Annotated in this window: 52 protein-coding genes (1 of these 52 cut by a window edge); 30 read left to right on the top strand and 22 right to left on the bottom strand. The window is 58.7% G+C overall.

The window, feature by feature from the left end; translation table 11 throughout:
* Nucleotides 1-190: the 3' end of a Fe-S biogenesis protein NfuA gene (nfuA, locus tag AC2FAJ_RS21945; protein WP_003861601.1), read on the top strand. The gene continues 386 nt to the left of window position 1, outside the view; the window shows 190 of its 576 coding nt (coding positions 387-576); its start codon lies off the left edge, out of view; the stop codon is at nt 188-190.
* Nucleotides 191-496: 306 nt separating this feature from the next.
* Nucleotides 497-1,813 (top strand): gluconate transporter, encoded by a 1,317-nt coding sequence (gene gntT / locus AC2FAJ_RS21940; RefSeq protein ID WP_028014680.1) that lies wholly within the window; start codon nt 497-499, stop codon nt 1,811-1,813.
* A gap of 59 nt (nt 1,814-1,872) precedes the next feature.
* Here gntT and malQ read toward each other — a convergent pair whose 3' ends face one another.
* Complete coding sequence (malQ, locus tag AC2FAJ_RS21935; protein ID WP_193031684.1) at nt 1,873-3,954, bottom strand: 4-alpha-glucanotransferase; 2,082 nt, start codon at nt 3,952-3,954, stop codon at nt 1,873-1,875.
* Nucleotides 3,955-3,963: 9 nt separating this feature from the next.
* Nucleotides 3,964-6,357, bottom strand: a complete 2,394-nt coding sequence (malP, locus tag AC2FAJ_RS21930; RefSeq protein ID WP_485454520.1) for a maltodextrin phosphorylase — start codon at nt 6,355-6,357, stop codon at nt 3,964-3,966.
* Between the two features lie 585 nt (nt 6,358-6,942).
* Here malP and malT point away from each other — a divergent pair.
* Nucleotides 6,943-9,648: an HTH-type transcriptional regulator MalT gene (malT, locus tag AC2FAJ_RS21925; RefSeq protein ID WP_232927369.1), complete on the top strand. Its 2,706-nt coding sequence runs from the start codon at nt 6,943-6,945 to the stop codon at nt 9,646-9,648.
* 61 nt (nt 9,649-9,709) lie between these two features.
* Here the strand turns inward: malT and AC2FAJ_RS21920 are convergent, their stop codons facing one another.
* The 3 genes from AC2FAJ_RS21920 to glpE are packed head-to-tail and all read right to left on the bottom strand — an operon-like array spanning nt 9,710 to nt 11,695.
* Nucleotides 9,710-10,468, bottom strand: coding sequence for a DeoR/GlpR family transcriptional regulator (locus tag AC2FAJ_RS21920; RefSeq protein WP_028014684.1), 759 nt, complete (start codon nt 10,466-10,468; stop codon nt 9,710-9,712).
* Between the two features lie 16 nt (nt 10,469-10,484).
* Nucleotides 10,485-11,315, bottom strand: a complete 831-nt coding sequence (gene glpG / locus AC2FAJ_RS21915; RefSeq protein WP_045259371.1) for a rhomboid family intramembrane serine protease GlpG — start codon at nt 11,313-11,315, stop codon at nt 10,485-10,487.
* Between the two features lie 47 nt (nt 11,316-11,362).
* Nucleotides 11,363-11,695, bottom strand: coding sequence for a thiosulfate sulfurtransferase GlpE (gene glpE / locus AC2FAJ_RS21910; RefSeq protein WP_028014686.1), 333 nt, complete (start codon nt 11,693-11,695; stop codon nt 11,363-11,365).
* 188 nt (nt 11,696-11,883) lie between these two features.
* Between glpE and glpD the strand changes: the two genes are divergently transcribed.
* Complete coding sequence (gene glpD / locus AC2FAJ_RS21905; protein ID WP_485454519.1) at nt 11,884-13,392, top strand: glycerol-3-phosphate dehydrogenase; 1,509 nt, start codon at nt 11,884-11,886, stop codon at nt 13,390-13,392.
* 36 nt (nt 13,393-13,428) lie between these two features.
* Here glpD and glgP read toward each other — a convergent pair whose 3' ends face one another.
* From glgP to asd, 6 genes are all read right to left on the bottom strand, one after another.
* Nucleotides 13,429-15,876, bottom strand: a complete 2,448-nt coding sequence (gene glgP, locus AC2FAJ_RS21900; protein ID WP_485454518.1) for a glycogen phosphorylase — start codon at nt 15,874-15,876, stop codon at nt 13,429-13,431.
* Between the two features lie 18 nt (nt 15,877-15,894).
* Nucleotides 15,895-17,328, bottom strand: coding sequence for a glycogen synthase GlgA (gene glgA, locus AC2FAJ_RS21895; protein ID WP_041911898.1), 1,434 nt, complete (start codon nt 17,326-17,328; stop codon nt 15,895-15,897).
* Nucleotides 17,328-18,623: a glucose-1-phosphate adenylyltransferase gene (gene glgC, locus AC2FAJ_RS21890; protein WP_028014690.1), complete on the bottom strand. Its 1,296-nt coding sequence runs from the start codon at nt 18,621-18,623 to the stop codon at nt 17,328-17,330. Before glgC ends, glgA begins: the two co-directional genes overlap by 1 nt.
* A gap of 17 nt (nt 18,624-18,640) precedes the next feature.
* Complete coding sequence (gene glgX, locus AC2FAJ_RS21885; protein ID WP_045631444.1) at nt 18,641-20,614, bottom strand: glycogen debranching protein GlgX; 1,974 nt, start codon at nt 20,612-20,614, stop codon at nt 18,641-18,643.
* On the bottom strand, nt 20,611-22,797 hold the full coding sequence (glgB, locus tag AC2FAJ_RS21880) for a 1,4-alpha-glucan branching enzyme (RefSeq protein ID WP_045631445.1): 2,187 nt from the start codon (nt 22,795-22,797) through the stop codon (nt 20,611-20,613). The genes glgX and glgB overlap by 4 nt, the downstream gene beginning before the upstream one ends.
* A 239-nt stretch (nt 22,798-23,036) precedes the next feature.
* Complete coding sequence (gene asd, locus AC2FAJ_RS21875; protein ID WP_447087698.1) at nt 23,037-24,140, bottom strand: aspartate-semialdehyde dehydrogenase; 1,104 nt, start codon at nt 24,138-24,140, stop codon at nt 23,037-23,039.
* Nucleotides 24,141-24,317: 177 nt separating this feature from the next.
* Here asd and yhgN point away from each other — a divergent pair, with 177 nt between their 5' ends.
* Entirely contained in the window at nt 24,318-24,911 is a 594-nt protein-coding gene (gene yhgN, locus AC2FAJ_RS21870; protein ID WP_003861574.1) for an NAAT family transporter YhgN, read from the top strand.
* Between the two features lie 64 nt (nt 24,912-24,975).
* On the opposite strand, the gene tusA is transcribed toward yhgN, so the two are convergent.
* Nucleotides 24,976-25,218, bottom strand: a complete 243-nt coding sequence (tusA, locus tag AC2FAJ_RS21865) for a sulfurtransferase TusA (protein ID WP_032653764.1) — start codon at nt 25,216-25,218, stop codon at nt 24,976-24,978.
* 167 nt (nt 25,219-25,385) lie between these two features.
* Between tusA and AC2FAJ_RS21860 the strand changes: the two genes are divergently transcribed.
* Together AC2FAJ_RS21860 and AC2FAJ_RS21855 are read left to right on the top strand one after the other, a co-directional pair.
* Nucleotides 25,386-26,051: a 7-cyano-7-deazaguanine/7-aminomethyl-7-deazaguanine transporter gene (locus tag AC2FAJ_RS21860; protein ID WP_028014693.1), complete on the top strand. Its 666-nt coding sequence runs from the start codon at nt 25,386-25,388 to the stop codon at nt 26,049-26,051.
* Nucleotides 26,052-26,123: 72 nt separating this feature from the next.
* On the top strand, nt 26,124-26,681 hold the full coding sequence (locus tag AC2FAJ_RS21855; protein WP_028014694.1) for a DcrB family lipoprotein: 558 nt from the start codon (nt 26,124-26,126) through the stop codon (nt 26,679-26,681).
* 4 nt (nt 26,682-26,685) lie between these two features.
* Here AC2FAJ_RS21855 and AC2FAJ_RS21850 read toward each other — a convergent pair whose 3' ends face one another.
* On the bottom strand, nt 26,686-27,903 hold the full coding sequence (locus AC2FAJ_RS21850; RefSeq protein WP_252009298.1) for an MFS transporter: 1,218 nt from the start codon (nt 27,901-27,903) through the stop codon (nt 26,686-26,688).
* A 145-nt stretch (nt 27,904-28,048) separates the two neighbouring features.
* Here AC2FAJ_RS21850 and AC2FAJ_RS21845 point away from each other — a divergent pair, with 145 nt between their 5' ends.
* The 20 genes from AC2FAJ_RS21845 (at nt 28,049) to acpT (ending at nt 45,094) form a co-directional block, all read left to right on the top strand.
* Nucleotides 28,049-29,098, top strand: coding sequence for an AI-2E family transporter (locus AC2FAJ_RS21845; protein WP_041911893.1), 1,050 nt, complete (start codon nt 28,049-28,051; stop codon nt 29,096-29,098).
* A gap of 319 nt (nt 29,099-29,417) precedes the next feature.
* Complete coding sequence (locus AC2FAJ_RS21840) at nt 29,418-29,807, top strand: lipoprotein (RefSeq protein ID WP_048957384.1); 390 nt, start codon at nt 29,418-29,420, stop codon at nt 29,805-29,807.
* Between the two features lie 68 nt (nt 29,808-29,875).
* Complete coding sequence (locus AC2FAJ_RS21835) at nt 29,876-30,940, top strand: class I SAM-dependent methyltransferase (protein ID WP_182034979.1); 1,065 nt, start codon at nt 29,876-29,878, stop codon at nt 30,938-30,940.
* Nucleotides 30,941-30,987: 47 nt separating this feature from the next.
* Nucleotides 30,988-31,710, top strand: a complete 723-nt coding sequence (locus AC2FAJ_RS21830) for a beta-ketoacyl synthase chain length factor (protein ID WP_048957385.1) — start codon at nt 30,988-30,990, stop codon at nt 31,708-31,710.
* Complete coding sequence (locus tag AC2FAJ_RS21825; RefSeq protein ID WP_485454517.1) at nt 31,707-32,522, top strand: lysophospholipid acyltransferase family protein; 816 nt, start codon at nt 31,707-31,709, stop codon at nt 32,520-32,522. Before AC2FAJ_RS21830 ends, AC2FAJ_RS21825 begins: the two co-directional genes overlap by 4 nt.
* Complete coding sequence (locus AC2FAJ_RS21820; protein ID WP_028014701.1) at nt 32,503-32,760, top strand: phosphopantetheine-binding protein; 258 nt, start codon at nt 32,503-32,505, stop codon at nt 32,758-32,760. The genes AC2FAJ_RS21825 and AC2FAJ_RS21820 overlap by 20 nt, the downstream gene beginning before the upstream one ends.
* A gap of 10 nt (nt 32,761-32,770) precedes the next feature.
* Nucleotides 32,771-33,022: an acyl carrier protein gene (locus AC2FAJ_RS21815; protein WP_024908875.1), complete on the top strand. Its 252-nt coding sequence runs from the start codon at nt 32,771-32,773 to the stop codon at nt 33,020-33,022.
* A 6-nt stretch (nt 33,023-33,028) separates the two neighbouring features.
* Nucleotides 33,029-33,616: a COG4648 family protein gene (locus AC2FAJ_RS21810; RefSeq protein ID WP_045631449.1), complete on the top strand. Its 588-nt coding sequence runs from the start codon at nt 33,029-33,031 to the stop codon at nt 33,614-33,616.
* Nucleotides 33,609-34,970, top strand: coding sequence for a class I adenylate-forming enzyme family protein (locus tag AC2FAJ_RS21805; RefSeq protein WP_485454516.1), 1,362 nt, complete (start codon nt 33,609-33,611; stop codon nt 34,968-34,970). The genes AC2FAJ_RS21810 and AC2FAJ_RS21805 overlap by 8 nt, the downstream gene beginning before the upstream one ends.
* Complete coding sequence (locus AC2FAJ_RS21800) at nt 34,957-35,310, top strand: ApeI family dehydratase (RefSeq protein WP_041911887.1); 354 nt, start codon at nt 34,957-34,959, stop codon at nt 35,308-35,310. Before AC2FAJ_RS21805 ends, AC2FAJ_RS21800 begins: the two co-directional genes overlap by 14 nt.
* A complete protein-coding gene (locus tag AC2FAJ_RS21795; RefSeq protein WP_485454515.1) occupies nt 35,301-36,992 on the top strand; it encodes a glycosyltransferase family 2 protein in 1,692 nt (563 codons plus the stop codon). Before AC2FAJ_RS21800 ends, AC2FAJ_RS21795 begins: the two co-directional genes overlap by 10 nt.
* Before the next feature lie 3 nt (nt 36,993-36,995).
* Nucleotides 36,996-37,418 carry an acyl-CoA thioesterase gene (locus AC2FAJ_RS21790; RefSeq protein ID WP_028014706.1) on the top strand — a complete coding sequence of 141 codons (423 nt, stop codon included), beginning with the start codon at nt 36,996-36,998 and terminating at the stop codon, nt 37,416-37,418.
* Entirely contained in the window at nt 37,415-38,020 is a 606-nt protein-coding gene (locus AC2FAJ_RS21785; protein ID WP_041911885.1) for a LolA family protein, read from the top strand. The genes AC2FAJ_RS21790 and AC2FAJ_RS21785 overlap by 4 nt, the downstream gene beginning before the upstream one ends.
* Nucleotides 37,989-40,313, top strand: coding sequence for an MMPL family transporter (locus tag AC2FAJ_RS21780; RefSeq protein ID WP_485454514.1), 2,325 nt, complete (start codon nt 37,989-37,991; stop codon nt 40,311-40,313). Before AC2FAJ_RS21785 ends, AC2FAJ_RS21780 begins: the two co-directional genes overlap by 32 nt.
* A complete protein-coding gene (locus tag AC2FAJ_RS21775; RefSeq protein ID WP_028014709.1) occupies nt 40,310-40,888 on the top strand; it encodes a DUF3261 domain-containing protein in 579 nt (192 codons plus the stop codon). The genes AC2FAJ_RS21780 and AC2FAJ_RS21775 overlap by 4 nt, the downstream gene beginning before the upstream one ends.
* Nucleotide 40,889: 1 nt before the next feature.
* Nucleotides 40,890-42,059, top strand: a complete 1,170-nt coding sequence (locus AC2FAJ_RS21770; RefSeq protein ID WP_485454513.1) for a beta-ketoacyl-[acyl-carrier-protein] synthase family protein — start codon at nt 40,890-40,892, stop codon at nt 42,057-42,059.
* Entirely contained in the window at nt 42,056-42,529 is a 474-nt protein-coding gene (locus tag AC2FAJ_RS21765; RefSeq protein ID WP_041911881.1) for a hotdog family protein, read from the top strand. Before AC2FAJ_RS21770 ends, AC2FAJ_RS21765 begins: the two co-directional genes overlap by 4 nt.
* Nucleotides 42,526-43,257 carry a 3-ketoacyl-ACP reductase FabG2 gene (locus AC2FAJ_RS21760; RefSeq protein WP_028014712.1) on the top strand — a complete coding sequence of 244 codons (732 nt, stop codon included), beginning with the start codon at nt 42,526-42,528 and terminating at the stop codon, nt 43,255-43,257. The genes AC2FAJ_RS21765 and AC2FAJ_RS21760 overlap by 4 nt, the downstream gene beginning before the upstream one ends.
* Nucleotides 43,254-44,483 carry a beta-ketoacyl-ACP synthase gene (locus tag AC2FAJ_RS21755; RefSeq protein WP_028014713.1) on the top strand — a complete coding sequence of 410 codons (1,230 nt, stop codon included), beginning with the start codon at nt 43,254-43,256 and terminating at the stop codon, nt 44,481-44,483. The genes AC2FAJ_RS21760 and AC2FAJ_RS21755 overlap by 4 nt, the downstream gene beginning before the upstream one ends.
* A 2-nt stretch (nt 44,484-44,485) precedes the next feature.
* Entirely contained in the window at nt 44,486-45,094 is a 609-nt protein-coding gene (gene acpT, locus AC2FAJ_RS21750) for a 4'-phosphopantetheinyl transferase AcpT (RefSeq protein ID WP_028014714.1), read from the top strand.
* Here acpT and arnF read toward each other — a convergent pair.
* From arnF to AC2FAJ_RS21710, 8 genes are all read right to left on the bottom strand, one after another.
* Entirely contained in the window at nt 45,051-45,431 is a 381-nt protein-coding gene (gene arnF / locus AC2FAJ_RS21745; protein ID WP_028014715.1) for a 4-amino-4-deoxy-L-arabinose-phosphoundecaprenol flippase subunit ArnF, read from the bottom strand. The genes acpT and arnF overlap by 44 nt on opposite strands.
* Complete coding sequence (gene arnE / locus AC2FAJ_RS21740) at nt 45,428-45,763, bottom strand: 4-amino-4-deoxy-L-arabinose-phosphoundecaprenol flippase subunit ArnE (protein ID WP_041911880.1); 336 nt, start codon at nt 45,761-45,763, stop codon at nt 45,428-45,430. The genes arnF and arnE overlap by 4 nt, the downstream gene beginning before the upstream one ends.
* Nucleotides 45,763-47,418: a lipid IV(A) 4-amino-4-deoxy-L-arabinosyltransferase gene (arnT, locus tag AC2FAJ_RS21735; RefSeq protein WP_485454512.1), complete on the bottom strand. Its 1,656-nt coding sequence runs from the start codon at nt 47,416-47,418 to the stop codon at nt 45,763-45,765. The genes arnE and arnT overlap by 1 nt, the downstream gene beginning before the upstream one ends.
* Nucleotides 47,415-48,317: a 4-deoxy-4-formamido-L-arabinose-phosphoundecaprenol deformylase gene (gene arnD / locus AC2FAJ_RS21730; protein WP_047362592.1), complete on the bottom strand. Its 903-nt coding sequence runs from the start codon at nt 48,315-48,317 to the stop codon at nt 47,415-47,417. The genes arnT and arnD overlap by 4 nt, the downstream gene beginning before the upstream one ends.
* Complete coding sequence (gene arnA, locus AC2FAJ_RS21725; protein WP_041911877.1) at nt 48,314-50,296, bottom strand: bifunctional UDP-4-amino-4-deoxy-L-arabinose formyltransferase/UDP-glucuronic acid oxidase ArnA; 1,983 nt, start codon at nt 50,294-50,296, stop codon at nt 48,314-48,316. The genes arnD and arnA overlap by 4 nt, the downstream gene beginning before the upstream one ends.
* Nucleotides 50,293-51,276: an undecaprenyl-phosphate 4-deoxy-4-formamido-L-arabinose transferase gene (arnC, locus tag AC2FAJ_RS21720; RefSeq protein WP_041911876.1), complete on the bottom strand. Its 984-nt coding sequence runs from the start codon at nt 51,274-51,276 to the stop codon at nt 50,293-50,295. The genes arnA and arnC overlap by 4 nt, the downstream gene beginning before the upstream one ends.
* A 1-nt stretch (nt 51,277) precedes the next feature.
* A complete protein-coding gene (gene arnB / locus AC2FAJ_RS21715; protein ID WP_041911875.1) occupies nt 51,278-52,417 on the bottom strand; it encodes a UDP-4-amino-4-deoxy-L-arabinose aminotransferase in 1,140 nt (379 codons plus the stop codon).
* A 323-nt stretch (nt 52,418-52,740) separates the two neighbouring features.
* Nucleotides 52,741-53,247, bottom strand: a complete 507-nt coding sequence (locus tag AC2FAJ_RS21710) for a phenolic acid decarboxylase (RefSeq protein ID WP_028014722.1) — start codon at nt 53,245-53,247, stop codon at nt 52,741-52,743.
* 99 nt (nt 53,248-53,346) lie between these two features.
* Between AC2FAJ_RS21710 and AC2FAJ_RS21705 the strand changes: the two genes are divergently transcribed.
* Nucleotides 53,347-54,228, top strand: a complete 882-nt coding sequence (locus AC2FAJ_RS21705) for a LysR family transcriptional regulator (RefSeq protein ID WP_045631436.1) — start codon at nt 53,347-53,349, stop codon at nt 54,226-54,228.
* 32 nt (nt 54,229-54,260) lie between these two features.
* On the top strand, nt 54,261-55,055 hold the full coding sequence (locus AC2FAJ_RS21700; protein WP_485454522.1) for an SDR family NAD(P)-dependent oxidoreductase: 795 nt from the start codon (nt 54,261-54,263) through the stop codon (nt 55,053-55,055).
* 5 nt (nt 55,056-55,060) lie between these two features.
* On the opposite strand, the gene AC2FAJ_RS21695 is transcribed toward AC2FAJ_RS21700, so the two are convergent.
* On the bottom strand, nt 55,061-55,588 hold the full coding sequence (locus tag AC2FAJ_RS21695) for an NlpC/P60 family protein (RefSeq protein WP_041911872.1): 528 nt from the start codon (nt 55,586-55,588) through the stop codon (nt 55,061-55,063).
* Between the two features lie 240 nt (nt 55,589-55,828).
* On the opposite strand from AC2FAJ_RS21695, the gene AC2FAJ_RS21690 reads away from it, so the two are divergent.
* Complete coding sequence (locus AC2FAJ_RS21690; protein ID WP_028014726.1) at nt 55,829-56,491, top strand: HAD family hydrolase; 663 nt, start codon at nt 55,829-55,831, stop codon at nt 56,489-56,491.
* Nucleotides 56,492-56,677: the final 186 nt, after the last annotated feature.

Below are 56,677 nucleotides of genomic sequence, written 5' to 3'. Positions count from 1 at the left end.
CGTTTCCCTGATGGAAATCACGGAAGACGGCCTGGCGATCCTGCAGTTCGGCGGCGGCTGTAACGGTTGCTCCATGGTCGACGTGACCCTGAAAGAAGGGATCGAGAAGCAGCTGCTGAACGAATTCCCGGAACTGAAAGGCGTGCGCGACCTGACAGAGCACCAGCGCGGCGAGCACTCTTACTACTAATTCAGTACCCGTCTGTATTGCCCGGTAGCGCTGCGCTTACCGGGCCTGACTCCCTTGCCTTCCCCCTCTATATGTTGACCTGCGTCTCATAATTCAAATTTTGCCTCACCGGGTGATTCTCAACCACGATATGTTACCCGTATCATTCTCGTGGGCACTCAACACCCTTATAACAGCCGACTAAACTTAACTGTTTCGCAGGCATCAGCATGAGTGCCATTAACCACTCTGTTCCCAGTTGGGACAACCGGAATTTGTCGTTGAAACAATGACGTTACCCATAACAATTCAAAGGCCAGGTAAATCATGCCATTAGTCATCGTTGCTATCGGTGTTGTGTTATTACTGCTCTTGATGATCCGCTTCAAAATGAACGGATTTATCGCTCTGGTTCTGGTGGCACTTGCAGTCGGTCTGATGCAGGGGATGCCGCTGGTTAAAGTTATCAGCTCTATCAAAGCCGGTGTAGGCGGCACGCTCGGCAGCCTGGCACTGATCATGGGCTTCGGCGCCATGCTCGGTAAAATGCTGGCGGACTGCGGGGGCGCGCAGCGTATTGCCACCACGCTTATCGAAAAGTTTGGCAAGAAGAACATCCAGTGGGCGGTGGTGTTAACCGGTTTTACCGTCGGTTTCGCGCTGTTCTATGAAGTGGGCTTCGTGCTGATGCTGCCGCTGGTGTTCACCATCGCCGCCGCGGCCAACATCCCGCTGCTGTTCGTGGGTGTGCCAATGGCTGCTGCGCTGTCCGTCACCCACGGCTTCCTGCCGCCGCACCCCGGTCCAACCGCCATCGCCACCATCTTCCACGCCGATATGGGTAAAACCCTGCTGTTCGGTACGATTCTGGCGATCCCGACCGTAATTCTGGCAGGCCCGGTGTATGCCCGCTTCCTGAAAGGCATTGATAAGCCTATTCCGGAAGGTCTGTACAGCGCCAAAACCTTCACTGAAGAAGAGATGCCAGGCTTTGGCGTCAGCGTCTGGACCTCGCTGGTACCGGTGATCCTGATGGCAATGCGCGCCGTGGCGGAGATGATCCTGCCGAAAGGCCACGCTTTCCTGGCCGTTGCCGAGTTCCTCGGCGACCCGGTAATGGCAACGCTGATTGCGGTATTGATTGCGATGTTTACCTTCGGCCTGAACCGTGGCCGCTCTATGGATCAGATCAACGACACGCTGACCTCGTCCATCAAAATCATTGCCATGATGCTGCTGATTATCGGCGGTGGCGGTGCGTTCAAGCAGGTGCTGGTCGACAGCGGCGTGGACAAATACATCGCTTCCATGATGCATGAAACCAATATCTCTCCAATCCTGATGGCGTGGTCTATTGCTGCCGTGCTGCGTATCGCGCTGGGTTCTGCAACCGTTGCGGCGATTACAGCGGGCGGTATCGTTGCGCCGCTGATTGCCACCACGGGCGTCAGCCCTGAGCTGATGGTTATTGCGGTAGGCTCCGGCAGCGTGATTTTCTCTCACGTAAACGATCCGGGCTTCTGGCTGTTCAAGGAGTACTTCAACCTGACCATCGGTGAGACCATCAAGTCCTGGTCAATGCTGGAAACCATTATTTCGGTCTGCGGCCTGGTAGGGTGTCTGCTGTTGAATATGGCTCTCTGACTCTCCTGCTCGATCGGTTCCCTCTCCCCTTTGGGGAGAGGGCTAGGGTGAGGCGCAAATTACGACTTCTTACCCACCGCCTTTCTGCGCTTATCCAAATCTTTAATCAGCCTGTTCACCCCGTCATCGGCAAACATCGTCTCAAGCGTTGTGGACAGCTTGCGGCGCCAGTTCTTGTACTGATAGCTGGTGCCCGGAACGTTCACCGGCTCCGCCATATCAATCCAGTCTTCCGGCTGCAGGCCGAGCAAAGCGCTGTTGCTGTCGGCAATATAGCGCTGCAGGCCACGGTTGAGCGTTGGGGTCATTGCCATCAGCGACGCCTTATGTCCGGCACGCTTCGGCAGACAGCCATGTTTGTGCAGCGCGTCCAGCAGCCCCTGCTTCGCCAGCTCGCGGTCCTGATACAGTCCGCGCAGAACCTCTTCATCTGGATAGAGGCCCAGCGTTTTGCCGAGGGTCAGATCGCCGCTTTCCCAGTAGCCTCTGAGCGTAGGAAGATCATGCGTCGTCGCGACTGCCATTGACTGTTCAGGGTACGCTTTCGGCGCGCGGAAGGTTTTCTCATGGTCGTTTTCAAAATAGAGCACTTTGTAGGAATAAACCCCGCTGTCGCGGAGCTTGCTGACAATTTCCACCGGTACGGTACCGAGATCTTCACCGATCACCATGCACTGATGACGTTTACTCTCCAGCGCCAGGATCGACAGCAGATCGTCCACCGGATACTGCACGTACGCCCCGTGATCGGCCGTTTCACCGTACGGGATCCACCACAGGCGCAGCACGGACATCACGTGGTCAATGCGCAGCGCCCCGCAGTTCTGCATGTTCGCGCGCAGCAGGTCGATAAACGGCTCGTAGGCGCGCGCCGCCATCACGTGCGGATCCATCGGCGGCAGGCCCCAGTTCTGACCGAGCGGGCCGAGGATATCCGGCGGCGCGCCGACGGATGCTTTCAGGCAGTAAAGCTCACGGTCACACCAGGTTTCCGCGCCGCCTTCCGCCACGCCCACGGCCAGATCGCGATACAGGCCGATCGGCATCTTATAGCCCTGGCTCACCTGCCAGCAGGCGGCAAACTGGCTGTACGCCAGCCACTGCAGCCACAGGTAGAAGTCCACCTCGTCGGCATGATTTTTACAGAAGGCTTTGACTTCAGGGGTATCCACGGTCTGATACGCTTCCGGCCAGACCGGCCAGCCCCAGCGCATTTCGTCCTCTTTCACCTGATACGCGTGCAGCGCATCAAATGCCGCCTGCCAGTAGAGGCTTTCACCTTCCTGCATCACGAACTGGCGGAAGGCCGCCATCTGCTCGTCGTCGCGCTTCGCAAAGCCTTTCCACGCCAGGCGCAGAGCCGCCATTTTCAGCGCGGTCACGGAGGCATAATCTACCCAGTCCGCATCGCGGGCCTGCTTCAGCAGCTGCTGGGTGGTCTCAAGCTTCCACCACGCCTGCGCCTCTTTGCTGTTTTTGAAATCGTCTAACGCGTTAACGTCGATGTAAATCACGTTCAGCCAGCGTCGGGAAGACGGGCTGTACGGGCTCGCGCTTTCCGGGTTGGCCGGATAGAGCGCGTGGATCGGGTTGAGGCCGATAAACGCGCCGCCGCGCTCGCCCACGGATGCCAGCATGTTCTTCAGATCGCCAAAATCGCCGATGCCCCAGTTGCTGTCTGAACGCAGCGTATAGAGCTGCACGCAGGCGCCCCACAGTTTTTTGCCTTCGAGCAGCGCCTGCGGCTCATAGCAGCGTTTTGGCGCGACGATCACCCGGCAGTGAAAACGCTGTTCGTCCTGGGTGAGCGTCAGGCTGTGGTAGCCCTCCGGCAGCTTTGCCGGAAGGTTTAACGTTTTGCCGCCGGTGGCGTGGCCTTTATGCTGATGCCCCTCTTCGGTGGTGAGCAGCCAGCTATACTCGCCGCGCCCCTCCACCGCCAGCGGCATCTTTTTGCCTGCGGTAAAGACCTTCACGTTTGGCACCGGAGCAGCCGACGCGTTCGCGTCGGTTTTGTGCATGGCATCCAGCAAACGTCTTTTGGTGTCCGCACCAATAGACTGCGGTTTGCCGTGCGCGTTGATGTAACTGAGGCTAATTCCCGCCGCCTGCGCGGCACTGTCCAGACGTTTACTCTCCATCGCGCTTCCTTAGCGTTTTGCCTGCCAGATACGGGCCTGATAATCACGGATTGAGCGGTCAGAGCTGAACATGCCGCAGCGCGCGGTGTTCAGAATGCACGCCCGGGTCCACGCCTCCTGGTCGCGGTACAGCACGTCGACCTGTTTCTGCGCTTCAACGTAGGCCGTGAAGTCCGCCATCACCAGGTACGGGTCGCCACCGTGTTTGTCCATGCTGTGCAGCATCTGGTCAAACGCGTGCTTGTCGCCATCGCTGTATTTGCCGCTTTCCAGCTCCTTCAGCACCGCATCCAGCACTTTGTCTTTTTTACGCCATTTCACCGGGTCGTAGCCTTTGGCCTTGATGGCTTTCACTTCTTCAACAGTATGGCCGAAGATAAAGATGTTCTCTTCACCGACCTTCTCGGCGATTTCGACGTTCGCACCGTCCAGCGTGCCGACGGTCAGCGCGCCGTTCAGCGCCAGCTTCATGTTGCCGGTACCGGACGCTTCTTTCCCTGCGGTCGAGATCTGCTCGGAGATATCCGCCGCCGGGATCAGCATTTCCGCCACCGAGACGCAGTAATCCGGCAGGAACACGACCTTCAGCTTGTCGCCCACTTTCGGATCGCTGTTGATCGCCGCCGCCACTTTATTGATGGCGAGGATAATGTTTTTCGCCAGGTAGTAGCCCGGCGCCGCCTTCGCACCGAACAGGAACACGCGCGGCACGCGGTCGGCCTGCGGGTTCTCGCGGATCTCTTTGTACAGCGCCAGAATATGCAGCAGGTTCAGGTGCTGACGCTTGTACTCGTGCAGGCGTTTGATCTGGATATCGAAAATGGCGTTCGGGTTGATCTCAATCCCGGTACGCATTTTCACAAACTCCGCCAGGCGAACCTTGTTCTCCAGCTTGATCGCGCGGTACTGCTCGCGGAATTTCGCATCGTCGGCGTATTTTTCCAGGTTAATCAGCTGGTCCAGATCGTTGGCCCACTCTTTCTTCAGGGTCTTATCCAGCAGGCCGGCCAGCAGCGGATTGCACTGCTTGATCCAGCGACGCGGCGTAATGCCGTTGGTCACGTTGTGGAACTTGGTCGGCCACAGCTGGTGATATTCCGGGAACAGATCTTTCACCACCAGATCGGAGTGCAGCGCCGCCACGCCGTTAACGGCAAAGCCGCTCACCACGCACATGTTCGCCATACGCACCTGTTTGTCGTGCACCACCGCCAGCTTCGCCCAGACGGCTTTGTCGCCCGGCCAGGTTTTCTCCACCAGCGCTTTAAACTGGTCGTTAATCTTGTTGATGATCTGCATGTGGCGCGGCAGCAGCGTTTTCACCAGCTTCTCATCCCAGCACTCCAGCGCTTCCGGCATCAGGGTGTGGTTGGTATAGGCGAAGGTGCGGCTGGTGATGGCCCAGGCGTCGTCCCAGCTCAGCTGATGCTCGTCAATCAGCACGCGCAGCAGTTCCGGGATGGCAATAGTCGGGTGCGTATCGTTAAGCTGAATGACTTCGAAGTCCGGCAGTTGCGCCAGCTTGCGGCCCGCCAGGTGATGGCGACGCAGAATGTCCGCCACGGAGCAGGCGCACTGGAAGTACTGCTGCATCAGGCGCAGCTTTTTACCCGCCAGGTGGTTATCGTTCGGATAGAGGACTTTGGTCAGCTTCTCGGCGTCGATGCCCTGCTGCTCGGCACGCAGGAAATCGCCGTCGTTGAATTTGGTCAGGTTGAACGGATGCGCGTGCTTCGCCTGCCACAGACGCAGCGGCTGCGCCACGCCGTTACGGTAGCCGAGCACCGGCAGGTCCCAGGCTTCGCCGGTAATAATGAACGCCGGTTCCCAGAGCCCCTGCTTCGTCACTTTCCCGCCGATGCCGACCTGCACGTCCAGCTGCGCGTTGTGGCGGAACCACGGGTAGGTATTGCGATGCCAGTCGTCCGGCGCTTCCATCTGGTGGCCGTCGGCAAACGACTGACGGAACAGGCCGTACTGGTAGTTCAGGCCATAGCCAATCGCCGACTGGCCGACCGTTGCCATAGAGTCAAGGAAACAGGCCGCCAGACGCCCCAGTCCGCCGTTGCCCAGCGCCGGGTCGATCTCTTCTTCCAGCAGGTCGGTCAGGTTAAGGTCGTGCTCTTTCAGCACATCACCCACCTCCTTATACCAGCCAAGGTTCAGCAGGTTGTTGCCGGTCAGGCGGCCAATCAGGAATTCCATCGAGATATAGTTAACGTGACGCTGGCCTTTGACGGGCTTCGCCACGGGCTGAGCATCCAGCTGCTCTGCGAGCGCCCCGCTCACCGCCTGCCACCACTGGTGAGGCGTCATCTCGTTTGCAGCATGAAGGCCAAAACGCTGCCACTGACGCGTCAGGGCAGCCTGGAATTGAGCTTTGTTGAAGGTAGGCTGTGACATAGGGGATCGGCATCCTTTAGAAAGAAAACACAAGTTGGCGCTAGTGTGCCTGGCTCATTTCACCTCTTCCTCCTCCCGTGGGGGATTAGACAGGGAGGAGTAGCGGGGATGAGCGTAAAAGTGTGATCGAGGCCACTCTGAGAGCATAGCCGGAGTGTGCCCGGAAGATAAAAAAGTAACCGGGGAGAATGTCAAAGAAATGAAATGCGGTTTTGGATGAAATTAATCCACGCGGAAATGATTGCTTACGGAGAATAATATTTCAGCAATCGGGTCCTGCCTAAGGAGATTATTAATCTCACTCAACTTTACCCGAAGTTTATTAAATTCGACGTCATTATACCTTTCTGAAACCAGTTTCAGCCCAGCCTCGTGACATCCATACAAGCCAGCATTGACGCGGCATCAAAGCCTTTTCAAAAAAGTTCCAGTACTGGCCGGAATGTTTTGTGACAGAGTGCAAATTCAGAGCCACAAAAGCCAGACATAACTTGCAATAGTTCTCTTTCTGACCGACCTTATAGCTATTAATTACGAAGCGCAAAAAAAATAAATTCTCTCGTTCCCCACAGTGAAGTGAAACCTATGTTGATTCCGTCAAAATTAAGTCGCCCGGTTCGTCTTGACCATACAGTGGTCCGCGAGCGTCTGCTGGCTAAACTTTCCGGCGCGCATAATTTCCGACTGGCGCTGGTTACGAGCCCTGCAGGTTATGGAAAAACAACGCTCATTTCACAATGGGCCGCAGGTAAGAGCGATCTTGGCTGGTACTCTCTGGACGAGGGCGATAACCAGCAAGAGCGTTTTGCCAGCTATCTGATTGCCGCTATTCAACAGGCAACCAACGGACACTGCGCCGCCAGCGAGGCAATGGTGCAAAAGCGCCAGTACGCCAGCCTGTCCTCCCTTTTCTCTCAGCTGTTTATCGAACTGGCCGAATGGCATCGCCCGCTGTACGTGGTGATTGATGACTATCATCTGATCACGAACCCGGTTATCCATGAGTCTATGCGCTTCTTCCTGCGCCACCAGCCGGAAAACCTGACCCTGGTCGTGCTGTCACGCAACCTGCCGCAGCTCGGTATTGCCAACCTGCGCGTGCGCGATCAGCTTCTGGAAGTGGGCAGCCAGCAGCTGGCCTTTACCCACCAGGAAGCGAAACAGTTCTTTGACTGCCGCCTGACCTCACCCATTGAGGCCTCCGAAAGCAGCCGCCTGTGTGATGATGTCGCGGGCTGGGCCACGGCGCTGCAGCTGATTGCCCTTTCTGCCCGGCAAAACAACAGCCCGACGCACCAGTCTGCGCGCCGTCTGGCCGGTATCAACGCCAGCCATCTTTCGGATTACCTGGTGGATGAGGTGCTGAACAGCGTCGATCCCTCCACCCGCAATTTCCTGCTGAAAAGCTCCCTGCTGCGCTCCATGAACGACGCGCTGATTGTGCGCGTAACAGGCTGTGAGAACGGTCAGCTGCAGCTGGAAGAGATTGAACGTCAGGGCCTGTTCCTGACGCGCATGGACGATCCCGGCGAGTGGTTCAGCTATCACCCGCTGTTTGGCAGCTTCCTGCGCCAGCGCTGCCAGTGGGAGCTGGCAACGGAATTGCCGGAAATCCACCGCGCCGCCGCTGAAAGCTGGATGGCGCAAGGCTTCCCGAGCGAGGCCATTCACCACGCGCTTGCCGCCGGTGACGCCAGCATGCTGCGCGATATCCTGCTTAACCACGCGTGGGGGCTGTTTAACCACAGCGAACTGACGCTGCTGGAAGAGTCGTTGAAAGCCCTGCCGTGGGAGAGCCTGCTGGAGAACCCGCGCCTGGTGCTGCTCCAGGCCTGGCTGATGCAGAGCCAGCACCGCTACAGCGAAGTGAATACCCTGCTGGCGCGCGCCGAGCAGGAGATGGAAAGCGAAATGGATATCACCCTGCACGGCGAATTTAACGCCCTGCGGGCGCAGGTCGCGATTAACGACGGCGATGCGGATGAAGCGGAACGGCTGGCGATGGTCGCGCTGGATGAACTGCCGCTGGCGAATTTCTACAGCCGGATTGTGGCTACCTCGGTGCACGGCGAAGTGCTGCACTGCAAGGGCGAACTGACGCGCTCCCTTTCGCTGATGCAGCAAACCGAGCAGATGGCGCGCCGCCATGATGTGTGGCACTACGCCCTGTGGAGCCTGATCCAGCAAAGCGAGATTTTATTCGCACAGGGGTTCCTGCAGGCCGCCTGGGAAAATCAGGAAAAAGCGTTCCAGCTGATTCGTGAACAGCACCTGGAACAGCTGCCGATGCACGAGTTCCTGTTGCGTATTCGCGCTCAACTGCTGTGGGCATGGTCGCGTCTGGATGAAGCAGAAAGCTGCGCCCGTCAGGGTGTGAACGTGCTCTCCGGCTTCCAGCCTCAGCAGCAATTGCAGTGTCTGGCCCTGCTGGTGCAGTGCTCGCTGGCGCGTGGCGATCTGGATAACGCCCGCAATCACCTTAACCGTCTGGAAAACCTGCTCGGCAACGGTCAGTACCACAGCGACTGGGTATCGAACGCCGACAAGGTTCGGGTGATTTACTGGCAGATGACGGGGGACAAAAAATCCGCCGCCAACTGGCTGCGCCAGACGCCTAAACCGGAATTTGCCAATAACCACTTCCTGCAAAGCCAGTGGCGCAACATCGCCCGCGTGCAGATCCTGCTGGGTGACTTTGAGCCTGCCGAAATTGTGCTGGAAGAGTTAAACGAAAACGCCCGCAGCCTGCGTCTGATGAGCGACCTGAACCGCAACCTGCTGCTGCTCAACCAGCTTTACTGGCAGGCGGGCCGCAAAAATGATGCCCAGCGCGTGCTGCTGGAAGCCTTGCAGCTGGCGAACCGCACCGGGTTTATTAGCCACTTCGTGATTGAAGGTGAAGTGATGGCGCAGCAGCTGCGCCAGCTGATTCAGCTCAACACGCTGCCGGAGCTGGATCAGCATCGCGCCCAGCGAATCCTGCGCGAGATTAATCAGCACCATCGCCACAAGTTTGCGCATTTTGACGAGAACTTTGTTGAACGTCTGCTGAACCACCCGGAAGTGCCGGAGCTTATTCGCACCAGCCCGCTCACCCAGCGCGAATGGCAGGTGCTGGGACTGATCTATTCCGGATACAGTAACGAGCAGATTGCCGGTGAGCTGGCGGTGGCGGCAACCACCATCAAAACGCACATTCGCAATCTGTATCAGAAGCTGGGCGTGGCGCACCGTCAGGACGCGGTGCAGCATGCGCAGCAGCTGTTGAAGATGATGGGGTACGGAGTTTAGTTTTGTGCGGCCTGATGCCCTCACCCCGGCCCTCTCCCACAGGGAGAGGGAGAACGGCTTTTCAACACAACTCTAACTGCAAATTATTATCCTTAATCACCTGCATCACGCCCGCTGGCGGCATCACGTCGGTATAGACCGCATCCACCATGCTGATGCTGCCCATGTTCACCATCGCGTTTCGGCCAAACTTCGAATGGTCCACCACCAGCATCACGTGGCGCGAGTTCTCAATAATCGCGCGCTTGGTGCGCACCTCGTGGTAATCAAACTCCAGCAGCGAGCCGTCGGTGTCGATGCCGCTGATCCCCAGGATGCCGAAGTCGAGGCGGAACTGAGAGATAAAGTCGAGCGTCGCTTCGCCGATAATCCCGCCGTCGCGGCTGCGCAGTTCGCCGCCCGCGAGGATGATGCGGAAATCATCTTTCTGCATCAACGTGTTGGCGACGTTCAGGTTGTTGGTCACCACGCGCAGGTTCTCGTGATCCAGCAGCGCATGAGCAACCGCTTCTGGCGTGGTGCCGATGTCAATAAACAGCGTCGCACCGTTCGGGATTTGGCTCGCCACTTTACGCGCAATGCGCTCTTTCTCTGCCGTCTGCGTGGCTTTACGGTCGTGCCAGGAGGTATTGACCGAGCTGGACGGCAGCGCCGCGCCGCCGTGGTGGCGCAAAATACGGTTCTGATCGGCCAGATCGTTCAGGTCACGACGGATGGTTTGCGGGCTGACGGCAAACTGCTCGACCAGCTCTTCGGTGCTGACGTATCCCTGTTTTTTGACCAGTTCGATAATGGCGTCATGACGTTGTGTTTGTTTCATCAATTATCCCTGAGAATTATGTTCGTTTTCGCGCATGGAGCGTGTCGGCAAGCGCCATTGCAAGACCGACGGCGAGGCCGGTGACGTGCGCACCATTGGCGATAGACATACCAAACAGATCAAACCATCCGGCAATTAGCCATATTAACGCAAAGGCTATTAATCCGCGTTGTAAATAGATGCCGCTTTCCGGGTCGCGCTCCCCGCGAAGCCAGACGTAGCCCATCAAAGCGTAGACGACACCCGACAGCCCGCCGAACCACGGGCCGCTGAATTTATGCTGTACATAGCCGCTCAGCAGGGCGCTGATTACGGTGATGACAATCAGCTTGCCGCTGCCGAGCCGCTTCTCAACGATACCGCCGAGATACCACCACCACAGCAGGTTAAAGAGGATATGCATCACCGAGAAATGCATCAGCGCGTGGGTAAAGTAGCGCCAGACGTCAAAATCCAGCGACGGATCATACGGCCACGCCAGCGCGATCATCACGCTCTGGTCGCCCACCACGTTCATAATAATGAAGACAATAATGCAGGCCGCCATCAGCAGCAGCGTAAACGGGCCCGCGCGCTCGCGTATCGTGGCAAGGAAGGGAAAGCGGCTGTAATGCAGTCCGCTGCCGGTCTGCCCGGATTGCCAGCTGGCCGCCAGATAACGCGGGTCGCCGGGGTTCTCAAGGAAACGCGCCAGCTCCTCGTTGACCCGCCCTGCCTGGCTCTCATCGGCCAGCCAGACGTCGGTCTGAGTATGTTGCTGAATGGTCAGAATAACGCCCTGCGTCGCCATATAGTCGACAAACGCCTGGGCGACGCGCGGGTTGGTAAAAGAGGTGATCATCAACATGGGCAGCGGTCGCTTATTTCCACACAAAAGGGGACAGTATAGCGGGATTAGCGCTCAAACGCGTATTCCACTTCTGCCGGGAAATGACGATGCCAGGCATCAAAGCCGCCGTCGACGCTGTATACCGCGTCATAGCCTTGCTGAATCAGATACTGCGCCGCGCCTTTGCTGCTGTTGCCGTGGTAACACATGACCATAACGGGCGTTTCGAAGTCGTTATCGCGCATAAACGCGCCCAGCGTGTCGTTGGTCAGATGAAACGCGCCCGGCGTGTGGCCCATCGCAAAACTCTGCGGGTCGCGGATATCCACCAGCACCGCTTTTCCCTGGTGCATCTTCTGGTGGGCTTCTTCTACGTTAATACATTCAAACTGATCCATGGTGTTCTCTTTACAGTGGTCAACGACAAGATTTTACCCCGTAGTGTACGTCCTGGCGGCGGGTAAACGCCATTATGTTATCCATATCACTCTAAATTGTTTTTTTGATGTTACCAAAAGCGCGTTCCTTTGCTATTATGAGCGATATCGAACATTTTTGAGCTTTAACGAAAGTGCATGAGGGTGTTATGGAAACCAAAGATCTGATTGTGATAGGCGGTGGCATCAACGGTGCCGGTATTGCGGTTGATGCCGCAGGACGCGGTTTATCCGTGCTGATGCTGGAAGCTAACGATCTCGCCTGCGCGACGTCGTCCGCCAGCTCCAAGCTGATCCACGGTGGCCTGCGCTACCTGGAACACTACGAATTCCGCCTGGTCAGCGAAGCGCTGGCCGAACGCGAAGTGCTGCTGAAAATGGCCCCGCATCTGGCGATCCCGATGCGCTTCCGCCTGCCGCACCGCCCACACCTGCGTCCGGCGTGGATGATCCGCATCGGCCTGTTTATGTACGATCATCTGGGCAAACGCACCAGCCTGCCGGGTTCGAACGGTTTGCGTTTTGGCTCAGAATCGGTCCTTAAGCCGGAAATCGTGCGCGGTTTCGAATATTCAGACTGCTGGGTGGACGATGCGCGTCTCGTTCTGGCGAATGCGCAGATGGTCGAGAAGAAAGGCGGCGAGGTGAAAACCCGCACCCGCGCGACCGCCGCCCGTCGTGAAAACGGCCTGTGGATTGTGGAAGCGGAAGACGTGGATACCGGCGAGAAGTTCAGCTGGAAAGCACGCGGCCTGGTGAACGCTACCGGCCCGTGGGTGAAGCAGTTCTTCGACGACGGCATGCACCTGCCTTCGCCGTACGGCATCCGCCTGATCAAGGGCAGCCACATTGTGGTGCCGCGCGTGCATACCCAGAAGCAGGCTTATATCCTGCAAAACGAAGATAAACGCATCGTGTTTGTGATCCCGTGGATGGACGAATTCTCCATCATCGGCACCACCGACGTGGAGTACAAAGGCGATCCGAAGAACGTCGAGATCGACGAGAGCGAAGTAAACTACCTGTTGAAAGTGTATAACGCACACTTTAAGAAACAGCTGTCGCGCGACGACGTGGTCTGGACCTACTCTGGCGTGCGTCCGCTGTGCGATGACGAGTCTGACTCACCGCAGGCCATCACCCGCGACTACACGCTTGATATCCACGACGTAGACGGTCAGGCACCGCTGCTGTCGGTGTTTGGCGGCAAGCTGACTACCTACCGCAAGCTGGCCGAGCACGCGCTGGAAAAACTGGCGCCGTACTACAAAGGTATTGGCCCGGCGTGGACCAAAGAGGCAGTGCTGCCCGGCGGAGATATTGGCGGAAACCGCGACGATTACGCCGCGAAGCTGCGCCGTCGCTTCCCGTTCATTACCGAAGGGATGGCGCGCCACTACGCCCGCACCTACGGCAGCAATACCGAGCTGTTCCTGGGCGACGCGAAATCGCTTGCCGATCTGGGTGAACATTTCGGCCACGAGCTGTACGAGGCCGAGCTGCGCTACCTGGTTGAGCACGAGTGGGTTCGCCGCCTTGAAGATGCCATCTGGCGTCGTACCAAAGAAGGGATGTGGCTTAACGCCGACCAGCAGTCTCGCGTGGCGCAGTGGCTGCAGCAGCATGCGGGGAAGCGTGAGCTGTCGCTGGCGTCGTGATGTAAAAAAGCCCGGTGGCGCCACCGGGCTTTGTTTTTACAACCGCACCGGATCAATATGCCAGATGTTCTCGGCATACTCCTTGATGGTCCTGTCAGACGAGAAATACCCCATGTTGGCGATGTTGTGCATCGCCGCGCTGGTCCACTTCTCCTGCTGACGGTACAGCTCGTCCACTTTATCCTGGCAGTCCACGTAGCTGCGATAATCCGCCAGCACCTGATAGTGGTCGCCAAAGTTAATCAGCGAATCCACCAGATCGCGATAGCGGCCCGGCTCGTCGGGGCTGAACACACCGGTCGCAATCTGCGTCAGGACCTGACGTAGCTCTTCATCCCCTTCATAGAACTCACGCGGGGAGTAGCCTTTCCTGCGCAGCGCCTCCACTTCTTCGGTGGTATTGCCGAAGATAAAGATATTCTCTTCTCCTACGTGCTCCAGCATCTCGACGTTCGCCCCGTCCAGGGTGCCGATGGTCAGCGCGCCGTTGAGGGCAAACTTCATGTTGCTGGTGCCGGACGCTTCCGTTCCCGCCGTGGAGATCTGCTCGGAGAGATCTGCCGCCGGGATGATCAGCTGCGCCAGGCTGACGCTGTAGTTCGGGATGAATACCACCTTCAGCTTGTCGCCAATCTCCGGATCCTGGTTCACCACCTTCGCCACGTCGTTGATCAGGTGAATAATGTGCTTCGCCATGTAGTAAGCGGAAGCCGCCTTACCGGCGAAGATCTTCACGCGCGGCACCCACTCTACGGTTGGATCGGCCTTAATGCGGTTGTAGTGAGTGATCACGTGCAGCACGTTCATCAGCTGACGCTTGTATTCGTGGATGCGCTTGATCTGCACGTCAAACAGCGCTTTCGGGTTTGCGACCACGTTGAGGTGCATCGCCAGCCAGACCGCCAGACGTTTCTTGTTCAGCAGCTTGGCTTCCCGCACGGCCTTGTTCACCGTCGGGAAATCAATATGCTGCTTAAGCTCGCTCAGCTGGCTCAAATCGGTGCGCCAGGTGCGGCCGATATTCTCATCCAGCACGTCAGAGAGCGGCTGGTTGGCCAGCGCCAGCCAGCGGCGCGGCGTAACGCCGTTGGTGACGTTGCAGAAGCGTGTCGGGAAGATCTTCGCGAAGTCCGCAAACAGGGACTGCACCATCAGGTTCGAGTGCAGCTCGGACACGCCGTTGACCTTGTGGCTGATGACAACCGCCAGCCAGGCCATGCGCACGCGGCGACCGTTTGATTCATCAATGATCGAGGCACGGCTCAGCAGCCCGGTATCGTTCGGGTACTGCTCCTGCAGCGTCTTGAGGAAGTAGTCGTTGATCTCGAAGATGATTTGCAGGTGGCGCGGCAGAATTTTGCCGAGCATGTCCACCGGCCAGGTCTCCAGCGCTTCGCTCATCAGGGTGTGGTTGGTGTAGGAGAACACCTGGCACGTCACTTCAAACGCGTCGTCCCAGCTGAACTTGTGCTCGTCGATCAGCAGGCGCATCAGCTCGGGAATGGAGAGCACCGGATGGGTGTCGTTAAGGTGAATCGCGGTTTTCTCCGCCAGGTTGGCGTAGGTTTTGTGCAGCTGGTGGTGGCGGCTGAGGATGTCCTGAATCGTCGCGGAGACGAGGAAATACTCCTGACGCAGGCGCAGCTCGCGCCCGGAGTAGGTTGAGTCATCCGGGTACAGCACGCGGGAGACGTTCTCGGAGTGGTTTTTATCTTCCACCGCCGCAAAGTAGTCGCCCTGGTTAAATTTACCGAGGTTGATTTCGCTGCTCGCCTGGGCATTCCACAGGCGCAGCGTATTGGTCGCATCGGTGTCATAGCCGGGGATGATCTGATCATAGGCCACGGCGAGGATCTCTTCGGTTTCCACCCAGCGGGACTTTTTCCCTTCCTGCTGAATGCGTCCGCCAAAGCGCACCTTGTAGCGCGTGTTGTGGCGCTTGAACTCCCACGGGTTGCCGTATTCCAGCCAGTAGTCCGGGGACTCTTTCTGGCGGCCGTCAACGATGTTCTGCTTGAACATGCCGTAGTCGTAGCGAATACCGTAGCCGCGCCCCGGCAGCGCCAGCGTTGCCAGCGAGTCAAGGAAGCAGGCGGCAAGACGCCCGAGACCACCGTTACCCAGCCCCGGGTCGTTCTCTTCGTCAATCAGCTCTTCTAAATCCAGCCCCATCTCTTCCAGCGCGGTTTTGACGTCGTCGTAGATACCGAGCGACAGCAGCGCGTTGGAGAGGGTGCGGCCAATCAAAAATTCCATCGACAGGTAGTAAACCTGCCGCGTCTCCTGCGAAAGCTGGGCGCGGTTAGAGCGCAGCCAGCGTTCGACCATGCGGTCACGCACCGCAAACAGGGTGGCGTTCAGCCACTCGTGCTTGTTGGCGATGACCGGATCTTTCCCGATGGTAAACATCAGCTTGTAGGCGATGGAGTGCTTTAACGCCTCAACGCTGAGCGTGGGGGAAGAGTAGCTAAATGGAGCGTTCATATCAGTAACTTCGCCTCGTTACATCAAGCGTTGATAAAGGTCGCGGTACGACTGCGCCGCAACGTGCCAGCTAAAGTCCATGGACATCGCCTGACGCTGAACGTAACGCCACAGGGATGGACGGGACCACAAGACGAACGCACGCCGAATCGCCCGAAGCAGCGACCAGGCATTACTGTCTTCAAAGACAAACCCGCTGGCGATACCGTCCGCCAGGTTTTCCAGAGAGCTATCCGACACCGTATCCGCCAGCCCGCCCGTGCGGCGCACCAGCGGCAGCGTGCCGTATTTCAGGCCGTAGAGCTGCGTCAGGCCGCAGGGTTCGAAACGGCTCGGCACCAGAATCACGTCTGCGCCGCCCATAATGCGGTGCGAGAATGCTTCGTGATAGCCAATCTGCACGCCCACCTGCCCCGGATGTTCCGCGGCGGCGGCGAGGAAACCTTCCTGCAGCACCGGGTCGCCCGCGCCGAGCAGCGCCAGCTGTCCGCCCTGCTCCAGTAAACCGGGCAGCGCCTCCAGCACCAGATCCAGCCCTTTCTGGCTGGTCAGGCGGCTGACCACCGCAAACAGCGGCACCTTGTCGTTGACCTTCAGCCCCATCGCAATTTGCAGCTGGCGTTTGTTTTCGGCTTTATCTTCCACCGAGTCGCGGCCATAGCGCGCGGCCAGCAGGAGATCGGTTTCAGGGCTCCAGATCTGCTCATCCACGCCGTTCAGAATGCCCGACAGGCGGCCTTCACGATGGCGCTGCTGCAGCAGCCCTTCCAGACCGTAGCCAAACTCCGGCTGGGTAATTTCACGCGCGTAGGTGGGGCTCACCGCCGTGATGTGGTCGGCGTAGTACAGCCCGGCCTTCAGGAACGAAATTTGCCCGTTGAACTCCAGCCCGTGCATGTTATAGAACGACCATGGCAGATCGATGTCATTCATATGATGCGCATAGTACATGCCCTGATACGCCAGGTTGTGCACCGTAAACACCGATTTTGCCGGATGCCCTTTTGCCGCCAGATACGCTGGCGTCAGCCCGGCGTGCCAGTCGTGCGCGTGGACCACATCCGGACGCCAGAATGGATCCAGCCCGACGGCCATCTCCGCCCCCACCCAGCCGAGCAGCGCAAAGCGCAGCACGTTGTCGGTATAGGCGAACAGGTTGGTATCGTGATACGGGCTGCCCGGACGGTCGTACAGATGCGGCGCGTCGATCAGGTAGATCCCTACGCCGTTGTAGTGCCCAAACAGCAGGGTGATGCGTCCGGCAAACGTTTCACGGCGGGTCACCACCTTTGCATCAGGTATGCCGCGCCGGATATCCGGGAAGGCGGGCAGCAGGACGCGGGTATCGACTCCACCGGCGATTTGCGCCGCCGGTAATGCACCAAGAACATCCGCCAGGCCGCCCGTTTTTAACAACGGGAACATCTCAGAACATACGTGTAAAACCTGCATCATCGCTCCTGTTTGATCTGCAGCTTCCGCAACATTTCCCGTGTGACTAACACGATCCCCTCTTCAGAACGGTAGAAGCGACGCGCATCTTCTTCCGCGTTTTCACCAATCACCATTCCCTCAGGAATGACGCAGGCGCGGTCGATCACGCAGCGACGCAGACGACACGAACGCCCTACCCAGACATCCGGCAGCAGAACCGCCGAATCGATATTACAGAATGAGTTTATACGCACGCGCGGGAACAGCACGGACTGCACCACCACCGAACCGGAGATGATGCACCCGCCGGAGACCAGCGAGTTCAGGGTCATGCCGTGGCTGCCGGAGCGGTCCTGCACGAACTTCGCCGGCGGCAGGGATTCCATGTGGGTACGAATCGGCCAGTTCTGGTCGTACATATCCAGCTCAGGCGTCACGGACGCCAGATCGAGGTTGGCTTTCCAGTACGCTTCCAGGGTTCCCACATCACGCCAGTATGGCTCCGCATTCGGATCGGACTGCACGCAGGACAATGGGAAAGGATGTGCATAGGCCATGCCAGCTTTGGTAATTTTCGGGATGATGTCTTTACCGAAGTCGTGGCTGGAGCTTTCGTCTTTGTCGTCTTCTTCGAGCAGCTCATAAAGATAATCTGCATCAAAGACATAGATCCCCATGCTGGCGAGCGATTTGGTGTCATCGCCCGGCATGGTTGGCGGGTTCGCCGGTTTTTCAACGAAGTCGATAATCTTGTCGTCCGCATCCACGTGCATCACGCCAAACGCCGTCGCCTCGGCAACGGGCACCGGCAGACACGCCACGGTGCAGCGCGCCCCTTTTTCGACGTGGTCGATCAGCATGTGCGAGTAATCCTGCTTGTAGATGTGGTCACCCGCGAGGATCACGATGTATTCCGCGCTGTAGCGGCGAATAATGTCGAGGTTCTGGGTCACCGCATCCGCCGTGCCGCGGTACCAGTTTTCCCCGTGTACGCGCTGCTGCGCCGGGAGCAGATCGACAAACTCGTTCATCTCTTCGCTGAAGAATGACCAGCCGCGCTGAATGTGCTGCACCAGGGTGTGCGACTGATACTGAGTAATGACGCCAATGCGGCGAATGCCCGAGTTCAGGCAGTTTGAGAGCGCAAAGTCGATAATGCGGAACTTACCACCAAAGTGAACGGCCGGCTTGGCGCGCTTGATGGTCAAATCTTTCAGACGGGTACCACGCCCGCCCGCAAGTATCAGGGCAACGGTTTTTAATGGTAGCTGGCGCGCCAACATTAACGGATCGTTCTTCTCTAATCTAACCATGACTAACTCCTTTTTTATCATCTTTGGAATACGCACACTCCGTGCGCAGGCCCGTGCCAGACAGCCATTACTACCGGATTATCCGCTCCGGCAAAGGGGGGAACAGCTCGCCACTCCCCGTCAGGTAAAACAATCTCTGCGACGTCGTCCGTCGCGTTCAGCGTCACCAGCCACTTATCCGAAAGCAGGATTTGCAGGCAGGTGATGCCGTGTTGCCACTCTTGCGCGCTCAACGGCTGCGCGTCTTTATTCAGCCAGCTAACGTTGCCATCGCCCTCTTCCCACCAGCTGTCGGCGGTAAGGGCGGGGATCTGCTGGCGAAGGTGGATCAGCGCCGCGGTGAAATGGGTCAACCCGCTGTTCGCCTCCCCCCAGTCGAGCCAGGTTAAGGTATTGTCCTGGCAATAGGCGTTGTTATTGCCGTGCTGGCTGTGGCCGTGCTCGTCGCCCGCCAGCAGCATCGGCGTGCCCTGAGACAGCAAAAGCGTCGTCAGCAGCGCATGAACGCTGGCGCGTCGCCGCTCGATCACATCCAGACTTCCGCCTAACCCTTCTATACCATGATTGAAGCTATGGTTATTGTTAGTGCCATCGCGATTCTCTTCGCCGTTGGCCTCATTGTGTTTCTGATTGAAACAAACGCAGTCGCGCAGCGTAAAACCGTCATGCGCCGTCACCAGGTTGATGGTGGCCGACGGACGTTTTCCGTCGCGCTTAAAGAGATCGCTGGAGCCGGCAAAGCGTCCGGCGAACTCGCCCAGCGACAGATCGCGCGCCAGCCAGAAGCGGCGGATGGCATCGCGGTAGTGGTCGTTCCACTCGGCAAACAGCGGCGGGAAGTTCCCCACCTGATAACCGCCTTCACCAATGTCCCAGGGTTCCGCAATCAGCTTCACCGTTGAGAGCACCGGGCAGTTTTTTATCGCCTCAAACAGCGGTGCCTGCTGGCTGAACGCCGGGGTGCGCCCCATCACCGGCGCCAGGTCGAAGCGAAAACCGTCCACGTGGAACGTCTCAACCCAGTATTTCAGGCATTCGTACGCGTAATGCGTAACGGCCGGATGGCTGAGGTTGAGGGTGTTACCGCACCCGGTCCAGTTCTCGTAATCGCCATCTTCCCTGATCCAATAATAGCTACGGTTATCGATTCCGCGCTGTGAGAGCGTCGGGCCGTCAAGATCGCTTTCCGCACTGTGGTTCAGCACCACGTCCAGAATGACCTCAATGCCCGCGGCGTGGAGTGCCTTCACCGCGTCGCGAAACTCGTCCCGCGCTTTCTCCGGATGCACCGCGTAGCGCGGGTCGAGAGCGAACATCGCCAGCGGGTTGTAGCCCCAGTAGTTGCTTAACCCAAGACGCTGAAGACGCGGCTCGCTGGCGAAATGCGCCACGGGCAACAGCTCCAGCGCGGTGATCCCTAAGTGCTTCAGGTAAGCGACCATCGTCGGATGCCCAAGCGCTTTGTAAGTGCCGCGCATCTCTTTGGGGATCGACGGGTGCAGATACGTCAACCCTTTGACGTGGGCTTCATAAATAACGGTGTTGCCCCACGGCGTACGCGGCGGGGCATCGTCTTCCCAGTCGTAGAGATCGTGCACCACCATGCTTTTCGGCGCGACGGGCGCGCTGTTGCGGTGGTCCGGTTCGCCGTAGCCGACGTGGAACAGCGGGTCGTCTTTAAACTCGCCGTCCACGCGGCGCGCGCACGGGTCAATCAGCAGCTTCGCCGGGTTAAACCAGTGCCCCTGAGAAGGCTCCCACGGGCCGTGTACGCGAAAACCGTAGTGCATTCCCGGACGCCCGCCGGACAGGTAACCGTGCCAGATGTCTCCCGTGCGGGACGGTAAATCGTAACGGTGCTCGTTACCCTCCCCGTCAAACACGCAGAGTTCCACCCGCTCCGCGTGAGCAGAAAAGAGCGTGAAGTTCACCCCCTTTCCATCAAAACTCGCGCCGAGCGGTTCGGGTTTACCTGCCGTAAGCTGCGTCATTCTCCCTCCCGCATCAGCCAGATGGTGCCAAGCGGCGGCAGCGTCAGGCTCAGGGAGTTGGGACGCCCGTGGCTTTCAATCGCATCGCTCTGCACCAGCCCGCCGTTACCGGCGTTACTGCCGTGGTAATGCATGGAGTCGGTATTCAGGATCTCGCGCCATTTGCCCGGCTGGTTAATGCCGAAGCGGTAGTGTTCGCGCGGCACCGGGGTGAAGTTGCTGGCGACGATGATCTCGTTACCCGCCTTGTCGCGGCGCACAAAGACAAACACCGAGCGCTCGTGGTCGTCCACCACCAGCCACTCAAAGCCGTACGGGTCGAAGTCCAGCTCGTGTAGCGCTTTGTGGTGGCGGTAGGTCAGGTTCAGGTCGCGCACCAGACGCTGTACGCCGTGGTGCCAGTTGTCGCCGCCCTCCAGCAGATGCCAGTCGAGGCTGGTGTCGTGGTTCCACTCGCGACCCTGGGCGAACTCATTGCCCATAAACAGCAGCTTTTTGCCCGGGAAGGCAAACATCCAGCCGTAGTAGGCGCGCAGGTTGGCAAACTTCTGCCACGCGTCGCCCGGCATGCGGTCGAGAATGGATTTTTTGCCGTGCACCACTTCATCGTGCGACAGCGGCAGCATGAAGTTTTCGGTGTAGTTGTAGAGCAGCCCGAAGGTGAGCTTATCGTGGTGATACTGACGATAAACCGGGTCGAGCTTCATGTAGTCGAGCGTATCGTGCATCCAGCCCAGGTTCCACTTGTACCAGAACCCCAGGCCGCCTGATGACGGAGGGCGGGAGACGCCCGCAAAGTCCGTCGACTCTTCCGCCATGGTCACGGCGCCTTCCACCTGCTCGCCAATGATGCGGTTGGTGTTGCGCAGAAATTCAATCGCTTCGAGGTTTTCACGGCCGCCATACTCGTTCGGGATCCACTCCCCCTCTTTGCGGCTGTAGTCGCGGTAGATCATCGAGGCCACCGCATCCACGCGCAGGGCATCAATGCCGAAGCGTTCGATCCAGTACAGCGCATTCCCCACCAGGTAGTTTGACACTTCACGGCGACCGTAGTTGTAGATCAGCGTGTTCCAGTCCTGGTGATAGCCTTCGCGCGGGTCGCTGTGCTCGTACAGCTTCGTGCCGTCGAACTCTGCCAGCGCAAAATCGTCCGACGGGAAATGGCCCGGCACCCAGTCGAGGATCACGTTCAGCCCGGCGGCGTGCGCAGCATCAATGAAATAACGGAAATCATCGCGCGTGCCGAAGCGCCGCGTGGGCGCATACAGCCCGGTGGGCTGATAGCCCCAGCTGCCATCGAACGGGTGCTCGTTAACCGGCAGCAGTTCGAGGTGGGTAAAGCCCATCCATTTGGCGTACGGCACCAGCTGGTCCGCCAGCTCGCGATAGCTCAGCCAGAAGTTGTTATCCGTGTGGCGACGCCACGAGCCGAGGTGCACCTCATAGACGGAGATCGGCGCATCAAAGCGGTTAGCCTGCTTGCGCTCCTCGCTCTGGACAACCTTGTCCGGAAGGCCGCATATCAGCGAGGCGGTATTCGGGCGCAGTTCGGCCTCAAAGGCGTACGGGTCGGATTTAATACGCAGCTTGCCGTTGGCATCGATCATCTCGAATTTGTAGAGCTGACCGTTGTGCGCGCCGGGGATAAACAGCTCCCAGATGCCGGTTTCCCGGCGCAGGCGCATGGGGTGACGACGACCGTCCCAGTAGTTGAACTGCCCGACGACGGAGACGCGCTGGGCGTTTGGCGCCCATACGGCAAAGCGCGTGCCGGTGATACCGTCCATGGTATCCGCATGGGCACCCAGCGTTTCGTAAGGGCGTAAATGGGTCCCTTCGGACAGCAGCCAGGCGTCCATCTCTTTTAAGAGCGGCCCAAAGCTGTAGGGATCGTCAATCAGGTTTTGCTGGCCGTGCCAGATAACGGCGAGCTGATAGCGAAAGGGGTTTTTACGGCGGGGCATGACGCCCGAGAAGAAGCCGCGCGAGTCGAGGCATTCCAGATTACCCACCTTGCGGCCGGTTTTGGGTTCGATAACCCACACTTCTGTCGCATCCGGCAACAGCGCCCGAACTTCCAGTCCGGCCTCTGTACGGTGCATCCCTAGCACAGAAAAGGGGTCGGCAAAATGACCCGCAATAAGCGCATTAATCACGTCTCTCGAAATACGATCGGACATGGTATTCATCCTGTTTTTTTATGTCGCCCTTTTTACGCGCTCCGGGACGACTTTTAATGTGACCTAAACGGTGCAGTTGATCCTCTCTGCTCCGCCCTACCCTCAGGTGAGAAATAAATCTTCCTTAAAGCATAGCCAACGTCGTGGTTCCTCCTGATAAAAAATAAGACATCTGCGTTTTACTCCATGTAGTACGCAAAAAAAGGGGGTGACAATCACCCCCTGTGTTTAACAAATTATTACGCCAGCTGGTGCAGCATGCGGCGCAGCGGCTCGGCGGCACCCCACAACAGCTGGTCGCCGACGGTGAATGCGGAGAGATACTCCGGCCCCATGTTCAGCTTGCGCAGGCGGCCAACCGGCGTGGTCAGCGTGCCGGTAACGGCAGCCGGGGTCAGTTCACGCATGGTGATATCGCGATCGTTTGGTACCACTTTCGCCCACGGGTTGTGCGCGGCCAGCAGCTCTTCCACGGTCGGAATAGACACATCTTTTTTCAGTTTAATGGTGAAGGCCTGGCTGTGGCAGCGCAGCGCGCCGATACGCACGCACAGGCCGTCAACCGGAATGGTATTCGCGGTGGCGAGAATTTTGTTGGTCTCCGCCTGGCCCTTCCACTCTTCGCGGGTCTGGCCGTTATCCAGCTGTTTGTCGATCCACGGGATCAGGCCACCGGCCAGCGGTACGCCAAAGTTATCCACTGGCAGCTCGCCGCTGCGGGTCAGCTGAGTGACTTTGCGCTCGATGTCGAGGATGGCGGACGCCGGGTTTGCCAGCTCGGTCGCGACGCTTTGATGCAGCTGGCCCATCTGGGTCAGCAGCTCGCGCATGTGCCGCGCGCCGCCGCCGGACGCGGCCTGGTAGGTCGCCACGGAGACCCACTCCACCAGGTCCTGCGCGAACAGGCCGCCGAGGGACATCAGCATCAGGCTGACGGTGCAGTTGCCGCCAACAAAGGTTTTCACGCCGTTGTTCAGGCCGTCGGTGATGACGTCCTGGTTAACCGGGTCGAGAATAATGATGGCATCGTCTTTCATGCGCAGTGAAGAGGCTGCGTCAATCCAGTAGCCCTGCCAGCCGCTTTCACGCAGCTTTGGATAGATTTCGTTGGTATAATCGCCGCCCTGGCAGGTCACAATAATGTCGAGTGCCTTCAGCGCTTCCAGATCGTAAGCGTCCTGCAACGTGCCTGTGGTACCACCAAAGGACGGAGCAGCCTGGCCGAGCTGGGAAGTGGAGAAGAAGACCGGGCGGATAGCGTCGAAATCGCGCTCTTCAACCATGCGTTGCATGAGTACAGAGCCGACCATACCGCGCCAGCCGATGAAACCAACGTTTTTCATAGCATTTTTTTCCTGCTGAGGGTGTGTGCTGATTGTGCAAGCCAGTATTGAACTGGGATATGCTTCACATTACAAAATGCTGCCAAAGTCGCAAGCGAAATTAATCGATGATTGCCCGGCAATCAGAAATACAGCTAATTATCATAATAACCATAGAGAGTTTCAGGGATAATTTACATGAGTGAAATCATTTCAGCAGCGGTTTTATTGATCCTGATAATGGATCCACTGGGCAACCTGCCCATCTTCATGTCGGTGCTGAAGCACACCGAGCCGAAGCGCCGCCGGGCGATCATGATCCGCGAGCTGCTTATTGCCCTGCTGGTGATGTTTATCTTCCTGTTTGCCGGTGAAAAAATCCTCGCGTTCCTGAACCTGCGCGCCGAAACGGTCTCCATTTCCGGCGGGATTATTCTGTTCCTGATTGCCATTAAGATGATCTTCCCGAGCGCCGAAGGCAGCAGCAGCGGCCTGCCCGCGGGCGAAGAGCCGTTTATTGTGCCGCTGGCGATTCCCCTCGTCGCGGGGCCAACCATTCTGGCGACGCTGATGCTGCTGTCGCATCAGTATCCCAATCAGATGAGCCATCTGGTGATTGCCCTGCTAATTGCCTGGGGCGGAACATTTATTATTCTGCTGCAGTCGTCGCTGTTCCTGCGCCTGCTGGGTGAAAAAGGGGTGAACGCGCTGGAGCGTCTGATGGGGCTGATTCTGGTAATGATGGCGACGCAGATGTTCCTGGACGGCATCCGGGCGTGGATGAAAGGATGACTTTCTCCCTCTCCCCGTGGGAGAGGGCCGGGGTGAGGGCATCAGGCCGCAGAGGACAGCCCACCTACCCCTTACGAATCAAATACCGGTACGGCAGCGTTTCCGTCTGCTGCGCCACCAGCTCATGCTCCATAAAGGTACAAAAACCGGGAATATCGCGCGTGGTGGCCGGATCGTCGGCAATAATCAGCAGCGTTTCACCGGTCTGCATGTTACGCACGGTCTTACGTACCATCATTACCGGCTCCGGGCAGCGAAGGCCCTGGGCATCAAGGGTGTGGTCTGGGCTGGAAAACAGGTCGGTCATGATCTTCTCGGTCAGATAAAAACGGCAGTAGTTTACGCCCCGGCGCGGGCAATGCAAACCAGGTTAACGATTGCGCAAAAACTAACCATTGCAATGTCCAGCCAAAGCAGTATCATGCTGCGGTTTTTATTGGGTTCCCTCACCCCAACGTATAAAAAGGTCACAATATGACGCAGTTCTCTGAATCACAGCGCGTAAAAGCGTTGTTCTGGCTTTCGCTTTTCCATTTGCTGGTGATCACCTCCAGCAACTACCTGGTGCAGCTCCCGATCTCCATTTTTGGTTTTCATACCACCTGGGGCGCGTTCAGCTTTCCGTTTATTTTCCTCGCCACCGATCTGACCGTGCGTATCTTCGGCGCACCGCTGGCTCGCCGCATTATCTTTGCGGTCATGCTTCCGGCACTGTTCATCTCGTACGTGATCTCTTCCCTGTTTTACATGGGAAGCTGGCAGGGCTTTGAGGCGCTGACACACTTCAACCTGTTTGTCGCCCGTATCGCCGCGGCAAGCTTTATGGCCTACGCGCTGGGGCAGATCCTCGACGTGCACGTGTTTAACCGCCTGCGTCAGAATCACCGCTGGTGGATGGCGCCGACCGCGTCCACGCTGTTCGGCAACGTAAGCGATACGCTGGCCTTCTTCTTCATCGCCTTCTGGCGCAGCCCGGATGCCTTTATGGCCGAGCACTGGATGGAGATCGCGCTGGTGGACTACTGCTTCAAGGTGCTCATCAGCATTGTTTTCTTCCTGCCGATGTACGGCGTGCTGCTGAATATGCTGCTGAAAAGGCTGGCAGATAAATCTGAAATCACGGCATTGCAGGCTGGTTAAGGGTTCGCTTTATCAGTTGTGATAAGATGGGTGAATGAGCCGCTATGGCCGTTTATCGAAAGGAAGAAGTCAATGCGCAATCTGGTTAAATATGTCGGGATTGGCCTGCTGGTTGTGGGTCTTGCAGCCTGTGATAACAGCGACACGAAAACGCCTGCTCAGGGCGCATCCGCAGAAAGCAACGCGACCGGTCAGCCGGTGAATCTGATGGATGGCAAACTCAGTTTCTCTCTGCCAGCCGATATGACTGACCAGAGCGGCAAGCTGGGCACCCAGGCGAATAACATGCATGTTTACTCCGACGCAACCGGCCAGAAAGCGGTCATTGTGATTGTGGGCGACGACACCAGCGAAGACCTGGCCGTCCTGTCCAAACGTCTGGAAGACCAGCAGCGCGGCCGCGATCCGCAGCTGCAGGTGGTAACCAATAAATCCATCGAGCTGAAAGGCCATAAGCTGCAGCAGCTGGACAGCATCATCTCCGCAAAAGGCCAGACCGCCTGGTCTTCTGTGGTGCTGGGCAAGGTTGATAACAAACTGCTGACCCTGCAGATCACCCTGCCAGCGGAAGATCAGCAGAAAGCGCAGACGGCTGCTGAAAACATCATTAACACCATCGTGATCCAGTAACCCTTCACGACGATGACGTGGCCTCCGGTGCCTGCACCGGGGGCCATTTTTTTAGCCGCCACGTCAGCAGCAGGGCAATTATCACCAGACCCGCCGCGGCAAGATAGATCACCGGTACCCCCGCCCAGGCCATCACCAGCCCCGCCAGCGGCCCGGTTATGCCTAAAGACATATCCATAAATACCGTATAGGTCGCCAGCGCCGCCCCCTGGTTCTGCTGCGGCACCGCTTTAACCGCCACCACGCCCAGCGCCGGGAAGACCAGCGAGAAACCGGCTCCCGCCAGGAATACGCCAATTTTCGCCATCCAGGGCGCGCTGGCGATGCCGGTTAACAGCAGCCCGACAATCTCTACCGTAAAGCAGATCATCGCCACGTTCAGCCCGCCCAGACGGTTGATACCGTTCGGGAAAAGCAGGCGTGCGCCAACAAACGCACCGCTGAAGAGGGTTAACGCAAAGGCCGCGCCCTCCCAGCCTTTGGCGTCATAAAACAGGGTAATGAAGGTCGCAATGACGCCGAAGCCGGTGGTCGCCAGGGCCAGCGCCATGCCGTACGGCCAGACGCGCCCCAGCACGGCCCGAAACGGCAGCGGTTTGCCCTTGCTGGTCTTCACTTTCGGGCGCGGCAGCGCAAACAGTATCGCCACAAGCGCGACCGCTATAATGGTCAGCGACAGTCCATACAGGCCGCCAAAGGCGTAACAGGCCACGCCAAGCGGCGCGCCGAGCGCCATCGCCCCGTAGGTGACGATCCCGTTCCACGAGATAACCCGGCCAATGTGTGGTGCACCGACAACCCCCACACCCCATAGCGTCGAGCCGGTTCCTGCCAGGCTTTGCCCAATCCCGAGAATGACGCGGCCCAGGCAAAGCAGCGCCAGGCTGACCAGCGGCCAGTGGCTGGTAGCGGCAGCCAGCAGGTAGCTCAGACCACTGAGGAAACAGCCGCACAATCCCACTACCACAATGCTTTTGGGACCGAACAGGTCGGCGTAGCGCCCGGCGTGCGGGCGGCTAAGGAGCGTGGCGAAATACTGCAGGCTGATGACCAGCCCCGCCCAGAACGCGCTAAAACCCATCACGTCATGGACGTAGCCCGGCAGAACCGCCAGCGGCAGGCCGATCGTTAAATAGCTGGCAAAGTTGAAGATAACGACGGAAACAATGCGCAGATTGAGGCGCAATCCGCTCAGCGCCGGTTCGGCGGCAGGTTCTGGCATGGGGTTCTACCTGAATTTTTTGCAACAGTGTTTCACTATTACCACGGAGCAATAAGAAAATCAGCCCCGACTTTCAGATTATCGGTGCCAGACGAAGCGGCCCTAAGGCACTACACTTATCGGGTCATCTTACTAAGGAACACGCATGTTAGCTCCCCAGCCTGATAAAGCAGGACTCCACATCTTATTAAAACTCGCCTGTCTGGTGGTTATCCTTGCGGGTATACATGCTGCCGCTGACATTATCGTCCAGCTCCTGCTGGCGCTCTTTTTTGCTATTGTCCTCAATCCGCTGGTGACCTGGTTTTTACGCCGGGGCGTGAGCCGCCCGGTGGCCATCACCATCGTGGTTATCGTGATGCTGATTGGCCTGACGGCGCTCTTCGGCGTACTGGCGGCATCGCTGAGCGAATTCTCCACCATGTTGCCGCAGTACAATAAAGAGCTGACGCGTAAAATCGTCGCGCTGCAGGAGATGATGCCCTTTCTTAACCTGCATATTTCGCCAGAACGGATGCTGCGCAGAATGGATTCCGAGAAGGTCATGACTTACGCTACCACGCTGATGACCGGCCTTTCCGGCGCGATGGCCAGCATTTTGCTGCTGGTCATGACGGTGGTGTTTATGCTGTTCGAAGTGCGCCATGTTCCGTATAAGCTACGCTTTGCTTTAAATAACCCGCAAATACACATTGCCGGCCTACACCGCGCCTTAAAGGGCGTCTCCAAATATCTGGCGCTGAAAACGCTGCTAAGCGTCTGGACCGGGATTATTGTCTGGCTGGGGCTGATGCTGATGGACGTCCAGTTCGCGCTGATGTGGGGGGTGCTGGCGTTTCTGCTGAACTACGTGCCGAATATTGGCGCGGTGCTTTCCGCCGTGCCGCCGATGATTCAGGCGTTTCTGTTTAACGGTTTCTACGAATGTATGCTGGTCGGAGCGCTGTTCCTCGTCGTGCATATGGTGCTGGGTAACATTCTTGAACCGCGCATGATGGGGCACCGGCTGGGCATGTCGACGCTGGTGGTGTTTTTATCCTTGCTGATTTGGGGATGGCTGCTGGGCCCTGTCGGCATGCTGCTGTCGGTCCCGCTGACCAGCGTATGTAAAATCTGGATGGAAACCACCAAAGGGGGCAGCAAGCTGGCGATCCTGCTTGGGCCGGGGCGGCCGAAAAGCCGGTTGCCGGGGTAACGTATCTGTCTGTGTAAACGGGTTTATACCGTCAAATACCGCGACGCTCACCGTCGCGGTATTTTTATTTGCGTTAAGGCTTATTCCTTCCGTTTTTTATCAACTCATCCAGATTTCGCTTAAATGCAACATCCCTTAAATCAAATTTAAAAAAACGGAATGATTAATTATTTTGCGTGATATTATACCCCGCCTTAGCGACGACGTAATGTAAACATTAATATTGATTAAAAACACATCTGACTTAATCCCTAAGCTTGGTGATGCTTATTTGTAAAAAACACTACCTTTAATTGTTATTATTGATATGGAGTTGTTGATGAAAAAGCTCGTTAAATGGTGCGCTGCCGCCGTATTCGTTGGCGCACTGGCTGGCTGTGCGCGTACCGCCCCTATTGCTCAGGTTCACTCTGTCGTGAGCGCGGGTCATACTGCCGATCAGGTGAAAACAGCCATTTTGAAAGCAGGCCAGAAGCGTGACTGGATCATGACGGAAGCGGGCCCGGGCGTGATTAAGGGCCGTCTGCAGGCACGCGATCACTCGGTCCAGGTGCGTATTCCCTACTCTGCGACAAGTTATTCAATTAATTACGAAAGCAGCCTGAACCTGAAAGCGGCAGACGGTAAAATTCACAAAAATTATAACCGCTGGGTGAACAACCTCGACCACGATATTCAGCTGAACCTTTCTGCGGGTGCCGCGCTGTAATATTTTTCTAAAGTCGGGCCGGACATGGCCCGATAACCTCATTTCTTACCCTGAAAGGTTACGCAACAATGTACGAAAAGGACACGCTCAGCGCGCTGGATGCCATTACCGAAGCGCAACGCATCGCTTTTGCGCCGATGTTATTTCAGACCGCGCTTTGTCTGCGTAACTCGGGCGTTCTCGCCTGGCTCGATAAACAGGGTAATAAGGGGGCGAGCCTCGACGAAATAACCGAAAACAGTACCCTGAGCAGTTATGCCGTCAGCGTATTGTTAGACATGGGATTAAGCGGGCGGATAATTACTTATAAAGAAGGTCGTTATTTCCTGGCGAAAGTGGGCCATTTCTTACTCCACGATACCATGACCCGCGTTAATATGGATTTCACGCAGGACGTCTGTTACCAGGGGTTATTTCATCTGGCCGATGCCCTGCAGAAAGAAAAACCGACTGGATTATCCGTCTTTGGCGACTGGCCAACCATCTATCCGGCTTTATCCCAGCTTCCTGCCCCGGCAAAAGAGAGCTGGTTTGCCTTCGATCATTACTATTCCGACGCCGCTTTTGACGCTGCGTTGCCATATATATTCGCAAGCTCGCCGACAAAATTGTACGATGTGGGCGGAAATACAGGTAAATGGTCGTTACGCTGCTGCCGCTATGACGACAATGTTGCCGTGACGATCCTCGATCTCCCGCAGCAGATAGCGCTGGCGCAGGAAAACATCGAAAAAGCAGGTTTTTCTCATCGTATTGGATTCCATGCTGTCGATATGCTTAGTCCGTCGGCATTGCCGGGAGATGCCGACGTCTGGTGGATGAGCCAGTTCCTCGACTGTTTCTCTCCGGATCAGATTGTCGCCATGCTGACGCGCGTCGCAGAGGTCATGAAGCCTGGCGCACGGTTGTGCATCATGGAGCTTTTCTGGGATGCCCAGAAATATGAAGCGGCGGCTTTCAGCCTGAATGCCACCTCGCTCTATTTCACCTGTATGGCGAATGGCAATAGCCGGTTTTACAGCGTAGAGAAGTTTTATCACTACCTGGAAAGGGCGGGCTTCAGCATAGCACAGCGGCTGGATAACCTTGGGGTAGGTCATACCCTGTTAATTTGCACCAAACGTGAACAATAGCGCAGCCTGGCTGCCCTTTGAATACGGTATTCCGCGGACGCGCGTAGATGAAATTTTCACTGAACATTATTGACTGGCAGGCAAGAGCGCCAGGACTAAGCGATGCCGCAGAGTGGCAGGCGTGGTCGTGCCTGCAGTCGACCATCGACCCGACGGCTCCTCTACCCCGCCTGACCGCGTTACCCATGATGACCGCGCGCCGCCTTAACTCAGGCAGTAAGCTGGCGGTGGATATTGGTCTTGCCATGCTGCAAAGCCACGCCATAGACGCCGTCGTCTATTCCAGCCGCCACGGCGAGCTGGAGCGCAATTACCGTATTCTGCATACGCTGGCGACCGGGCAGGCCGTCTCGCCTACCGACTTCGCCATGTCCGTGCACAATTCCGCGGTGGGCAATCTCACGATCGCCGCTCGCCAGCCTGTTGTCTCGTCATCCATTTCCGCCGGGCTGGACACCTTCCAGCAGGCCCTGTGTGAAGTGCTGAGCCTGCTGCATGCGGGCTACTCCCGCGTCCTGCTGGTGGATTTTGACGGCGCGCTGCCGGAATTTTACCATCCGGCGTTACCGCCGCAGATGCCTACCTGGCCGTACGCGGTGGCGCTGGTGATTGAAGCCGGCAGCGAATGGCAGTGCGAAACCCGCAGCGGCAGCACGGGTGAGGAAGCCGCCCTGCCGCAAAGCCTGATGTTCCTGCAACGCTATCTCCGTGAGGAACAACAGTTTGTGGTGCCCGGCGAACGTTTGCTGTGGCAGTGGGCGCGCCAATGAACCGCCTGACCGCCCGGATCAACTGGCTATGGCGTCTGGTCATGACCGGATTCTGCTTCGTGCTGTTTGGCGCGGGCGGGCTGCTGCTGTCGCTGGTCTGGTTCAACCTGCTGCTGATTGCCCAGCGCGATCGCGCCAAACGCCGTCGCCTGGCGCGCCGCAGCATCGCGGCCAGCTTCCGCTTCTTCTTAACCGTTGCCCGCGGCACCGGGGTGCTGGACTATCGCATCCACAATCTTGATGCTCTGCGCGGCGATCGGGGCTGCCTGGTGGTGGCTAACCACCCTACGTTAATTGACTACGTGATTCTGGCGTCGGTAATGCCCGAAACCGACTGTCTGGTGAAAAGCGCGTTACTGCGCAATCCGTTTGTCAGCGGCGTTATCCGCGCGGCGGATTATCTGATTAACAGCGAGGCCGAGCCTCTGCTCGCTGCCAGCCAGCTGCGTCTGGCCCAGGGCGACACGCTGTTAATCTTCCCGGAAGGGACGCGTACCCGCCCAGGTGAGGCGATGTCCCTCCAGCGCGGCGCGGCAAATATCGCCGTGCGCTGCCGCAGCGATCTGCGGATCGTACTCATCCACTGCAGCGAGCACCTGCTGGATAAAAAAAGCCGCTGGTATGATGTACCGCCCGCAAAACCTGTCTTTACCGTCGATGTGCGCGATCGCGTGAACATCGACGAATTTTACGATGCAAGGCAACAAGAACCGGCACTGGCGGCAAGGCAGTTAAACCGGCACCTGCAGCATCGATTAACATCAGGCCTTCAATCTTTGTCAGGAATTAATGATGCAAGCGCTTTATCTTGAAATTAAGAATCTCATTATCACCACGCTGAATCTGGACGAGCTTACCGCAGAGGATATTGATACCGATGCCGCGCTGTTTGGCGACGGGCTGGGTCTCGACTCTATCGACGCGCTGGAGCTGGGTCTGGCGGTGAAAAACCAGTATGGCGTGGTGCTTTCTGCCGAAAGCGAAGAGATGCGCCAGCACTTCTTTTCCGTCGCCACCCTGGCGTCCTTTATCCACGCCCAACGCGCCTGAGATGTGAACTATGACCGAACAAGAAACCATTTATCAGGAAGTCTGCGGCCTTCTGACCAAACTCTTTGAAATCGACCCGCAGGACATTACGCCCGAAGCCCGTCTTTACGAAGACCTGGAGCTGGACAGCATTGACGCGGTGGACATGATTGTCCATCTGCAGAAGAAAACCGGTAAGAAAATCAAGCCGGAAACCTTCAAATCGGTTCGTACCGTTCAGGATGTGGTAGACGCCGTCGAACAGCTGCTGCGCGAAGAGTAAGACACCGTGCGTGGTGGACGGACGCTCCCGGTCATCCCACTTCTGACGGGGCTGATGCTGCTGGCGTGGCCCTTCCTGATTGGATTTGGGCTGACGCATAACAGCCTGCCGTGGCTGCTGCCGGTGATGGCGCTGCTGTTGCTGCTGCGGCTGCGTCAGGCGCGGCGTAACACCGGCCCGATGCGGTATGTGGTGCAGTGCGTGGCGCTGGCGGGGATTGCGCTCTGCGCGGCAAGCTATCTGCTGAAAACCCACCAGTGGCTGCTGTTTTACCCTGTGGTCGTTAATCTTGTAATGCTGGCCGTCTTCGGCGGTTCGCTCTGGACAGCGATGCCGCTGGTCGAACGCCTGGCGCGCCTGCGAGAGCCCAATTTGCCGCCGGAGGGCGTGCGCTATACCCGCAGGGTGACCCTCGTCTGGTGCGGATTTTTCATCGGCAACGGGGCGATGGCGCTGTATACCGTCCTGCACGGCGACATGCACCTGTGGACGCTGTGGAACGGTATGGTGGCTTACATCCTGATGGGGACGCTGATGGCGGCAGAGTGGCTGGTGCGCCAGCGGGTGATAAAAAAAGAGATGCACAATGAATAACCCCCTTCCGCTGGGCCAGTGGTTAAACGCGCCCCGCCCTGACGACACGCCCGTCGCCTGGCTCGACGATCGTACCTGGACGCTGGGCCAGCTGCGCCACGACGTGACGTTACTGGTCGACACCCTGCGTCAGCAGGAAGGCGAGCGCTGGGCGCTGTGCTTTGAAAACAGCTATCTGTTTATCGTTGCGCTGCTGGCCTCGCTGCATGCCGGTAAAACGCCGGTCATTCCCGGCCATAGCCGCGTTTCGCTGCTTGAGGAGCAGCAGCCGCTGTTTAGCGGCGTCCTGAGCGATCGGTCCCTCGATATTGACGGGCAGCTGATTGTGGTAGCCTCCCGCCACCAGACGATCGCCCGCTGGGTACCCCTGCCGGAGATTAACGAAAACCGCTTCGTCGAGCTGTTCACCTCCGGCTCCACGGGAACGCCGCGCCGGGTGGTTAAGCACATCGTCAGCCTGGATCGCGAAGCCCGCCTGCTGGCTGACCGCTTCGGCGAACGTCTGGCTGGCTGTAGCGTTGTGGCCTCCGTCGTCCCGCAACATCTCTATGGCCTGACATTTCGCATCGTACTGCCGATGGCGATGGGCCTGCCGCTGCATGCCGCGATGCTCTACTACGCTGAGCAGCTGGCCGCCCTTCCTCATGACCGGCATTACCTGTTCATCAGCAGCCCGGCGTTCCTGAAGCGCCTGGATACCGAACTGGCCGCGCCGCCCGTCAGGATGCTGATTTCCGCGGGCGGAATGCTGCCCTGGCGTGACGTCTCCACCACGGTTGGCTGGCTTAACATCTGGCCGGACGAAATTTATGGCAGCACCGAAACCGGGATCCTCGCCTGGCGCCATCGCGTGGAAGATAACCTGCCGTGGCTACCCTTCCCCGGCGTAAACTTCCATCAGGAAGATGACGCCTGCCGCGTCACTTCGCCGCTTATCCATGAGGCTGAAGGACTCCAGCTGGACGATATCCTCCACTTCGACAGTGAGGGGCTGTTTAGCATCGCCGGTCGTCGCGGGCGGGTGGTCAAAATTGAAGAAAAGCGCATCTCGCTTAACGAGATCGAGCGTCGCCTGCTGGAGCTCGACGGCGTTTGCGAGGCGGCTGCGCTGCCGGTTACGCGCGGGGGCCGTCAGGGGATTGGCGTCCTGCTGGTGCTGGATGAGGTGGTTCGTCAGCGCTGGCATCTGCAGGATAAAAAAGCGCAGGAGTTCGCCTGGCGACGCGCCCTGCTGCCGTGGCTTGAGCCGGTCGCCGTTCCGCGCTACTGGCGCATTGTCGATGAGTTGCCGGTAAACAGTATGAACAAGCGTGTCTATGCGCAGTTAGAGGAGTTATTTCATGAAAATTCATGAAATCGAGCGCCATCAGGCACAGCCGGAGAAGCTGGAGATCGTGTTGCATCTCGACGCCTCTCTGTTCTGGTTTCAGGGCCATTTTGCCGTACAGCCGCTGCTGCCCGGCGTTGCGCAGCTCGACTGGGTGATGCACTACGCAACGACCTTAATGGCACCGGGCTACCGCTTTCACAGCATTCAAAACGTGAAGTTCCAGGCGCCTCTGCTGCCGGAAACCACGGTGACGCTGGTGCTTGAGTGGCATGCCGGGCGCAAACTGCTGACCTTCAGCTACCTGCGTCATGACGGGGCTGAACGCCATACCGCCAGCAGCGGGAAAATTCGTCTATGTCAGTAACCTTCCGCCCCTGCGTGCTGATCCCGTGCTACAACCACGGCACAACGATGGCCAGCGTGCTGTCGCGCCTCTCGCCGTTTGGCCTGCCGTGCCTGGTGGTGGATGACGGCAGCGAAGCCGCCACCCGCCAGGAGCTTGAGCGGCTGGCGGCGGAGCTGCCGCAGATGACGCTGGTCCGTCTGGCGCAAAACGCCGGCAAAGGTGCCGCGGTCATCAGGGGGCTGGAGGAGTGCGCGCGTGCGGGCTATACCCACGCCCTGCAGGTGGACGCGGACGGCCAGCACGCCATCGAAGATATTCCCAAAATGCTGGCGCTGGCGGAGCACCACCCGGACGCGCTGATTTCCGGCCAGCCCGTTTACGATGATTCCATCCCGCGCTCGCGGCTCTACGGGCGCTGGGTCACCCACATCTGGGTATGGATTGAGACCTTATCCCTGCAGCTTAAAGACAGTATGTGCGGCTTTCGGGTCTACCCGGTCTCGCCCACGCTGCGGCTCGCCGCGCGTGAAACGCTCGGTAAACGGATGGACTTTGACACCGAAGTAATGGTCCGTCTCTACTGGCAGGGCAACACCAGCGTCTTTCTGCCCACCCGCGTGACCTATCCGCAGGACGGGTTGTCCCACTTCGACGCGTTGAAAGATAACGTGCGGATCTCCCTGATGCATACCCGGCTGTTCTTCGGCATGCTTCCGCGCATTCCCGGCCTGCTCTTCCGTCGACGCGGCCAACACTGGGCGCAGCAGGACGAGGTTAAAGGCCTGTGGGGCATGCGCCTGATGCTACGCGTCTGGCAGCTGCTGGGGCGGCGGGCGTTTACCGTGCTGCTGTGGCCGGTGATCGGCGTCTACTGGCTTATCGCGCGTCCGGCGCGGCAGGCTTCGCGGCAGTGGATTGCACGCGTGAAGCAGGTGCTGATGCAGCGGAACATGCCTGTGCCAGCACGTCTCAACAGCTTTTTCCATTTCATGCGCTTCGGCAACGCGATGCTGGACAAAGTCGCCAGCTGGCGCGGCGAGCTGAAGTTTAAGCGCGACGTGGTCTTTGCTCCCGGCGCGAGCGAAACGCTGAATATCGCGGCGCCGCAGGGCAAGCTGCTGCTGGCCTCGCATCTTGGCGACGTAGAAGCCTGCCGGGCGCTGGCCCAGCTGGACGGCAGCAAAACCATCAACGCCCTGGTCTTCAGCGAGAACGCCCGGCGTTTTAAGCAAATTATGAGCGAAATGGCGCCCCAGGCCGGCGTGAATTTGATGTCGGTCACCGACATCGGCCCGGACACCGCCATTGCCATCAAAGAGAAGCTTGAGCGCGGAGAATGGGTCGCGATCGTGGGTGACCGCATCGCCGTCAACCCGCAGCGTGGCGGCGAGTGGCGGGTGATCTGGAGCCCGTTCATGGGCCAGCCCGCACCGTTCCCTCAGGGGCCGTTTATCCTGGCCTCCATCCTGCGCTGTCCGGTGGTGTTGATTTTCGCCCTGCGCCAGCAGGGGAAGCTCGTCCTGCATAGCGAGCCGTTTGCCGACCCGCTGATCCTGCCGCGCGGGGAACGCCAGCAGGCGCTGCAGGCTACCGTCGATCGCTACGCGCAGCGGCTGGAGCATTACGCCCTGATGTCGCCGCTCGACTGGTTTAATTTTTTCGATTTCTGGCATCTGCCAGAGTCCCGAGAGAAGGAGTAAAGGGTGCTGACCGATCCCCGCTTTACGACTGAAGTTGAGATCACCGTTCCGTTCCACGACGTCGATATGATGGGCGTGGTCTGGCACGGCAACTATTTCCGCTACTTTGAGATCGCCCGCGAGGCGCTGCTCAATCAGTTTGACTATGGCTATCGCCAGATGAAAGCCTCCGGCTACGTCTGGCCCGTTGTCGACACGCGGGTGAAATACCGCGATGCGGTGACCTTTGAGCAGCGCATTCGCGTCCGCGCGCAGATTGAAGAGTATGAAAACCGCCTGCGCATTGCCTATCAAATTTTCGATGCGCAAACCGGCAAACGCACCACCACCGGCTACACCATCCAGGTGGCGGTGGAAGAAGCCACCCGCGAAATGTGCTTTGTCAGTCCGGCAGTACTGTTTGAACGTATGGGAGTCACGCCATGAAATGGTTGCCTTTGCTGGCGCTGCTCGTCAGCCCGCTGGTCAGCGCCGTGACGCTGGATGAACTGCAGCAGCGCTTCACCGAGCAGCCTGTGGTGCGCGCGCACTTCGAACAGGTCCGCACGATAAAAGATATGCCGCAGCCGCTGCGCTCGCAGGGCGAGATGCTGATCGCCCGCGACAGCGGCCTGCTGTGGGATCAAAAAGCGCCGTTTCCGATGACGCTGCTGCTGGACGACAAGCGGATGGTTCAGACGATCAACGGCCAGCCGCCGCAGACCATCACCGCCGACAATAATCCGCAGATGTTTCAGTTCAACCACCTGCTGCGGGCCCTGTTCCAGGCCGACCGCAAGGTGCTGGAAGAGAACTTCCGCATCGATTTTAAAGACCTGGGCGCGGGCCGCTGGTCGCTGGTGCTTACCCCAAAAACGACGCCGCTGGACAAGATTTTCGCCACCCTCGATCTGGGCGGCGCGACCTATCTTGAGACGATCCGCCTGAACGACAGGCAGGGCGACCGTACCGATATCGCCCTTTCAAACCACCAATTGACGCCCGCCAGCCTGACCGATGACGAACGCCAACGCTTTGCCGCACCGTAAATCCCTGCGCCCGGCGCTGCTGTGGGCCACGGTATGTCTGGTTATGCTGGGCGTGCTGCTGTCGCTGCTGCCCGGCGCGCGGCTGAACAGCAGCGTGCTGGCCATGCTGCCGAAGCAGACGCTGGGGGCGATCCCTCCGGCGCTCAACGACGGGTTTATGCAGCGTCTCGACCGCCAGCTGGTCTGGCTGGTCAGCCCCGGCAAAGAACCCGATCCGCGCGTGGCGCAGCAGTGGCTTGAACTGCTGCACAGCAGCGACGCGCTCCGCGAGGTCAAAGGCCCGATGGACGCCGCCGGGCAAAAGGCCTGGGGAGAGTTCTTCTGGCAGCACCGCAACGGGCTGATTGATCCGGCCACCCGTGCCCGCCTGCAAAACGGCGGAAAAGCGCAGGCGCAGTGGATTTTATCCCAGCTCTACTCCGCCTTCTCCGGCGTCAGCGGTAAAGAGCTGCAAAACGATCCGCTGATGCTGATGCGCGGCTCGCAGCTCGCCCTGGCGCAAAACGGCCAGAAGCTGCGGCTGATGGACGGCTGGCTGGTCACGCAAGATGAAGCGGGAAACTACTGGTATCTGCTGCACGGCGAACTGGCGGGCTCATCATTTGATATGCAGCAGACCCACCGGCTCGTGACGACGCTTAACGCACTGCAACAGACGCTGAAAGCGCGTTACCCGCAGGCGCAGCTGCTTTCGCGCGGGACGGTGTTCTACAGCGATTATGCCAGCCAGCAGGCTAAACGCGACGTCTCAACGCTGGGCATCGCCACCCTGCTTGGGGTGTTCCTGCTGATCGTGGCGGTGTTCCGCTCTCTGCGCCCGCTGCTGCTGAGCGTGCTCTCCATTGCCATCGGCGCGCTGGCGGGGACGGTGGTGACGCTGCTGCTCTTTGGCGAGCTGCACCTGATGACGCTGGTGATGAGCATTAGCATCATCGGAATTTCGGCAGACTACACGCTTTACTACCTGACCGAACGGATGGTGCACGGCGCTGAGCTCTCTCCCTGGCAAAGCCTGGCCAAAGTGCGCAATGCGCTGCTGCTGGCGCTGCTGACGACCGTCGCTGCCTACCTGATTATGATGCTGGCCCCCTTCCCCGGGATCCGCCAGATGGCGGTATTTGCCGCGACGGGGCTGAGCGCCTCCTGCCTGACGGTGATTTTCTGGCATCCGTGGCTGTGCCGGGGTTTGCCGGTGCGCCCGGTTCCCTTTATGGTCCTGATGTTGCGCTGGCTGGCCGCCTGGCGACGCAGTAAAAAACTGTCCGTTGGTCTGCCCGTCGCGCTGGCGCTGCTCTCCGCCGTGGGAATGAGCACCCTGAAGGTGGACGACGACATCGCCCAGCTGCAGGCGCTGCCGAAAGATATTCTGGCGCAGGAGAAAACCATTACCGCCCTGACCGGCCAAAGCGTCGATCAGAAATGGTTTGTGGTGCACGGCGCTTCTCCCCAGCAAACGCTGGAGCGGCTGGAAGCCTTTACTCCCGCGCTGGCCGAGGCGCAAAAGGCGGGGGATCTCACCCGCTGGCGTACCCTGCCGCTGAACTCGCTGGCCCGCCAGAAAAGCGACCTTGCGCTACTGCGGAACGCCGCGCCTGCGGTGACGAACGTGCTGAAAAGCGCAGGGCTCAACGCCGTTTCCCCCAATCTGGACGCCATGCCGGTCAGCGTGGACGCGTGGCTTGAAAGTCCGGCCAGCGAGGGCTGGCGCCTGCTCTGGCTGACCCTGCCCGATGGGGAAAGCAGCGTGCTCGTGCCGGTGGACGGCGCAAAAAACAGCGCGGCGCTCGGTGAGCTGGCCGCGCGCCATGACGGCGTCGTCTGGGTGGACCGCAAGGCCAGCTTTGACAGCCTGTTTGCCCTCTACCGCACGCTGCTGACGGGGCTACTGTTTGCGGCGCTGGCGGTGATTGCCTGCGGGGCGATACTGCGCCTCGGCTGGCGCAAAGGGCTGATAAGCCTGGTGCCGTCCGCACTGTCGCTGAGCTGCGGGCTGGCCGCGCTGGCCGCAACGGGCCACCCGGTAAATCTGTTTTCACTGCTGGCGCTGGTACTGGTGCTCGGCATTGGCATTAACTACACGCTGTTCTTCAGCAACCCGCGCGGTACGCCGCTGACTTCGATGCTGGCGATTACCCTGGCCATGATGACCACCCTGCTGACACTGGGCATGCTCGTCTTCAGCGCCACCCAGGCCATCAGCAGCTTTGGTATTGTGCTGGTGAGCGGTATTTTCACCGCCTTCCTGCTGGCACCGCTGGCGATGCCGGATAAGAAAGAGAGAAAACGTAAATGAACGCTGTTTATCGCGCTGTCGCGCTGGCCGCGGCGCTGCTGCTGGCAGGCTGCAGCCATTCAACCGATACCAAAGAGACGCGGCCTCAGGCCTGGCTTCAGCCTGGCACCAAAGTCACTCTGCCGCCGCCCGGCATCAGCCCGGCGGTAAGCTCCCAGCAGCTGCTGACCGGCAGCTTTAACGGGCAAACGCAGTCCCTGCTGGTGATGCTCAACGCGGATGCGCATAAGGTCACGCTGGCCGGCCTCTCTTCCGTGGGCATTCGCCTGTTCCTGGCAACGTACGACGAGAGCGGTATTCATACCGAGCAGTCGATCGTCGTGCCGCAGCTGCCGCCCGCCAGCCAGGTGCTGGCCGACGTGATGCTCAGCCACTGGCCGATTAGCGCCTGGCAGCCGCAGTTGCCGAAGGGCTGGACGTTAACGGACAATGGCGATCGGCGCGAGCTGCGTAACGCCAGCGGCAAGCTGGTAACGGAGATTGTCTACCTCCAGCGCAAAGGCAAGCGCGAGCCGATCAGCATCGAGCAACACGTATTCAAATACCACATCACCATTCAATATCTGGGTGACTGAGATGATTTATATATCCGCTGTTGGCATGGTCAACGCGCTGGGCAACTCACCTGATGAAATTGCCGCCAACCTGGCTGCGGGCGTGGCGCCGGGCATGCACGCCCGGACCGGCTGGCTGCAGGGAATGCCCGAAGCGGTACTGGGCGGGGTGGAAGGCGAACTGCCGCTCATCCCGGATACCTTCTCTGCACACCGCACCCGCAACAACCAGCTGCTGCTGGCCGCGCTGGCGCAGATTCAGCCCGCCGTTGACGAGGCCATCGCCCGCGTTGGTCGAGACCGCGTGGCCGTGGTGCTGGGAACCAGCACCTCCGGGCTGGATGAAGGCGATGAGCACGTGCGTCTCATGACCGACGGCGAGACCAGCACGCGCTGGCAGTATCCGCAGCAGGAGCTGGGCGATCCGTCCCGCTTTCTCGCCAACTGGCTGCAGCTTGAAGGCCCGGCTTATACGATCTCCACCGCCTGCTCCTCCAGCGCGCGGGCGATGATCGGCGGCAAACGCCTGATCGAAGCCGGGCTGGTAGATATCGCCATTGTCGGCGGAGCAGACACCCTGAGCCGGATGCCCGTAAACGGCTTTAACAGTCTTGAATCCTTCTCCCCCACGCTCTGCGAGCCGTTTGGCCGGGACCGCCGGGGGATCACCATCGGTGAAGCGGCGGCGCTGATGGTATTAAGCCGGGAACCCGCGGACGTGGCGCTGCTCGGCACGGGCGAATCCAGCGATGCGTACCATATTTCCGCCCCGCATCCGCAGGGCGACGGGGCGATAAGGGCTATCACTCAGGCGCTCAGCGAAGCGGGCATGCAGCCGGACGACATCGGCTACATCAACCTGCACGGCACGGCCACGCCGCTCAACGATCAGATTGAATCACAGGTGGTTCACAATCTCTTCGGGGAAAGCGTGCCGTGCAGTTCAACCAAACACCTTACCGGCCACACGCTGGGCGCTGCCGGCATTACCGAAGCGGCTTTGAGCTGGCTTATCCTGACGCGCGATCTGCCCTTGCCGCCGCAGGATTTTTCCCGCTACGCTCCGGACGAGACGCTGGCGCCGTGCGGCCTGCTGCACCAGAGCACCGCCCTGAAAAAGCCGGTGATTTTGTCTAACTCGTTCGCGTTTGGCGGCAATAACGCCAGCATTCTGCTGGGGAGAACGTCATGAGCTATCTATCACCCGAAGCCTATTTGCCGCACGATGCGCCCATGATGCTGCTGGGGTCCGTTGAAAATGTGACGGATGACATGGCGGTCTGCCGCGTGGCAGTTGACAGGCAAAGCGTGCTGGCGCCGTTTCTCAATGCCAATGGCGACCTGCCGGGCTGGTACGCGCTCGAGCTAATGGCGCAGACCGTTGGCGTCTGGTCGGGCTGGCATCGTCAGCAGCAGGGGCAGGAACATATCGCGCTGGGCATGGTGCTCGGCGCGCGCGAGCTGGTCTGCGCCAGCGGGCGTTTCGCCAAAGGCTTAACGCTGGACATTACCGTTAAGCTGCTGATGCAGGACGAACGCTTCGGCAGTTTTGAATGCACGATTTGCGCAGGTGAAGAGACGCTGGCCACGGGCCGGGTCAATACCTTCCAGCCGACTGCAGAAGAATTAACATCGCTTTTTAATCAGGGATCCCAAGCATGAGTCGTTCCGTACTGGTCACAGGGGCCAGCAAAGGCATTGGTCGCGCCATCGCCCGCCAGCTTGCCGCTGACGGGTTCACCGTCGGCGTGCATTACCATCGTGATGCCGCAGGCGCGCAGGAGACGCTGGACGCCATCACGCAGGCGGGCGGCAGCGGCCGTTTACTCTCGTTTGACGTAGGCAACCGCGAGCAGTGCCGTGAAGTGCTTGAGCAGGAAATTGATGCACATGGCGCATGGTATGGCGTGGTCAGCAACGCCGGAATTACCCGCGACGGTGCCTTTCCGGCACTGAGTGAAGACGACTGGGACAGCGTGATCCACACCAATCTCGACAGTTTTTATAACGTCATACACCCCTGTATTATGCCCATGATCGGCACCCGTCAGGGCGGGCGCATTATTACCTTATCCTCCGTCTCCGGCGTGATGGGCAACCGCGGCCAGGTGAACTACAGTGCGGCCAAAGCGGGCATTATCGGCGCCACCAAAGCGCTGGCGATCGAACTGGCAAAACGAAAAATCACCGTGAACTGCATTGCGCCAGGGCTGATAGATACCGGCATGATTGAGATGGAGGAGGCCGCGCTGAAGGAAGCGATGTCCATCATCCCAATGAAACGTATGGGCCAGGCTGAGGAGGTCGCCGGACTGGCAAGCTATCTGATGTCGGATATCGCGGGCTACGTCACCCGCCAGGTCATTTCGATTAACGGAGGAATGCTATGACGCGTCGCGTGGTGATTACGGGCATGGGCGGCGTCACCGCCTTTGGCGAGAACTGGCAGTCCGTTTCCAGCCGGCTGCTGGCGTATGAAAACGCCGTGCGTAAAATGCCGGAATGGCAGGTTTATGATGGCCTGCACACCCTGCTGGGCGCGCCGATCGACGATTTTGCGCTGCCGGAACACTATACCCGCAAGCGTATTCGCGCCATGGGCCGTGTGTCGCTGATGTCTACCCGCGCCACAGAGCTGGCGCTGGAGCAGGCGGGGCTGATTGGCGAAGCGGTGCTCACCAACGGGCAAACCGGCATCGCCTACGGTTCTTCGACAGGCAGCACCGGCCCGGTCAGCGAATTCGCGACCATGCTTACCGAAAAGCACACCAATAACATCACCGGGACAACCTACGTCCAGATGATGCCGCACACCACCGCGGTGAATACCGGCCTGTTCTTTGGACTACGTGGCCGCGTGATCCCAACGTCGAGCGCCTGTACCTCCGGCAGCCAGGCGATTGGCTACGCCTGGGAGGCAATTCGCCACGGGTATCAGACCGTGATGGTCGCGGGGGGCGCGGAAGAGCTTTGTCCGTCTGAAGCGGCAGTGTTTGACACGCTGTTTGCCACCAGCCAGCGCAACGACGAACCCAAAACCACCCCCTCGCCGTTCGATACGCAGCGCGATGGTCTGGTGATTGGGGAAGGCGCAGGCACCCTGATTCTGGAGGAGCTTGAGCACGCCAGAGCGCGCGGGGCCACCATCTACGGTGAGATCGTGGGCTTTGCCACCAACTGTGACGCGGCCCATATCACCCAGCCGCAGCGTGACACCATGCAGATATGCATGGAGCAGTCGCTGGCGATGGCGGGGTTAAGCGCCCGGGATATGGGGTATATCTCCGCGCACGGTACCGCCACCGACCGCGGCGATATCGCCGAAAGCCAGGCCACGGCCGCCATCTACGGTGACAGCGTGCCGGTTTCCTCGCTGAAGAGCTATTTTGGCCACACGCTGGGGGCCTGCGGCGCCCTGGAAGCGTGGATGAGCCTGCAGATGATGCGCGAAGGCTGGTTTGCCCCGACGCTCAATTTAACGCAGCCGGATGAGCAATGCGGGGCTTTAGATTATATTATGGGAGAAGCCCGTCAGATTGACTGCGAGTATCTGCAGAGCAATAACTTCGCGTTTGGCGGCATCAATACCTCGATTATCATTAAACGCTGGGCGTAACTATGTACCGGTTTGTACTGGGAAAAATTTCCACCCTTTGCGCGGACCCGCTGGCGTCAACGCTTGCAGATAAGGCACCTCAGGGTGCACGACAGGCCTCCTGGCTGGCTGGCCGGACGCTGCTCGCCAGAACATTATCCCCTCACCCGCTCCCCGACATCATTTACGGCGAGCAGGGGAAGCCGGCTTTTGCGAAGGGGGACCCGCTGTGGTTCAACCTGAGCCATAGCGGTGATGATATCGCCCTGCTGATGAGCGATGAAGGCGAAGTGGGCTGCGATATCGAAGTGATTCGCCCCCGCAAGAACTGGCAGGCGCTGGCCAACGCCGTTTTCAGCCTGACAGAGCATGACGAGCTGGAGCGTGAAGCGCCCGAGGAACAGCTTTCTGCCTTCTGGCGTATCTGGACGCGCAAAGAAGCGATTGTGAAACAGCGCGGCGGCAGCGCCTGGCAGATTGTCAGCATCGACAGCACGGCGCAGTCGCACTCGGTCAGCCAGCTGCAGCTCGGTTCTCTGAGCCTTGCCGTCTGTACCTCGACCCCTTATACCCTGACCACCGAGTCGATTATTCACGTCGGGGCAGGAAAATCACCAGTACACCCAGCATAATCAACGCGACGCCCAGCAGCCCATGCCAGGAGAAGTGCTCCCCCCAGCCGGGCAGCAGGATTGCCGCGCCCCACACCAGGATATAGCTGAGGCTCAGCAAGGCATACGCTTTGCTGAGCGCCATGCGATGCAGCGCCAGATACCAGCAGCCCATGGAGGCAACGTATCCCGTTAACCCCAGCAGCAGCGCGCCCGTGCCGGACGAAACGTGCCACAGCGCGGAGATAAACGTCAGAAAATCGCTGACCGGCGGCAGAGCCTGCATGGCATCGCGCAGCAACAGCTGTGCGGCGCTGACTAACAGTACGCTGCATAACGCCCAGAACGCGCCTTTCACAGGCTTCCTCCCAGCACGATAATCCCCATGATAATGAACCCGACCCCCAGCCAGTGGTGCACAGCAACGTGCTCGCGCCAGAAGACCTTCGCCGCCAGCGTCACCCAGACAAAATTGAGGCTCAGCATAGGGTAAGCTACACCGACTGGCAGGCGCTGCAGCACCACCAGCCAGACCAGCATTCCGCAGCCCAGCGCCAGCATCGCCAGGCCAAGCCACCGCATGATGTGCGCGCCACGCCGTCCGCCTTTCGCCGGACGGGTAGCCTGTTTCTGGCACAGCTGTCCCGCGCAGCTCAGCAGGCTTGCCAGTATGAGCCAGGTCCAGGTCATCACTTCGGCAGATACTCCAGCAGGGCCAGACGCCCCTGGATATAGAGATTGTCCGGCTGCGGTAAATTCGCCTCTGCAATATCGTCACGTTTAGACATCAGCATCACCAGCGACACGCTTCCCTGCTTACGATGCGTTGCCAGCCACTGCGCGAAGTCGTCTTCACTGACAAAGCGATCTTTCGCATCGGGATAATCCAGCCCGTAGCGCAGTTCGCCGCTCTGAGCAAACAGCGTAATGTCACTGCGCTTCAGCTCCCACGCCAGGCCCGCGGCCACGCCCACGTTATTGGTCAGCACAAAGCGGCTGCCCTGAAGCGGCTCGCGTACGGTGTCTACCAGCGACTGCGGCTGTTTGGAATCCACCACCTGGTTAGGGATGGCAAAACCAATCAGCAGCGCCAGCCCCGCAGGACACAGCGCCGCCAGCCACCAGCGCCGCTGGCTCTGCCGCAGCGTAAACCAGCCTACCGCGCCCCAGATGAGGAACGCCACCACCGCGCAGAAGACTTTATACAGTTCGACCGATGTCCAGACCGGATGCTTAGCCAGCCCCCACGGCGAGACCGCCAGCGCCGCCACCACGCCGATAGCGCCAAACGCCAGGTTAATGCCGCCGTTAATGCGCAACGCTCTGGCCCCTTTTTCCGCCGCGAGGCAGGCATAGCGCGCCATCAGGATAGCCAGCGGGGCAAAACAGGGCAGGATATAGGTCGGCAGCTTGCCTTTAGCGATGCTGAAAAACAGCAGCGGCATCACCACCCACCCCAGCAGGTAGAACCCGCCGCCCACGTTTTGTCTGTCATTCCAGCCAAGACGCAGCGCGCCTGGCAGCAGCGCCAGCCACGGCAGGCTGCCCGCGAGCAGGAACGGCAGGTAATACCAGAACGGAGCTTTATGCTGCGCGTCGCTCTGGGCAAAACGCTGAATATGCTCAACCCAGAAGAAGTAGCGCCAGAAATCAGGCTCGCGGTGCGCAATGGCCAGCCCCCACGGCAGAACAATCAGCACGCAGCTCAGGACCGCGAGCCAGCCAAAAATCAGCACCTCTTTCCAGCGCTTTTGGGCAATCACCCACGGCAGCACGCCGATCACCGGTACCGCCAGCGCCAGGAAGCCTTTGGTCATCACCCCCATCCCGCAGGCCAGCCCAAGCAGCACATAGCCGCCCGCTTTTCCGGCCACGGTGCGCGCCTGTGAGGCGAGCCAGAAGCTGCACATCGCCGCCACCAGCCACAGGGTGACGATGGGGTCCAGCACCGCATAGGTGCCTATACCATACACCAGGAACAGGGTCAGGAAGATCAGGCCGGAGAAAATGGCCGTACGCTTATCCCGCCAGAGACGCCAGGCCATCCAGATCACCAGCAGCGCCGCGAGCCCGGTGGAGAAGATCGACCCGGCGCGTACGGCAAAGTTCGTGTGCCCGAACAGCCATTGTCCGATAGTGTTGATCCAGTAGCCGGCAATCGGCTTTTCAAAGTAGCGCAGCCCGAGGAAATGCGGGACAACCCAGTCACCCGATGCCAGCATTTCGCGGCTGATTTCCGCATAGCGCGTTTCATCAGGCTGCCAAAGCAGGCGAATATCGACCGGAATGAAGTAATAAACGATAAACAGTGCGAAAAGCGCTACGCCATAACGGGCTGTTTTCATGGGACCGGACTCACGATTTGTTGATAGCCAAGCCAGCCTTCCCGGCCAGCCAGTTCACTACGGACCACTTTGCCCACGGGCAGGCTGCTGAGGTCGTCCGGCAGCAGCTCGCTCAACGGGCAGAATTCTATGCCCTCCTGAGCGGCCATCGTCAGCAGCGCATCGAAATCATGCTGATACGCAATCCCTTCCACTTCGGCATGGATGGTATACACCGGCGTACCGGCGTCACGATGGATGCGGTCCAGAATGTAGCGATTAAATGCTTCCGCCTTCACCTCGCGCCCCACCACCTCATCCCACGTGGGAAGCGTGACCGGAATTTGCACCGTACCGTAGCGATTTTCGCCCAACAGCGGCAAAAACGGCCCGGTTCCACGACAGTCGCTATTGTAGCGAAACGCGAAATGCTCTTTGGCTTTGACCACCCGCTGGTCGGCACGCCATCCCGCCACGGCGGAACAGCGCACGGGCTGACCGATGATGGCCTCAAGCTCCAGCATTCCACGCTCGACCTCACGGGACAGGCGCGGGATATCCCAGACGCCCGCCCACGCCTGCCAGGCGTGATGATCCCAGGCATGCAGGCCGACCTCGTGTTGCTGCGCCGCCGCGCGGATAACCGCTTCATTACCCGCGCCGATGCGTCTGCCGGGCCAGGCGGTGCCGGCCAGCAAAATATCCCAGCCGTAGAGGGATGCCGCGCGCGAGCGCAGCATTTTGAACAGAAATGCCGGTTTAACCAGACGCCATAAATGGCGTCCCATGTTGTCAGGCCCCACGCTGAAGAAAATGCTGGCACGCACGCCGTGCCTGCTCAGCAGTTCCAGCAGTCTGGGCACGCCGTCACGCGTTCCCCTGAAGGTGTCGACATCAATGCGTAAACCGACTTTTTTCATGAGGCCTGTTCCGACAGCTCCACGGTGCGCAGGAAGAAGTCGAGCGTCTCATCTATGGTCTGCTCCATCTTCACCGTCGGCGTCCAGTTCAGGCAGCGCTTCGCGTTGCGGATGCTTGGCTTACGGTGCTCGACGTCCTGGTAGCCCTTACCGTAGTAGCTGCTGCTTTCCACTTCGCGGAAACCGGCAAACGGCGGGAAGCGATCGCGCAGCGGGTGGCGCTCAAAGCTTGCCAGCAGCATCTCTGCCAGCTCGCGAATGCTCGCCTCGTTTTCCGGGTTACCGATGTTAATGATCTCACCGTTGCAGCGGTTATCTTTGTTCTCAATGATGCGGAACAGGGCTTCGATACCGTCGCTGATGTCCGTAAAGCAGCGTTTCTGACTCCCACCTTCAATCAGCTTGATAGGCGAGCCTTCGACCAGGTTCAGGATCAGCTGAGTGATCGCGCGGGAGCTGCCGATTCGCGCCGCGTTCAGGTTATCCAGACGCGGGCCCATCCAGTTAAACGGACGGAACAGGGTAAAGCGCAGACCCTCTTTCTCGCCGTAGGCCCAAATCACGCGGTCCAGCAGCTGCTTGGAGACAGAGTAGATCCAGCGCTGCTTGTTGATCGGCCCGACCACCAGGCTGGAGGCATCCTCATCGAAGTTTTTGTCGGTACACATGCCGTACACTTCAGAGGTGGACGGGAAGATGATGCGCTTGTCGTATTTCACGCAGTCGCGGATGATCTTCAGGTTCTCTTCAAAGTCCAGCTCGAACACGCGCAGCGGGTTACGGGTGTACTCGATTGGCGTGGCGATAGCGACCAGCGGCAGCACCACGTCGCATTTTTTAATGTGATATTCGATCCACTCGGAGTGAATGCTGATATCCCCTTCCACAAAGTGGAAGCGCGGGTTGTTGAGGAAACGGCTGATGGCGTCAGAGCCAATATCCAGACCGTAAATCTCGTAGTTATCGTCTTTGAGCAGACGTTCGGTCAGGTGGTTCCCGATAAAGCCGTTCACGCCGAGGATCAGCACGCGCGTGCGGCGCTTGATGGCAACCACCGGCGCGCTGGTGATCAGCGCCCCGGCCACCAGACCCAGAGACTGCGCCAGCTGCGTGCCCTGAACGTACAGGCCGTTGTCGGTCTGCCCGGTGACGATCTCCAGCGCCTGCTCGCCGCAGCTCACAATCAGCGGGGAGACGGAGACGACGGTACCCGGCTTAGCGGCCGGGATATCGTCACGCACGCGGGATTTCCAGACGATAAATTTGCTTACGCCCGCAAAGCTGTACGCGCCCGGCCACGGGTCGGTCACGGCGCGCACCAGGTTGTGCAGCTGGCGGGCGGGTTTATTCCAGTCCAGGCGACCATCTTCCGGCGCGCGGCGGCCAAAGCAGCTGGCCTTGCTTTCGTCCTGCTCGGTCTCGCTGAAGGTGCCGTTGAGGATGGCTGGCAGCGCGTCACGCAGCAGGCTTTGCGCCGCGGTGCAGAGTTTATGATGCAGCTCAAGCGCGGTTTCATCCGCGTCGATTGCCACGCGCTGCTGGGCGACGATGGCCCCGGCATCCGCGCGGCGCACCATGCGGTGCAGCGTCACGCCCGTTTCCGTTTCGCCGTTGACCAGCACCCAGTTCAGCGGCGCGCGGCCACGGTAGGCGGGCAGCAGAGAGCCGTGAAGGTTAAAGGCCCCTTTAGCGGCTAAACCTAAGATCTCGTCGCAGATCAGGTTGCGATAGTAGAACGAGAAGATGACATCAGGTGCGAGCGCGCGGATGCGATCCACCCACAGCGGGTGGTTGACGTCGTCCGGGGCATAAACCGGAATACCGCGCTCGGCGGCGATACGCGCCACGGAGCCGAAGAAGTGATTCTCTCCCGCCGCGTCCGGATGGGTAAAGATTGCAGCAATGTCATAGCCCGCTTCCAGCAGGGCCAGCGTGCCCGCGCACCCCATATCGTGATAGGCAAATACAACGGCTTTCATGGGTGGTTTTCCTCTTGAGATGCTTTGTGTTCCTGACGGACAACACGTTGAATAAAGTAGCGCGGACGTGCGCGAACATCGTTATAGATACGGCCTATGTATTCACCGAGCAGGCCCATTCCGACGAACTGGGCGCCGATGAACATAAACAGCACGGCAAAAAGCATGAAGACCCCTTCCGCCGCCCACTGCGGGCCAAAGACCAGCCTCAGCACCACCAGCAGGACGGACAGCGTAAAGCCGGCCAGGGCGATGATGCTGCCGAACACGCTCAGCAGGCGCAGCGGCGTGGTGGTCAGGCAGGTGACGAGGTCGTACATCAGGTTGATGAGACGCATAAAGCTGTACTTCGATTCCCCGTGCTCGCGCTCGGCGTGCAGGACCGGAATTTCCGTTGCCTTGCGGGCAAAGGTGTTGGCGAGGATCGGAATAAAGGTGCTGCGCTCATGGCAGTGCAGCATGGCGTCGACAATATGGCGGCGGTAGGCGCGCAGCATGCAGCCGTAATCGCCCATTGCTTTACCGGTGGTGCGCTGAATAAGACGATTGATGGTGCGTGAGGCCAGCTTGCGGAACAGGCTGTCCTGACGGTTCTGACGCACCGTGCCGACCACGTCATAGCCTTCATCGGCTTTCGCCACCAGGCGCGGGATCTCCTCCGGCGGGTTTTGCAGATCCGCGTCCAGGGTGATAATCAGATCGCCCGTAACGTGGCTGAACCCGGCCATAATGGCGGAGTGCTGGCCATAGTTACGGTTGAGCAGCACGGCGACAATATGGCTGCCTTCGGCCTGGGCGGCTTCGGTCAGCATCAGCGCGGAATCATCACTGCTGCCGTCGTCCACCAGCAGAATTTCATAGGCTTTGCCCAGCGTATCGCAGGCGGCCGTGGTGCGGCGGATCAGCTCGGGCAGGCTCTCCTGCTCGTTATAAACTGGGATGACCACAGAAACTTTTTGTACAGGCGGTGCGCTGAACATATCAATGTCCTGCAAGCTGATGGAGCGCGGTAATGACGCGGGTTGTGTCGTCATGAGTCATGTCCGGGAAAAGAGGGAGAGAACAAATACGCGCGCTGTTCCATTCCGAATTCGGAAGCGATACATCAGGAAAACGCTCGCGGTAGTATTTTTGGGTGTGTGCCGCGCGGAAATGAAGGCCGGTGCCGATGCCTTGCACCTTCAGCGCCGCCATCAGGTTGTCGCGTGAGATCCCGCAGCGCGCTTCATCAACGCGAATAATAAACAGGTGCCAGGCGTGAACGTGCGGCCATGACGGAATGCTCAGCGGCTGGAACGGCGTATCGGCAAGCTCGCGCAGGTAGCGTTGCGCGATTGCCTCGCGGCGTAGGTTGGCCTCTTTCAGCTTGCCCAGCTGTACCAGCGCCAGCGCGGCGTTGATATCTGCGAGGTTGTACTTAAAGCCCGGGGAGATCACTTCGGCCTGCGGCGCGCGGCCGTGCGTCTGGCGGTCATAGGCATCCACCCCCAGGCCGTGGAATTTCAGGCTGCGGATCCGCGCGGCAAGCCGGGCGTTATCCGTGACGACTAAACCACCTTCCGCGCAGGTCATGTTTTTGATGGCGTGGAAGGAAAAAATCGCCGTGCCTTTCCAGCCCACGTGACGGTTCTTGTAGTACGTTCCGGCGGCATGGGCCGCGTCTTCAATCACCGTAATACCGTGACGCTCACCGACGGCATGAATGGCGTCGATATCACACGGCGCGCCGGCGTAATGCACGGGAATAATCGCTTTGGTACGCGGGGTAATGGCGGCTTCAACCGCTTCCGGTGTCACCATCAATGTCTCTTTGTCCACATCGATCATGACCGGCGTGGCGCCCAGCAGCACGATCATATTCAGCGTGGAGACCCAGGTTTGGGAGGGGGTAATGACCTCATCGCCCGGACCAATATCCAGCGCCATCAGCGTAACGTGCATGCCCGCCGTCGCCGAGCAGACGGCAATCGCGTGCTGGTTCCCCGTCAGCTGACAAAATGCCGCTTCAAGTTCCTGATTTTTAGGCCCGGTGGTGATCCAGCCGGAGGTTAAAACCTCCTGCAACGCCGCTAATTCCTCACTACCCATCGACGGGCGGGAAAAAGGCAAAAAATCACTCATCATTAATTTCCTTGCAATAAGAATGGCACGCGCTTGATATTAACCAATTACTTTTTCGTTTATTTCAACGAACCATAAACTCATATCAAGGTATCGTTCATTTCTTAGGGAAAAATTAAGATGCGTAATTAAGATGTAACTAAATCAATATTAATTCATTTATAAACAATAGCTTATGTAATTATGAATTATTTATTTCGTGATCAAACTCAATTTTTACAAAATGTTATTTTAAACCAAGCATCAACAAACAAAAAAAATCCCGGTTATTTCTGTAAAAGCAGAAATAACCGGGAACTTTTCTTTTTAGTTAATTGTCGCGCTTATTTTAAGTTATCGGGAAAGTTTTTCGGTAACTCGCTGGCCGCGCAGGCAATCACGCTTTCGTTGTTCGCACCGCAGTCGCGTACAAAGGTGATGGTGGCAAATTCGTCAATCACTTCTGTTGGATATGCAGGCCCCGCATCGCGATAGCTGTTCATCAGCGGAATATGGTCGTTCTGGAAGCAGACGGTTTTTTCCGGGTTGTTCATGACCCAACGCGGGAAGAAGATGGTGCCGTGGAACAGTTTGTCGCCCAGGTTCACAATCAGGCTAACGTCCGTACCGGTTGGCTCGGTCCAGGAGATTTTATAGATGCTCTCCCCTACCCGCACGATGTAAGCCTGCTGATCTTTAACCCAACGGTTCGCCACCAGACCGCTGTGAATACGGTAGTCGAGAGTAGTCTCGTTTTTGACGTAAATTTCGTAATTCCAGCCGTTGTCATAGGTATAAACCAGATGTTTGCCAACGAAGCCGCTTAAGTCGTGTTTATCGAATGTGTTCATAAGATGTCTCCTTCGTTTTGATGAGACGATCTTAAGCCTTCAAAAAATGAATTAATAACGCTATGTTTTAATCAAATTCATTCAAATTTTAGATAAATTATGCACAAGACGACGCTGGAACAGTGGGCTTTACTGGAAAAAGTGGTGGATGCGGGCAGCTTTGCCAAAGCTGCGGAAGAAACCCACCGCAGTCAGTCCTCGGTGAGCTATAACCTGTCGCTGCTGCAGGAGCGGCTGGGCGTGGCGCTGCTGGCGCCGGAGGGGCGCAGGGCGGTGTTGACCCCGGCCGGAGAATTGCTTCTCGGCCAGGTGAAACCGCTGCTGAAAGCGTTTTCGTATGTCGAGACGCGCGCGGCGACCCTTCGTAACGGGATGCGCACGCGGCTGGACCTGGTGGTGGACTCGATTTTCCCACGCCGCCGCCTGTTCGCCATTCTGCGTCAGTTCCAGCAGCAGTATCCGCAAACTCAGATCCGCCTCACGGAGGTGCTGGAAAATACCCGCGCCGATGCCATGAACAACGAGGCCGATGTGATGGTTTTAACCCGCCGCCAGGACATTACCGGGCTCGGCGAATGGCTGATGAATATTGACTTTGTCGCCGTGGCGCATCATCAGCATCCCCTCTTTAGCCTCGACGCGCCGCTGAATGATGAGATGCTGCGCCCGTGGCCGCTAATCCAGATTGCGGACAGCCAGAACGCCGCGCGGGCTGCCGGCGAGTCGTGGACGTTCTCGACCATCGACGCTGCCATAGAGGCGGTCGTCTCGCAGGTCGGCTACGGCTGGCTGCCAGAGGAACGCATTCAGCCCCAGCTGGAGCAAGGCGTACTGAAACTCCTCCCGCTGAGCCACGGCGTTCGTCGGGCCACACCGCTGCATCTGATCGTGAAGCGCACCCTCGCCCCGCTGGATGAGCAGGTCGAAACCCTGCTGCGCCTTTTTAGCCAGGAGCCGTCATCATCACCTGCTACGCTTTAAGGTCCGAACGTTAAAACGATAAGGAGCTGATGATGAAAATCGACTTTGCGGGGAAAGTGGCCCTGGTCACCGCCTCAACCGGCGGGATCGGGTTTGCCATTGCCAGAGGCCTGGCAGAAAGCGGCGCGGAAGTGATCGTTAATGGCCGCAGCACCGACTCGGTGAACAAAGGTATTCAGCAGCTGCAGCAGGTTGTGCCTGGCGTGCAGGTGCGTGCCGCCATTGCCGATCTCAGCACCGCGGAAGGGGTTGAATCGCTGCTGAAGGTTGCGAGCGACGTCGATATTCTGGTGAACAACGCCGGGATTTACGGCCCGCAGGATTTCTATGGCACCGACGATGAAACCTGGGAGCGCTACTGGCAGACCAACGTGATGTCCGGCGTGCGCCTATCCCGCGACCTGCTGCCGGGCATGGTGAAAAAAGGCTGGGGCCGCGTGGTATTTATCTCCTCCGAGTCAGCCTGCAATATCCCGGCAGACATGATCCACTACGGGGTGACCAAAACGGCACAGCTTTCGCTGGCGCGCGGGCTGGCGAAGTTCGTGGCGGGAAGCGGCGTGACGGTGAACAGCGTGCTGCCGGGCCCGACGATGTCTGACGGTTTCGCTGAAATGATGAAAGATGAGATCGAGAAAACCGGTAAATCGCTGGAGCAGCTGGCGAAAGAATTTGTCATGACCAACCGCCCCAGCTCGGTTATCCAGCGCGCCGCCACCGTTGAAGAGGTGGCTAATATGGTGATTTATGTCTGTTCGACGCAGGCCTCCGCCACCTCAGGCGCGGCATTGCGCGTCGATGGTGGCGTGGTGGATGACATTATTTAATGTCGTCAGGCGGCGCTGCCGGCGATACGACGGGCGGTAATGTAACGATCCTGCCAGTAGTCATCAGTCAGGGTTGAGACCGTTACGCCCTGGCTGCTGGAGGCATGAATAAACTGGCTGTTACCGATATACACGCCAACGTGTCTGCGGTTCGGTCCCGTCTGGAAGAAGACCAAATCTCCCGCCTTCAGACGGTATTGCGCTACCTGTACACCGCGATGGATCTGCTCACTCGTCGTGCGCGGCAGATAAAGATGCGCCGCATCGCTGAACAGATGCTGCATAAGCGCGGAGCAATCCACTCCGCGGTGCGTGGTGCCGCCCCACTGATAGTGAGTCCCTTTCCATTTCTGGTATTGATCCAGTATCCGGGAGCGGAGTGGGCCTGTCTCCTGGTGAAGCAGGGCCGACTTCACCGGCGATTCCGCAAATGTGCTATCGGCGGAGATCATCGATGCGGGCAACTGAAAACTCAGTGCGGAAAACGAAGCAAAACTTAACGTGAGGATTGAAATAAGCGATCTGAATGTCATATCTAAACAGGAGCTAAGAGTGAATTTTTCCTTACCTGTGGAGGCCAACGTTCCCCCGAAATATCTTTCGATGTGGCGATAATATAGACCGCTCACTTTTTCACCAATCATTATTGAGGCCAAAATTGGACTCACTTTCAGATCGCAAGATTGAGAAAAAAAAGGGTGGTGATGTAAGGACTGTTCAGATAAAGCAGGTAAACTGATCGACAGAATGTGTAATTCAGCTAAGACGTATTTATGACCAATATGATTGCCGACGAGACGGTGGCGAAATCCAGCGTGCTCTCTGTCTTTGACTTTGACGGGACGCTCACGCACCACGACAGCTTTATCCCTTTCCTGCGTTTTGCCTTTGGGAAACGCTACTTTGCGGGTCGTCTGGTGCGCATGGCGCTGCCCACGCTCCACTGCGTGCGCCGCAAGCTGACGCGTGATGAGCTGAAGGAAGTGCTGATTAAAACGTTCCTGACAGGCGTGGACGAACACTGGCTACGCCAGCAGGCGGAAGCCTTTTGCGAAAAATACTGGAACAAGCTGATGCGCCCCGAAGGGGTTCTGGCGGTGGCGGCTGAGGTGAATTCCGGCGCGGAAGTGACGATCTGCTCTGCGTCGCCGGCGCTGGTGCTCCAGCCGTGGGCGGACAGGCTCGGCATTAAGCTGATTGGCACGCAGCTGGAAGTGAAGGACGGCAAGCTGACGGGACGCATTACGGGCAATAACTGCCGCTGCGCCCAGAAAGTGGCGAGGCTGGAGAAGGTGTATGGCGATCTGAACGACTATCATCTGCGAGCCTGGGGCGACACCCGCGGCGACCACGAACTGCTGGCCGCGGCGCAGGATCCTCACTGGCGGCACTTCCATCACCCACGCAAGCGCCGGAATTCACCGATTAAGGGTTAGGTGCGGTCTGTTGCCCTCACCCCAGCCCTCTCCCACAGGGCTGAGGGATCCCCACAAAATAATACCAGCACGGACGACCCCCTCTCCCTTGAGGGTGTACGGTCCGGGGACATAGTGAACACTTGTTCGGGGACATGGTAGACACTTACAACTGAGGCATAAGAACCCGTTTATGGAGTCGCTTAT

The organism is Enterobacter cloacae complex sp. 385G4 (assembly GCF_057320665.1).
This window is presented reverse-complemented; position numbering and strand designations above follow the sequence as displayed.

What these genes read in the sequence shown, in the direction of transcription:
- gntT (WP_028014680.1), top strand. Translation starts at nt 497, where the DNA reads ATGCCATTAGTCATCGTTGCTATCGGTGTTGTGTTATTACTGCTCTTG.
- malQ (WP_193031684.1), bottom strand. Translation starts at nt 3,954, where the DNA reads ATGGAGAGTAAACGTCTGGACAGTGCCGCGCAGGCGGCGGGAATTAGC.
- malP (WP_485454520.1), bottom strand. Translation starts at nt 6,357, where the DNA reads ATGTCACAGCCTACCTTCAACAAAGCTCAATTCCAGGCTGCCCTGACG.
- malT (WP_232927369.1), top strand. Translation starts at nt 6,943, where the DNA reads ATGTTGATTCCGTCAAAATTAAGTCGCCCGGTTCGTCTTGACCATACA.
- AC2FAJ_RS21920 (WP_028014684.1), bottom strand. Translation starts at nt 10,468, where the DNA reads ATGAAACAAACACAACGTCATGACGCCATTATCGAACTGGTCAAAAAA.
- glpG (WP_045259371.1), bottom strand. Translation starts at nt 11,315, where the DNA reads ATGTTGATGATCACCTCTTTTACCAACCCGCGCGTCGCCCAGGCGTTT.
- glpE (WP_028014686.1), bottom strand. Translation starts at nt 11,695, where the DNA reads ATGGATCAGTTTGAATGTATTAACGTAGAAGAAGCCCACCAGAAGATG.
- glpD (WP_485454519.1), top strand. Translation starts at nt 11,884, where the DNA reads ATGGAAACCAAAGATCTGATTGTGATAGGCGGTGGCATCAACGGTGCC.
- glgP (WP_485454518.1), bottom strand. Translation starts at nt 15,876, where the DNA reads ATGAACGCTCCATTTAGCTACTCTTCCCCCACGCTCAGCGTTGAGGCG.
- glgA (WP_041911898.1), bottom strand. Translation starts at nt 17,328, where the DNA reads ATGCAGGTTTTACACGTATGTTCTGAGATGTTCCCGTTGTTAAAAACG.
- glgC (WP_028014690.1), bottom strand. Translation starts at nt 18,623, where the DNA reads ATGGTTAGATTAGAGAAGAACGATCCGTTAATGTTGGCGCGCCAGCTA.
- glgX (WP_045631444.1), bottom strand. Translation starts at nt 20,614, where the DNA reads ATGACGCAGCTTACGGCAGGTAAACCCGAACCGCTCGGCGCGAGTTTT.
- glgB (WP_045631445.1), bottom strand. Translation starts at nt 22,797, where the DNA reads ATGTCCGATCGTATTTCGAGAGACGTGATTAATGCGCTTATTGCGGGT.
- asd (WP_447087698.1), bottom strand. Translation starts at nt 24,140, where the DNA reads ATGAAAAACGTTGGTTTCATCGGCTGGCGCGGTATGGTCGGCTCTGTA.
- yhgN (WP_003861574.1), top strand. Translation starts at nt 24,318, where the DNA reads ATGAGTGAAATCATTTCAGCAGCGGTTTTATTGATCCTGATAATGGAT.
- tusA (WP_032653764.1), bottom strand. Translation starts at nt 25,218, where the DNA reads ATGACCGACCTGTTTTCCAGCCCAGACCACACCCTTGATGCCCAGGGC.
- AC2FAJ_RS21860 (WP_028014693.1), top strand. Translation starts at nt 25,386, where the DNA reads ATGACGCAGTTCTCTGAATCACAGCGCGTAAAAGCGTTGTTCTGGCTT.
- AC2FAJ_RS21855 (WP_028014694.1), top strand. Translation starts at nt 26,124, where the DNA reads ATGCGCAATCTGGTTAAATATGTCGGGATTGGCCTGCTGGTTGTGGGT.
- AC2FAJ_RS21850 (WP_252009298.1), bottom strand. Translation starts at nt 27,903, where the DNA reads ATGCCAGAACCTGCCGCCGAACCGGCGCTGAGCGGATTGCGCCTCAAT.
- AC2FAJ_RS21845 (WP_041911893.1), top strand. Translation starts at nt 28,049, where the DNA reads ATGTTAGCTCCCCAGCCTGATAAAGCAGGACTCCACATCTTATTAAAA.
- AC2FAJ_RS21840 (WP_048957384.1), top strand. Translation starts at nt 29,418, where the DNA reads ATGAAAAAGCTCGTTAAATGGTGCGCTGCCGCCGTATTCGTTGGCGCA.
- AC2FAJ_RS21835 (WP_182034979.1), top strand. Translation starts at nt 29,876, where the DNA reads ATGTACGAAAAGGACACGCTCAGCGCGCTGGATGCCATTACCGAAGCG.
- AC2FAJ_RS21830 (WP_048957385.1), top strand. Translation starts at nt 30,988, where the DNA reads ATGAAATTTTCACTGAACATTATTGACTGGCAGGCAAGAGCGCCAGGA.
- AC2FAJ_RS21825 (WP_485454517.1), top strand. Translation starts at nt 31,707, where the DNA reads ATGAACCGCCTGACCGCCCGGATCAACTGGCTATGGCGTCTGGTCATG.
- AC2FAJ_RS21820 (WP_028014701.1), top strand. Translation starts at nt 32,503, where the DNA reads ATGCAAGCGCTTTATCTTGAAATTAAGAATCTCATTATCACCACGCTG.
- AC2FAJ_RS21815 (WP_024908875.1), top strand. Translation starts at nt 32,771, where the DNA reads ATGACCGAACAAGAAACCATTTATCAGGAAGTCTGCGGCCTTCTGACC.
- AC2FAJ_RS21805 (WP_485454516.1), top strand. Translation starts at nt 33,609, where the DNA reads ATGAATAACCCCCTTCCGCTGGGCCAGTGGTTAAACGCGCCCCGCCCT.
- AC2FAJ_RS21800 (WP_041911887.1), top strand. Translation starts at nt 34,957, where the DNA reads ATGAAAATTCATGAAATCGAGCGCCATCAGGCACAGCCGGAGAAGCTG.
- AC2FAJ_RS21795 (WP_485454515.1), top strand. Translation starts at nt 35,301, where the DNA reads ATGTCAGTAACCTTCCGCCCCTGCGTGCTGATCCCGTGCTACAACCAC.
- AC2FAJ_RS21785 (WP_041911885.1), top strand. Translation starts at nt 37,415, where the DNA reads ATGAAATGGTTGCCTTTGCTGGCGCTGCTCGTCAGCCCGCTGGTCAGC.
- AC2FAJ_RS21780 (WP_485454514.1), top strand. Translation starts at nt 37,989, where the DNA reads ATGACGAACGCCAACGCTTTGCCGCACCGTAAATCCCTGCGCCCGGCG.
- AC2FAJ_RS21775 (WP_028014709.1), top strand. Translation starts at nt 40,310, where the DNA reads ATGAACGCTGTTTATCGCGCTGTCGCGCTGGCCGCGGCGCTGCTGCTG.
- AC2FAJ_RS21770 (WP_485454513.1), top strand. Translation starts at nt 40,890, where the DNA reads ATGATTTATATATCCGCTGTTGGCATGGTCAACGCGCTGGGCAACTCA.
- AC2FAJ_RS21765 (WP_041911881.1), top strand. Translation starts at nt 42,056, where the DNA reads ATGAGCTATCTATCACCCGAAGCCTATTTGCCGCACGATGCGCCCATG.
- AC2FAJ_RS21760 (WP_028014712.1), top strand. Translation starts at nt 42,526, where the DNA reads ATGAGTCGTTCCGTACTGGTCACAGGGGCCAGCAAAGGCATTGGTCGC.
- AC2FAJ_RS21755 (WP_028014713.1), top strand. Translation starts at nt 43,254, where the DNA reads ATGACGCGTCGCGTGGTGATTACGGGCATGGGCGGCGTCACCGCCTTT.
- acpT (WP_028014714.1), top strand. Translation starts at nt 44,486, where the DNA reads ATGTACCGGTTTGTACTGGGAAAAATTTCCACCCTTTGCGCGGACCCG.
- arnE (WP_041911880.1), bottom strand. Translation starts at nt 45,763, where the DNA reads ATGACCTGGACCTGGCTCATACTGGCAAGCCTGCTGAGCTGCGCGGGA.
- arnT (WP_485454512.1), bottom strand. Translation starts at nt 47,418, where the DNA reads ATGAAAACAGCCCGTTATGGCGTAGCGCTTTTCGCACTGTTTATCGTT.
- arnD (WP_047362592.1), bottom strand. Translation starts at nt 48,317, where the DNA reads ATGAAAAAAGTCGGTTTACGCATTGATGTCGACACCTTCAGGGGAACG.
- arnA (WP_041911877.1), bottom strand. Translation starts at nt 50,296, where the DNA reads ATGAAAGCCGTTGTATTTGCCTATCACGATATGGGGTGCGCGGGCACG.
- arnC (WP_041911876.1), bottom strand. Translation starts at nt 51,276, where the DNA reads ATGTTCAGCGCACCGCCTGTACAAAAAGTTTCTGTGGTCATCCCAGTT.
- arnB (WP_041911875.1), bottom strand. Translation starts at nt 52,417, where the DNA reads ATGAGTGATTTTTTGCCTTTTTCCCGCCCGTCGATGGGTAGTGAGGAA.
- AC2FAJ_RS21710 (WP_028014722.1), bottom strand. Translation starts at nt 53,247, where the DNA reads ATGAACACATTCGATAAACACGACTTAAGCGGCTTCGTTGGCAAACAT.
- AC2FAJ_RS21705 (WP_045631436.1), top strand. Translation starts at nt 53,347, where the DNA reads ATGCACAAGACGACGCTGGAACAGTGGGCTTTACTGGAAAAAGTGGTG.
- AC2FAJ_RS21700 (WP_485454522.1), top strand. Translation starts at nt 54,261, where the DNA reads ATGAAAATCGACTTTGCGGGGAAAGTGGCCCTGGTCACCGCCTCAACC.
- AC2FAJ_RS21695 (WP_041911872.1), bottom strand. Translation starts at nt 55,588, where the DNA reads ATGACATTCAGATCGCTTATTTCAATCCTCACGTTAAGTTTTGCTTCG.
- AC2FAJ_RS21690 (WP_028014726.1), top strand. Translation starts at nt 55,829, where the DNA reads ATGACCAATATGATTGCCGACGAGACGGTGGCGAAATCCAGCGTGCTC.